Raw genomic sequence first — 42068 nt, 5'->3', positions numbered from 1 at the left:
CTGCCGGCGAGAGCAGCAAGAGCCCCAGAGGCCTGAAGAACCTGATCACTGCGCTGCGGACGCACGGCGTGACCCGCCGCACGCTGCTGCTGGGAGTGGGCGGCGGGGTGGTGTGCGATCTGGTCACGGCCGCGGCGTCCCTCTACATGCGGGGTGTGCCGTACGCGCTGGTGCCCACCACGGTCCTGGCACAGGTCGACGCCGCGATCGGAGGGAAGGGAGGCGTCGACTTCGGCGCCGCGAAGAACCTGCTCGGCGCCTTCCACCATCCGGTCGGCGTCTACCTCGACCCGTCCCTGACCGCCACCCTCCCCGACCGTCAGATCCGCGCTGGTCTCGCCGAAGTGATCAAGGTCGCGTTGATCGCCAACCCGTCGCTCTTCGCCACGCTGGAGAAAACCGCGGACCCCCTGCCCACCGGGCAGGCGATGACCGCGATCGTGCGTCACGCCGTCGAGGCGAAGCTGCTGCTGCTGTCACCGGACCCGTACGAGCAGAAGGATCTACGGCGGCCGCTGAATCTCGGGCACTGCATCGGGCACCCCTACGAGGCAGCCACCGGCTACCGGATCCTGCACGGCGAAGCGGTCGCCGCCGGCATGGCGGTCGCGGCCGCGCACTCCTTCCTCACGGACGAGAGCACCACGCTCGAAGACCGCGACCGCATCCTGAACCTGCTGGCCGCCTACCACCTGCCCACCACCATCCCTGACGAGCTGAGGGACACCGTGTGGGAGGGCATGGACACCGTGCGCCGGATCCGCAACGGCCCCCTGCACCTCGTACTCCCGCACCGGCCCGGGCACTGCACCATCACCGACGACATCGACCGCCCCTCCTACGACAAGGCCCTCAACGACCTGGCGGCACGCCCATGAGCCCGACTCCACCGGCCCCGGCGTGGCTGCTCATCGAGGGAGGCGGCAGCCACACCTGGGTGAGCAACGCCCGCGGCGAAACGATCCTCACCACCGCAGAAGGGCCGTCCACCAACCCACGGTCGGTCGGCGAGGACCGCGCGGCCCACACTCTCATCGACCTCATCAACCGTGCCGGGAGGTCCCCGAACGCCGCGCCGATGGGCGTCATCGCCGCTCACGGCGCCGCCTCCACCCGAAGGGCGGCCGAAGACTTCGCCGCCCTGATACACCGGACCCTGGCCAACTCCGATGAGACGCCCGTGCCGGTGCTGGTGACCAACGACCTCACCCCGCTCCTCCTGTCAGCCCGAGGGCCGGTGTGCGTGACCAACTGCGGGACCGGCACCGGGTTCGCCGCGCGCAACGGCGACCGCTGGGCCCGTGTGTCCGGCCTGGAGTGGCTGCTGTCCGACGAAGGAAGCGGACACGACCTGGCAGTTCGCGGTCTGCGTGCCGTGATCCGGGCACTGGACGGGCGAGGCCCCAACACCACGCTCACCGGCCTGGCCCGTCTGTGGTGCGCGGACACGTCCCGGACGAGCGGTGATCTCGGCGCGGACCTGTTCACCCACGTCTACCGCACGGAGAGCACCAAGGCACACGTCGCGTCCTTCGCCCAACAGGTCCTGGAGGCCGCCGAAGACGGCGACCAGGTCGCCTGCCGGCTCGTGCAGGACGCGGCATCCGAACTGGCCGCCGGCGCCGCCGCCGCGTGCCGCGCGACGGCCATCTCCACCGGCACGAAATACACGCTGGTGCTGTCCGGATCACTGCTCACCGAAGCCACTCTCCTGCGCGGCCACTTCCTGGACTGGGTACACGACCACCTTCCGCCCGCCTCGCTCGCCACACACAGCTCCGAGAGCCGACCGTCCGACATGCTGCGGCTGCGCGACCTCTGGCTCACCACCGACGCGCTCGTGCCTCTGCGGGAAGCGATGCCAACGCACAGCGAGACGGCGCCAACCGCCGCCGCGGCGGTGCACGCATGAACGACGCCGTACCCGCGGCGGCGTTGTCGCTGGCCGACGTACTCCACCCGGTGCTCGACGAAGCGGCCGAAGAGATCGCCGCCTTCCGCCGCCGCGATCCGGCCCAGGTGGTCCGCCACAAGCGCAGCGTTCACGGTGGCACCGAGCCGGTGACCGAACTCGACCTGCGGCTGCAGGACATGCTCACCGACGCCCTCCGCCGAGCATGGCCCGACGTGCCGGTCGTCGCCGAAGAGCGCCGCCACCACACCCTTGAGGAGCTGCCCGAGGACTGCGTCCTCCTCGACCCGCTCGACGGCACCGACCCGTTCCTCAACGGCAGTACGCACTTCGCCATCACCGCCTGCCGCATCCAATCCGGGTTCCCCGTGCAGGGCATCGTCGACCTGCCCGCCCACCGCGTGCGTGTGGACGTCGACCGAGCCGCACTGAGCATCACCGGGGATGTCGAACGGCTGCCCTCGTTCGCCCCGGAAACCCTGCTGACCAGCCCCCGCCACCTCGAACGGGCCCGTCAGCTACTGCCCGGCCGTCCCGTCGCGGCCGTGCCCACCGCCAGCGTCAAGATGACGCTCGTGGCACTCGGCCGTGCCCGGGCCGCCGCCTATCTCCCAGGAGCACACGGCGGTGCCGCTCCCTGGGACTACGCCGGCGCCGCTCTGGCCGTGCACACCGCGGGCGGCAAGGCCATCGCGCCGGACGGCCGAGACCTCGCCCACAGCCGGCCCAGGATCCACCCCGGCTGGCTGGCCACCCGCCACGCACCAGCGGCGGCTGACCTCGCACCTCTCATGCACCCCCACTGCTGACGACACACGGAGACCCCTTTCCATGCGATCCGTCCCTTCCACCTCCGACGGCTGGCGCGGCCTGCCCGGCAGCGCCTTCGCCGAACCGCAACTACTGGCCGCCCTCAGCCACTGCGCCGACCAGGACGTCCTCGGCGACAACGTCCTCGTCGGCTACGACGGGCGGGCCGGCGCGCCCGAACTCGCCCAGCTCGCCGCCGACCTGCTCACCGAGCACGGCATCACCGCTCACCTGGCCACCGGCCCGGCACCCACCCCCGCCTGCGGGATCCTCGTACGCCAGGAACCGGCCCTGAGCGCGGCCGTCGTCATCACCGCCAGCCACAACCCGCCCGGCTACACCGGAATGAAGATCCGCGACGCCTCCGGACACGGCGCCGTCTGGCCCCAGCCCTCCGCCGACGCGACCACCGACCCCGGCCGACTGCCCCGCCACCGCCATCCGCACATCGACGTCCTCGCCCCTTACGCGGCATCCACCGGGAGCGCCCTCGCCGAGGCCGTCGCCCACTTCGACGCGCCGGTCCTGCTGGACGCGGCGCACGGCGCGGTCGGAGCCCTGGACGGCCACCTGGACGGAGTGACGTTCTGCCGCTCAAGGCTCCTGCCGTTCTTCGCCGGACACTCCCCCGACCCCGTCCCCCGGCCCCAGGCCGAACGCACCGCACGAGCCCTCCTGGACCAGGCAGCCGGCCCAGCGCTGCTGGCCATGACAGACGGAGACGGTGACCGCCTCGTGCTGTTCACCCGAGCCTCGGGATACATCGGCAGCCCGGAGCAGGCAGCCGCGCTGCTCTACGCAGGCCTGCGGGTCGACCGGCTCATCACCACGGCGGTCGCACCGCGCATGGCCGTCCGCGCAGCCAGACGAGCCCGCGCCGCCCTTCGCGTCACCGAGACACAGGTCGGCTTCAAGCACATCGTCGCCGCCTGGCAGAACGATCCCCGCCCTGCGCTCGGCCTGGAACCCAACGGTGCACTCGTCCACGTCACCGACGAGAGCGGGTACTTCGAACGCGACAGCCTCGCCGCCCTGACCACCCTGCTCACCGCGTTCCCCGCCCTGGAGGACCTGGACGACGCGATCGCCGATGTACGCCGTGCGCACCCGCACACCCAGCTCGTCCACACCGTGCCCGCCCCGCTGACGGACGTCCTGCACCAGTTGCCGGGGCTCCTGCCGGGCTGGCGGGCCGACCACTCCGGCGACCCGGTCGTCTACGACGACGGCGCGCACGGCCGGATCGCCGTGCGCGCCTCGGGAACGGAACCGGCCAGCCGTCTCTACATCGAGGCACCGACCCCTGTCGTCGAACGCCTCACCCAGTCACTGGGCGGCCCGCCGTTCAGCCTGTCTGCTTGAGCAGCCCTGCCGCTACGAGCCCGGCCAGGCCCATGTCCGCGTCGGTGTACTGACCGCCGAGGAGATGGGCCACATACTCCTCCTGCGGCAGAGTCACCGGCTCGACGAACTCCTCGGCGTCCAGGGTGGGTTCGGCGACCTTGCGGCAGTCCCTGGCCAGCACCGCATGCCGGACATGGGTGGCATACATCGCCAGGAAGGTCTGCATCACGACCTCCGCAGTTCCCGCCTGATAGCCGGTCTCCTCCAGGAGTTCACGGACCGCGGCGTCCACCACGTCCTCCCCCGGCCCGACGATGCCGCCGGGAAGCTCGGCCAGGACCTTGGCCGGCCCGGGCCGGAACTGACGGACCAGGATGCCCTGGCCGTCTTCGGTGAACGCCACCACGGCGACGGTCCGGGGACCCTCCAGGATGTCCCAGTCGGAGTCCTTGCCGCTGGGCTGGGTGTAGGTACGGCAGCGCACCTTCAGGTAGCCGGCGGGCTCGGGACGCTCACTCTTCAGCGTCCATTCCAGCGGATCGCGTTCATCAGTCACGTTTCGCACCTTATCCAACTCGTAGGGTGACAGTTCGTCGGGTGATGCCGCCCGCGGCCGGGATTCGAGCGTCGGGAGGCAGGAGTACCGTGGGCCGCGGCGCCCCGGCCGGTCAGGCGTGGATGATGCCCTGCCCGACGAGCTGCCTCCTCATCGTGCGGTACTCCTCCGGCGTGACCGGCCGTTGCCCACGCGCGTGCTTGGGCTTGCCGGCCTGCGAGGCCTCCGGCCACTCGTCGGCTGCGGGCAGCATGTCCAGCGCGGCGTGCGAGCGCGGCTTGGCCCGCGGGCCGCGCATGAACAGGGTCACGGTGCCGGGCAGCATCACGGTCTGGTGCACCAGCGGATGGCCCAGGGTGTAGCACGAGCCGGGGCGCTCAACGGTGATGAGGCCCGGCTGGAGGTCCTCCGCGGTGAACTCGCCTTCGCCGGCGTCGGTCCGCCGCCGCCAGACGTGGAGGTAGGCGCCCGCCAGAACGAGGGTGGTGAAGGTGTACTTGTGGTCGTGCGGGACCAGTTCGCGCGCCCCGGGCGACATGTGGAGGCGGATCTGGAAGCCGCGGGCGTCGTCCTGGTAGATGACGAGCCGGTTGATCAGCGGGTGGACCTCGCTCTCGGTCATCCGCTGCGGGTCGTGCTCGATCTCGCCGACGAGCTGTGTGAGGAGCGGGCGGTCGGCGCCGAGCCGGAGCAGGATCTCGCGGCTGCGCCGGTGGGCCAGGCGCAGGTCGCCGTCATCGAGGGCCGGCAAGTCGTCCAGCCAGTTGGTCGTCGTGATCACGAGGTCACCTGTGCGGTGGTCTCGTCGTCCGGCAGTGCGGCGGTCAGGATTCGCTGCGCCGTGCCGAGCGCCTCGCGGTAGCTGTGGGCCGTCAGGGGCGCGGAGCCTACGGCCGGGGCCAACGGGGTCCGGGCCAGTACGAGCTGGCAGCCGTCGCTGCTGGTCTCGATCGTGCGCAGGGTCCCTGGGTGGCAGGCGTAGATCGACTCCTCCCCGAAGGTGCGCACCAGCCACGGGTGGTCGTCCTCGACATCGCCGCGGTGCCGGTAGCACTCGACGTCGCTCGTGCCGGTGAGGGTCAGGGTGACAGTCTTCTCGGTCGCCTCTTCCGGGACCGGGCGGCCCTCGGCGGACAGGCGCAGGTAGAGCAGGCAGTCGTGTTCGGGGTCCTCGGCGAGCAGCAGGTGTGTGTGGCCGGGGGCGGTGAATGAGCGTCCGGCGAACTGAGGGTCGGCGCGGTCGATCAGGTCGAGGGCCTGGTGGACCGCGCCGGTTCGCCAGCTGCCCCGCAGGATGTCCGGGTTGTCGGGGACGTCGGCGGGTGTGCTGCCCTGGTCGAGCAAGGCGGCGACCGGGGCCAGTTGCGCGAGCGCGTGGGAGGTCAACTCGTGATCCTTCCGGAGGTGAGGACGCCCAGTCGCTCGAGGTCGGCGACGAAGGCGTGATATTCGGACAAGGACATGGGGCCGGACAGGCGGTAGCGCTGGTCCGTGGGAGAGCCGTCTTCGCCGTCGATGCGGGTGTCGTGCATGTCGGTGGCGGAGTTCCAGCGCGTCTGGCGTACCGGACCGCGCAGGAAGAGGGTGGTGGTGCCGGGGAAGACGGCGGTCTGGTGCACCAGGGAGTCGGAGAACAGGTAGGCGGCGCCGGGGGGCTCGACGGTGACCAGTCCGGGCGCCAGGTCGGCGGAGGTGAAGGGGCCGGTCTGGCGGCCGGCGGTGCGCCGGTTCCAGACCTGGGCGTATCCGCCGGTCAGGACGTGGACGGCGAAGGGGTACTTGTGGTCGTGCGGGATGAGTTCCAGCCGGCCGTCCTGGAAGACGTGCAGCCGCAGCTGCCAACGGTCGGCGCCGGTGGTGTCCTCGGCGAGGACCAGGCGGTTGATGAGGGGGTTCGTCTCACAGCGCGCCAGGCGGTCGGGGTCGGAGCCGATCGAGGTGACCAGGCTGGTCAGCAGCGCGCGGTCGTTGGCGAGCGCCCGCAGGACCGTGCGCGTGTCGGCCGCGCATTGGCGCGGGTTGTCCCAGTTGATGTGCTCCAGCGCGGTGGCGAGATCCGCTGGGGGCATGGGTGAGCGTCCTTTCCGGTGGCCTCCGTGGCGATACGGTGGCCACCTGAAGCCGGTGGCTACTGATCGAAGGGGACTTGGCGTGGCACTCAGGGCGCTTCGCGCGGCGTTGGAAGCGGTGTACGTGAGGCGCCTGGCTCGCAAGCTGGATGGCCTGCCCCGCCCGCGGCATGTGGCGATCATGCTCGACGGGAATCGCCGGTGGGCCCGGGGAGCCGGGCACGACGATCCGCGTGAGGGCTACCGCGTCGGCGGTGCGAAGGTCGGTGACTTCCTGCGCTGGTGTGACGCCGCCCGGATCGAGCACGTCACGCTGTGGATGCTCTCCGACGACAATCTTCACCGGCCCGCGGACGAGCTCGGTCCACTGATCGAGATCATCGAGGAGACGGTCCAGAGCATCTGCGCGGCCGAGGAGCAGTGGTGCATCGAGGTGATCGGTGCCCTGGACCTTCTGCCGGGCGAGAGCGCCGGTGTCCTGAAGGACGCGGCCGCCCGCACCTCCGGCCGCTCCGGGCTCAAGGTCGACGTCGCCGTCGGGTATGGCGGCCGCCGCGAGATCGTGGACGCTGTCAAGGCCGCCTTCGAAAAGCACACCGCCGCCGGCGGCGACCCGCGGGAGCTTGCGGAGAACTTCGACCTCGAGCACATCTCGGACAACTTGTACTCCCAGGCCGGCCGCGACACCGACTTCATCATCCGCACTTCCGGCGAGCAGCGGCTGTCGGGGTTCTTGCTGTGGCAGTCCGCCTACGCGGAGGTGCACTTCGTCGAGGTCCTGTGGCCCGCGTTCCGCCAGATCGACCTGCTGCGCGCGCTGCGCTCGTACGCGGCACGGGAGCGCCGCTATGGCCGGTGACTTCATACCAGGTGCGCCATCCGCGGGTCGGCGAGGATCGCGTCCACGGCCCGTTTGACGGAGCTCTCCTGGTCCTCGTCGTCGCTGGTGACGATCACGCACCGCCAGGGGGCGGCGACCTCCTCGAAGGCTTCCACTAGCCGGGTCTGCAGATCCAGATAGGCGTCCTTGCCCCTGCCGCTCCCGGCGGCGCCGTGGTGCTCCAGTCCTCCCAGGGCGCCGCGCTGGCCGATCAACCGGTCGTAGGCGCGGTGCGGAGAGCAGCGCACCAGGACGGGGATCGTGCGGGCCTCGTCGGGGCGCAGCACCATCGCGGCCGAGCGCAGCACGGTGGCGGCGGCCCGCGCGTGGCTGTCGTGGCGTGCCGTCCGCTGCGCGAGCAGGCACAGCTTGCTGACCATCTTCAGCGGGTGGGTCTCCTCGATGACGACCGTGCCCGCGTCCAGCTCCGGGTGGACGACGCTGGTGTAGTACATGAGGCTGCCGGCGATCTCACACAGCGCGGCCGCCGTGATGGCCTGCGGGTTGTTCGCCGCGATCCGGGAGGCGTCCAGCTGCTCCTCCAGCGCGCGGTCACGCAGGTCCGCGGGCGGGGAAGGCAGCAGGGCGCCCAGCGCAGTGCCGTCGGCGGCTTCAGCCAGGCTGTAGAGAGAGCGCAGGCCCGCGTCGTACAGCGCCCGGTTGGTGTCCGCGACGTGACCGGTAGGCTGGGCCCGCAGATAGTCCCGCCGGGAGAGGATACGGACGGGCTTGCCCTCGTCCGTGAGGCGTTGACGCACGGCGCGGGCGATGGTGCTTTTGCCCGAGCCGTCCGGGCCGAGGAATGTGATCACGGAGCCGGATCGGGTCATCGGCGGTGTGCCTCCCGGTAGTGGGTCAGGGCCTGGGTGAGGTGCTGGCGGGTGAAGTCGGGCCAGTAGTCGGGGGTGAACCACAGTTCGGCGCCGGCGCCGCCCCAGAGCAGGAAGCCGGAGCTGCGGCGTTCCCCGGAGGTGCGGATGAGGAGGTCCGGATCCGGCTGGCCGTTGCTGATGGCGTAGCTCAGGTCCTCGACGGTGAGTTGCTTGGCGGCCTCGTCGACCGGGATGCCCTCGCGTGCCCAGCCCCTCATGAGGCGGCGGACGGCGCTGGTGATCTCAAGGCGTCCTCCGTAAGCGATGGCCAGATTCACCGTCAGGGTGTCCGGCGCACTGGCAGTGGCCTGCTCAGCGTGTCGGACTGCCTCGGCCACGCGAGGAGGGAGAACGTCGCCTTCACCCAGATGACGGATGCGCCACCGGCCGGCCCATGACAACTGCAGCACCGCGGCGGTGATGATCTCCATCAGCGCTTCGACCTCGGCCGCGTCGCGGCGCAGGTTCTCGGTGGACAGCATCCACAGAGTGACCAGAGGTATCCCGTTGTCCTCGCACCAGGACAGGACCTGGGGGATCCGGCCGAAACCGATCCGGTGTCCGTCGGAGGCGGTCAGACCGTGTTCCTTCGCCCAGCGCCGATTGCCGTCCAGGACGATGCCGACGTGCCGCGGCCCGTCGGCGTTCACAGCAGCCGCTGGACGCCCCACACGGGAACGTCCCGGAAGAAGGCGACCGCGTCCGCTTCCGCCCATGAGGCCCATTGCTCGGCCTCGGTGCTGGCCAGCTCGGCGAAGCGGCGCATGTCGGCGAGGAGGCTCTGGTCGACACCGTGGGCGGTCACGATCTCGCGGACCTTGTCCACATCGGTCTCTGTCGCGCCGGCCTGGCCCAGCACCGAGGCGAGAACCTTCCTCTCGCTGTCCGAGGCAGCCAGGAGCGTGCGACGGATCAGGTAGGTCACCCGGCCGTCGGCGACATCAGCGGTGGCGGGCTTGCCGGTGACCTCTTCGCTGCCGAACAGCGACAGGTAGTCGTCGCGCATCTGCCCGGAGATCCCGAACGAGGTGGCGTAGCGGCGCAGCGCGGGTTCATGTTCCTTCGGGTCCTGCTCGGCGGCCAGCAGGCCGAGCTGCAGTGGCGCGAGCGCCGAGGACCGTGCGGCCTTGTAGTCGCACACCGAGTGCAGCAGGTCTTCGTCCGGGACGCCGAGGAAGTCCCGCTCGAGATCGAAGACCTGGCCGACGAACGTGCTCAGGCTCGCCTTGTTCTGAAGGGCCATCATCGTCTGGGCCAGCCAGGGTTCCAGCCCGGCGTCGGCGATCACCTGCTGGGACAGGACCAGAGCGAGGTCCCCGGCCAGTACGGCCAGGCCCAGGGCGTGCTGGGGGTGGCCGGGGAGCTTGTCCCGGTATGCGTAGTAGGTGGAGGGGCCCCCGCGGCGGGTAGCGGCGTTGTCGATGATGTCGTCGTGGATGAGGAGGTGGGCCTGGAGCAGCTCGATGCTCAGGGCCGCGATGTCCACGGCCTTCTCCGTCGTCGCACCGCCGGGCGCCAGGTTGGCGGCCTCGTAGGCGAACGCGACACGCTGCCGTTTCCCGCCCCGCAGGGCCAACTCCTCGACCATGCGCAGGCACTCGGGCGCGAAGCGGCTGAGTTCGGGGGCGTCGGCTGTCGCGTGCAGCTGCGCGAAGTACCTCTGGAAGAGGTCCTGGAACCGGTCGCGGTGCTGTGCGATCCGGCTGGCCATCTGCCGGGTGACTTCTTCGTCGTGGCTCATGCGCCCGTCAAAGCCCTTCTGCTCGAAAGAGGGGCACCGCGGGGCGCCCGGACTTCAGTCGACCGGCCCGGGGTGTAGCGCCACCAGCCAGATGGCTGTCGCGATGCACCCGCCACACCGTCCGCGGAGCTAGCCGCTCGCGGCACGTACGACTAGCTCGGTCACCGTCACGCCGGCAGGCCGGGTGACGACGTAGACGATCGCGTCCGCGACCTCGAGCGCGGCCAGGGCGGAGTCAGGGTCGGCTCCGAGATCCCGTGCGAGGGGTGTGTCAACGACGCCTGGCTGTACGACGCTTACCCGCACGCCGACGGGGGCGAGCTCCGCGCGCACAGCGTCGCTCCACGCGGTGACGGCGTGTTTCGTTGCCGCGTACACGCTGGCGTTCGGCTTGCTGTGCCGTCCGGCCGTTGATCCGACGGTTACGAGGTCTGCCGTCTTTCGTCCCCACGAGGCGGCGGCCGCGGCGGCAAGGTGCGGGAGCGCGGGCTGCGAGATGTTGAGGGTTCCGGTCAGGTTGGTGTCGACCAAGGCTTGCCAGCGGGCCGGCGCGTGAGCGGCAAAGGGGCCCAGTCGTGCTGTCCCCGCGCAGTTGACCAGCATGTCCAGTCGGCCGGTCGCGGCGGTGACCCGGGTGACGGCATGAGCTGCTTCGGCGGGGTCGGTGAGATCCGCTCGGACGGGGAAGGCCTCGCCACCGTCCGAGCGGATCTCGCTGCACACCAGTTCCAGGGCATCGGCGCGGCGGGCGAGGGCGGCCACGGTCGCCCCTCGCTGCGCCAGCCGGTGCGCTGTGGCCCGCCCGATCCCGCTGGACGCCCCGGTGACCAGAGCCACTGTCCCCACCAGATCAGGGTGCACCGAACTGCCTCCACCTCACACGACGCCCACCCCCGTCCGGGCGACCGAACGTACGGGAGCAGAACGGGTTCCCGGGCTGTGGCGCGTACATCGCCACACGTGCTCCCTGGCGCCGCCACAGGCGCGCCGGATGCACTGTCATCTCGCCCAAGAACGTTGTCAGGGTTCGCTGTTGGTGGCGCGACAAACCCTGACATCGACCCTGTCCAACGTTTTTGCTGGCAAGAGGAATGAACCACAAGGCTGTGAGCGTGAATGTCAGCGCTGCGGGAGGGAGGAGTGACATGCGGAGACCGCAAGTCCGGGTGACGGTGAACTCCCGTTGCAAGCGGAGCTGCTACTACTGCCGGCCGTCCGGGGAGGCCGTGGCCACCGCTCCGCAGTGGACGTACGCCACCGGCCAGATCTATCCCGTGGGGGCGGCACTCTGATGGTCGACGCCGTCCGTGCCCGGCAGTTGGGCATCGTGCACATGCTCCGCAGCCGCACCAACGTGCCCGCCAGCGAGCTGGCCGACCGCTTCGGCGTTACCGAACGCACCATCTACCGCGACATCACCGCTCTCACCGCTCACGGCATCCCCATCCAGGCTCAGCCGGGGAAGCTCGGCGGGTACCGGCTCTCTCCCGACACCGTTCTCGACCCGCTCACCATCGACTCCGACCACGCCCTGCGGCTGTACGTCCTGGGATTCCTTGACCCCGAGTTCGCCTCCGCCGAAGATCGCGCCCGCGCGGCCAGCATCAGCGACACCGTCCAAGAGGTCATCCGGCGCTTGGCCCAGCGCATCCACTTCGACACCGCCGACTGGTACTGGCGCGACGAGGGCTCCGGGCACCTTCCGATTCTGCACACCGCCATGCTCGCCGCGACCGCCGTCGAAGCCACCTGGCGCACGAAAACCGGGAGCCAAGAGACCGCTCTTCTCAAGCCCTACGGCGTGGTGTGGAAGGCGGGCGAGTGGCACATGGTCGCCGCCCGCGCCACCGGCGGCCCCGCCCGGTTCCGCCTCAACCTGGTCGAGCGGCTGGTTCCCACCGACCTGACCTTCGCCTACCCCGAGTCCTTCTCCGTCCACGACTGGTGGGCGCGGGCCATGGAGGACTACGGCAAGGGCGACGTACGCGTCACCCTGCACGTCACGGCTGCGGCACGCGACGAGATGCTGCGCCTGAGCCTGAAGCCCACCTCCCAGGTCCATGAACACGGTGACGGATCCCTGGCGATCATGATGTTCGTCGACCGGTGGGAGTGGCTGATCCCGCTGGTCAGCAGGTACGGCCCGGACGTCATCGTCTCCGAACCAGAAGAGCTGCGGGCGGCGATAGCCGGCCATCTGCGCCGAACCCTGGCCATCTACGACACCGCCGCGCCCCCGGGCCCAGCGCCGCCGGACGGACTCCTCGACGAGGCCTCCCGCCTGAGATCCACCCACGGCCGCCACCCAGGAGCATGATGTGAGCCCCCGCCACCTCGACCACGCCGACACCCTCGAACTGCCCGTCACCGGAGACGGCCCCTTCGGCTTCCTCCACACTCTCTGGAAGCCGTCCCACTACGCCACCGGGCTCGAGGCGCACACCGCCACCGGCTCCTGGCGGACGTTCCGGGCCGGCGGCCTCGTTTCCGGCGTACGCCTGCACTGCGAAGACCGGCTCGTCATCGCCGACGTCTACACCGACGGCGAGTACAAGCCCGCTCACCCGGAGCACCTGGTACGCCAGCTGACCGCCTGCTACGGCCTGGAGGAAGATCTCAGCCCGTTCACCGAACTCGCCTCCGCCGTGCCGCAGATGCGCGAGCCACTCCGAGCGCTGTCCGGCATGCGGCAGAGCTGCCCCGAAGACCACTTCGAGATCGCGGTGGTCGTCCTGCTCCTGCGGAACGTCACCGTCGCCCGCACCACCCAGATGACCCGCAATCTCCTCACCCACCACGGCCAGCTCGTCCACTTCGACGGCATCACTCTCCGGGCCTGGTTCACGCCCGAGGAACTGGCTCACGTCTCCGCCGAGACCTTCAAGGAGCAGGACCGCCTCGGATACCACGCCAAGACCCTGCCCCACGCTGCTTTCTTCCGTGATCACACCACCGAGGAACTCCAGAGGGCCGACGACCTCGTGCAGACCTTCCAGCAGATCAAGGGCGTCGGCCCCTACACCGCCGCGATCATGGCCTCCCACGCGTCCCGGAACAGCGACTCCTTGGGCCTGGACGTGTGGAACCGCAAGATCCTCGCCCGTCGGCTCCTCGACGCCGAAGACGCCGCGACGGAAGCCGTCACCCGCCGCCTGAGCGAGCTCTTCCCCGGCCACGCCTGGACCGCCGGCCTGTACTTCGTCGAGCGCGAGTACCTCGAGAGTCCCGTCGCGCCGCTCCTCGCCCCGGAGGGCGTTGACGCCTGGAATGAGGCCCTGGATCGCTCCGCCCCTGACCTGGCCCCGTCACTGTCCCGGCAGCGGCCCGACCGACGCTGCCGTCACAGGCATGCGTCCACGGCCGCGAGGACAAGTCCACGAACGGGTGACACGCCGCGTTCGAGTGCATCGTCCCCGCCCCCGGGCGCGGCCCCGGCGCCCACCACCCATCAATAGAACATTCGTCCAATACCTGCCCCCGACCAAGCCGTTACGGACCCCCCGCGGGGGGAGTTCTTAGAGCACCAGTACCCCTCACGCGCCCATATGGAGGACGCCATGAATCCCGTGCCCGCCCTTGCGCATCAGCCTTTCGGATTCGAACAGCGGCGGTCCTCGACTACTCCTCTCGCCCGCCACGCACAGAGGGTTGACTCCGTCGCCTACCGCTCAGCACGACCGGATACGAGGCGGACCGCATGAGCGGGCCCACCCATGCAGCGGCGTCCCGCCACGGCGGGCCCCAGACGCGTCGGCACGCCCCTTCGTCGCTGTCGCCCGCCACCCACGACGGTGGCCGACGGGCGCGCAGCCGGTCTGTCCCGGCAGCACGGAACGCGGTCACCGGGAGCCGGCCGTGACCGATCCGTTGCGTCCGGCCGCACCGAGCGCCCGATCCGTACCGCACGCACGTACCGAGCCCCTGCCGCTCCCTCCGGCATCTGCCCCGCCCTCGCCCGAAGGCGCGGAGCTTGGTGACGAACTCAAGGATGCCTACTGGTCGACCTGGGATGGTGAGGCATCCCGCACCAGCATGTGGAAGATCTTCGCCAAGCTCCCCGCGATCATCCGCCGCGTATTGGGGATGGCGTGGCGCGCCGACGCGCGGGCCACCTCGGCCGTGATCGTCCTGCAGCTGGGTTCGGCGGCGATGGCGGCGTTCGGGCTCCTGGCCTCGATCGGTGTCCTGCAGGCCCTCTTCGCCCAGGGCGCCACGCCGGACCGGATCCGCGCCGCGTTCCCGTCCCTGGCTCTGGTGGCCGGGCTGCTGATGTTCCGTGCCGTGCTCGATGCCGGGGTCGCCTTGTATCAGGCCCGGCTGACACCGAAGATCCGCCGCATTGTCGAGATGGATTTCCTTCGCCTGGCGGCCCACGTGCGGCTTGAGGCCGTCGACGACGCGAACTGGGCGGATGACTCCAACCGTGCCAACGACCGGGGGCTGTACTACGCGCGCCAGTCCATTACCCAGATCTTGGAACTCGCGTCCGCGCTGCTCGGGCTCATCGGTGCCGCCTCTGTGCTGACCGTGCTCCACCCCCTTCTCCTGCCGCTGCTTCTCGCCTCGGTGATTCCGCAGGGGCTCGCCTCGGTGCGCTCCGCTCGCATGCGGTTCCTCAGCCAGGTTCGCTATAGCACGCTTCAGCGGCGCATCCGGCTGTTCACCTGGCTGCTGCTGGACCGGGACGCTGCCGCGGAGCTGCGCTCATCGACCGCGCAGTCGGCGTTGCTGGGCGAGCACGAACGCATCGCCCGGCGGATCGAGGAGGAGGACACTCGGCTGGGGCGGGCCGAAGCCCGCACGGCGCTGTTCGGCCGAGCAGTCGGCGGTGTGGCCACCGGCCTGACCTACGCCGCGCTCGCCTGGATGACGATCGAGGGCTGGCTGCCGCTGGCCTCCGGCGGCGGCGCCGTCCTGGCAATCCGGGCCAGCCAGGGAACCCTGAACCGGATCGTCCTCGCGACGCACTACGTGTACGAGCACGCCCTGTGGGTGTCGGACCTGTACACCTTCCTGGAGAAGTGCCGCACGCTGCTCCCACGCCGCACCGGGCTCGCCGCACCCGGCCAGGTCGAGACGATCAGCATCGCGAACGTCGCCTACACCTACCCCGACGGGAAGAAGCCCGCGCTCAACGGCGTGTCCCTGGAACTGACCGCAGGCTCCACCGTCGCGTTCGTGGGGGCTAACGGCTCGGGCAAGTCCACGATGTCCAAACTGATCGCCGGATTGTACGAGCCGACGGCCGGCAGCATCACCTGGGACGGCACCGACGTGCTGACGATGGACGCCGAAAGCGTGCAGGCCCAGGTAGCCATGGTCCTCCAGGACCCAGTGGAATGGCCGCTCTCGGCCCTCGCGAACATCACCATCTCCACCGGGACGATCACGCAGGCCGATCCGGAGCGGGCACACGAGGCCGCGACGGCATCCGGCGCTGACCGGGTCATTGCCGGGCTGCGCCAGCAGTGGACGACCCCGCTCTCGAAGCGGTTCAAGGACGGCGAAGAACTCTCCGGCGGGAACTGGGCGAAGTTCGCCGTGGCCCGCGGTCTCTACAAGGACGCCGCGGTCCTCCTGCTCGACGAGCCGACCGCCAGCATGGACCCGCGTGCCGAGCACGCCGCCTACACCGCTGTGCTGCGCGGCCGCCGTCGCGCGGACCGCATCACCATCCTGATCTCCCACCGGCTGGCCAGCGTGATCGAGTGCGACAGGATCTTCGTGTTCCAGGACGGCCAGATCATCGAAAGTGGTGATCACACCTCGCTGATGGCCCAACGCGGCGAGTACCACCAGATGTTCACCCTCCAAGCCGCCGCCTACCAGGCCGAGGCTCCGAGCAGGAACGGGGACAGCGGATGAGCGCCGCCGACAGGCGGATCGTGCCCGCCCCACGCACTGAATGGCCGGAACACTTCGAGGACCACCTGGCCGGGATCGACTGCCCTATCTGCACCAACGACTTCACCGCCGAGGACATCGGTTGGGGCCTGCTGATCAACAAGGGCCCGTTCGCCAACGCCTACCTGTGGCGCAGCGGTCAAGTCCGCGGCTATGTGGTGGTGATCTTCACCGCGCGGCACGTCGCCGAGCCGACCGCGATGACCTCCGCTGAAGCCGCAGGATTCTGGAACGAGGCGCTGGCCGCCGGTCGCGCGGTGGAGCAGTACTACCGCCCGCTGAAGCTCAACTACCAACTCCTCGGCAACGCCGTGCCACATGCCCACTTCCACATCACGCCCCGGCGCTCTGCTGGCCAGGATCCGGCGCCCGGCGGCCCGCTCCCTTTCGACGTCCTCGATCACGGCCGTCAGGACGAGGAGCAGTTGCAGTCCGACGCCCGGGGCCTGCGCGAGCTGCTGGGCTGCACTGGGTCCTCGGTGGTGTCACGGTGAGCGTGGAATCCACCGTGACGGTGGTGGCGGGATTCCTGGCGCTGTACTACCGCATCATCCCGACCGAGGTCTCCGAGGGGCCGTCAGGGACCGCCACCTGCAACTACGTGGCCCGGGACGCCGACGGACGGCGATGGTTCGTGAAGGCCTATCCGGCGAGCGCTGATCTGGGGGCCGAGCAGCGCGCCCTCGGGCCGGCCGAGTTCGCCGCGCGCGACGGGGTCCCGGTGCCGGTGATGCGCCGTACTCTCGACGGTGATCTCATCGTGAGGGGCGGCGGGTTGTCGGTGTCCGTCGCTGCGTTCGTTGAAGGTGCCGAGACAGCGGAAGGCGATCTGTCCGGCAAGCGGCGGGCCGCCGTCGGCGAGTCCTTGGGTCGGCTGCACCGCACCCTCGTCCGTCATCCGGACGGGCCGCCGCGCCGCGCCCCCGCCCGCGAAGTCTGCGACGTCGAGCGGGGCCGACAGCGCTATCGCGGCGGGGTTCGGGCCCGGGCCGATGATGCTCGCCGCGCTCGCGATCACTCCGTTCACCCAGGTCCCTCTGCTCCTCGCCTCCTTGGGCCTGGTCTGGCAGTTCGCCATCGTTGCCGCCCTGTTCCTTCATCTGGCCTGTGCCGGGGCGGCGGGGACGACCCAGTGCGCCATTCGCCAGGTCGTCACCGCCGACGACATGCAGGCTCGGATGCAGGCCGTGGGTACCTGGCTCACCTCCGGCGGGCGGCCGGCAGCTGCGCTCCTCGCCGGCGGGCTCGGCACGTGGATCGGTGTGCGCCCCACCCTGGTGCCCGGCTCACCCGCCGTGGCTTCTCCTTCAGCCGAGGCCGTCACACCTCCGACGCCGTCGGGGCCGATCGTCCCCAATCCCGCAGTCGCCGTGGATGTGCGGCACCACCGCTCGTCGGAGGGTGGCCCGTGAGCACGAACCCGGACACGGCGCCCCTCCTGCTCAGCACCTACTCCCTGCCCTTCAACGTCCGAGGTGATCACGTGCCGCCCTCCCGCTCTCATATCCGCGCGACCGTCGGTGCCTATCTCAGCCGGCATGCCGAGGAACGGGAGGCTCTGGAGGGGTTGCTGGCCGTCCTGGACGGCACCGGGGAGCCGTCGAGCCGGGCCACGTTGCCCGGTCACGTCACCTGCAGCGCGGTGGTCATCGACCGCGACCGTCGGGTGCTCCACATCGCTCATCGGGTGACGGGGCTGCTTCTCGCTCCAGGCGGCCACGTTGAGGCGGGTGACCGTACGCTCCTGTCCGCGGCTGTGCGGGAGGTGTGCGAAGAGGCCGGGCTGCGTCCCGGCGACCTGTGTCTGACTCCGCAGTTCCTCGACGAGCCGATCGACGTGGACGTCCATGACATCGACGCCAACCTTGCCAAAGGCGAGGCTGCTCACCAGCACTGCGACTTCCGCTTCGCGTTCTACCTCACCGCCGAGCAACCGCCCGCGCTCGCTCTGCTGGACGAGGAAGTCGCCGGGGCCCAGTGGCTCCCGTACGCCGACGTGCGCTCCCCCACGCTGCGGGCCAAGCTCCTCGCTGCCGAGCTGCACGGGCTGGATGGGCGCCCGGAGCCCGTCAGCGCTAACGCCCTGATCCACGACGGAGCTGGCCGCTATCTCCTTCATCTACGAGATGACCGTGAAGGCATGTGGGAGCCCTGGGTCCTGGCCCTCGTGGGAGGCAAACGGTCGCGGGACGATGCCAGCCTCGAGGCGACACTGCGGCGCGAGCTCGCCGAGGAGGTGCCGGGCCTGGAACCCACGGGCCTGATGCCGTTCGCCGTCCAGGAGGCGATGAGCGTCGACGGCCTGGCCGTGCCCATCGGCGTCTACGCCGGGCACTGGAGCGGTGATGCCGAGGCGGTGGATCTCCGCGAAGGTGTCCTTCTGACGTGGTGCACCGTGGACATGCTCGACCGGCTGCGCCTGAGTCCCGGGCTGGAGGAGCTGATCCGGCGCCACGCGGCCGAGCACCCCGTGGCGAAGGAACTGCCGGACGACACCGGCCCGCTGGCCGACGAGGCTCCGCCGGGAACCGAACTGCACATCGTCGGCGTTCACCTCCATCTCCAGGACGACCAGGGCCGGATCCTCCTCGGCCTGCGCCACCCGGACTCCACGTATGCGCCGGACACCTGGCACTTCCTGGCCGGCCACTGCGAGCGGGAAACGGCGATCGACTGCCTGGTTCGGGAAGCAAGGGAGGAAGCGGGCCTCACCATCGCGCCCGAGGACGTCGATCTCGTCCACACGGTGCACCACGTCGACTCCCCCGACGCCCGGCCGAGGATCGCGCTCGTCTTCCAGGCCCGCTCCTGGACCGGCGACCCGGAGGTCCTGGAGCCCGACCGGTGCGTGGAGTGGCGGTGGTGGACGCCGCAGGACCTGCCGGCCAAGGTCGTGCCATACACCCGCCGGGCGATCGACGGAATCCTTCAAGGGCGTCCGTACTCCGAGCAGGGCTGGGGCGAGCGATGAGCACTCTGGACACCTGTCCTGCCGCCGGCCCGATCGGCAGGGCCACGCCGACGGATGCGGAAGCGGATCCGGCAGCCGCGCGGGCGGTGATGGTCGCCCGGCTCGAGGAAGAAGGGTCTCTGGGGCCGGGCCCGGTCCGCGACGCCCTACTCGCGCTGCCTCGCGAAGTGCTGATGCCGCAGGCGTACGTACGGCGCAGCGGCCCGGGCGAGGAGCCGCCGCGGTGGGATCTGCTGGACTGGTCGGCGCCGCTGGACCGCCCCGAGCTGCTCGGGCTGCTGTACGGCGGGGCCAGTGTGCTAGTCCAGCACGATGGGGAGCCGCTGCTGGGCCGGGCGCGCGGGACGCGGTCGGGGGCGTCGATCACGTCGATGTCGACGGTGATGGGCCTGACCGTCGAGCTGCTGGAGGAGCTGGATCTGCGCCCGGGTCTGCGGGTGCTGGACGTCGGGACGGGCGCGGGGGTGACCGCCGCGGTGGCCTGCCAGGTCTGTGGCGACCAGGGGGTGGTCACCGTCGACCGGGACCGGCACCTCACCGCCGCGGCCGCCGCCCGCCTGGCCGACCTCGGCTTCCGGCCGCAGGTGGTATGCGGGTCAGGCGAACAGGGCGTCCCGGGCCGGGAATTCGACCGAATCTTCGTGTCGTACACGGTAGCGCGCGTACCGACAGCCCTGGTCGACCAGCTCGCGCCGGGCGGCACACTGCTGACGCACGTGACCAGCGCGTCCCCGTCGTGGCCCGGCCTCGCTGTCGTCGAGCGCACCGCAGACGGGCAGGTTACGGCGGAGCTGCGGGCCGTGGAGTTCGCCCACCGTGCCGGGCACGGCATGGGGCGGATCTGGCTCAGCGAGGAGTTCCGGCAGCGCATCGCCACTGAGCCCGGCGCGTGGACCCAGCGGAGCAAGCTGGCGCCGCCCGCAGACAGCGACCGCGGGTTCTGGCTGGCGGCCGACCACCTCCTCGGAGGTCTGGTGCGGGACTTCGGGTCTGAGCACCTGGCGATCGGCGCACCCAACTGCGGATCCTGGATGCGCGCGGAGCCTGTGGGCCACCGGCGCTGGAGTGTCACCGTCCAAGGGCCTCGGGACATCTGGAAAGAGATCCAGGACCTCGCCGACCGGTGGCGGGCCGCACGATCCCCCGACCGCTACCGCCTCTCCTTCGACGCGGACGGCGGGCAGCGCGCCTCGTCCGAGTGCGGACACCTGTCCTGGCAACTACCCGCCCCCCAGCCGCTCAATGAGGGAGCCACCTCGTGACCTACCCCGACGGGCCCCTTCCGGGCTTCCCCGAGCAGCAGGCACTGTTCGAGGGCGCGGCGTTGACCTACGCCCGCCACCGCCCCGGCCTGCCGGACGCGGCGGTGCGCCTGCTCGCCGACACGCTGCGGGGCCGGCCGTCGCCAGTGCTGCTCGACCTGGGCACCGGAACCGGGCAGGTGCCCTTCGCGCTCCTGTCTGCCGGCGCTGACCTGACGCACATCGAAGCGGTCGACATCAGCCCGCAGATGCTGCATCAGGCCGGGCAAGCCCTCACTCCCGTACTCGGCGACTGCACCCTCTCCCTGGTCCATGCGGCGGCCGCCGCCTACGAGCCGCTCGCGACGCTGCCGGGCGAACCGGACTCCGGCCCGGACCTGATCACCTTCTGCCGGTCCTACCACTGGATGAACGGTGAGACGGTCCTGGAGATGGCCGACCGGGTCGCCACATCGGGCGCCGCAGTGGCGATCATGGGCGACGGGAGCCTGTGGACCCACGACGCCGACTGGACCCGTGCGCTGCGCGAGTTGATCCAGCGCTACCTGGGCGCCGAGCGCAGGGCGGGCGCCCGCCGTTCCTACGCCGAGCCCCGCCGCTCGTACGAGGAGGACCTCGCCGACTCGGCGTTCGACAACGTCGCCGAACACCTCTTCCCGGTGACCCGCACCTGGGCGCCGCAGGGGGTACTCGGCTACCTGCGCACCACGTCCTTCGCCGCTCCTGAGCTCTTCGCAGAGCGGCACCAGGCGTTCGAGGACGAGGCCCTCGCCCTTCTCCACGCGTACGCGGTGGACGGGTCTCTGGCCGAGGAAGCGACGTTCAGGGTTCTGCTCGCCCGCCGTCCGGAGGGAGCGCGATGAGCGGCGGGCAGCGGCACACCGAGCCGCTGGACGTCCACCTGATCCTGCGCCGGGAGACCGCCGACGGGCCGCGGGTTCTGCTGTCGCGGCGGGCCGGCGCCGTGTACGCGGCCGGCCTGTGGCATCTGCCGTCCGGGCATCTCGACGGGCCCGTGGAGGACGTGGTCACCGCGCTCGTGCGGGAGACGCGGGAGGAGACTGGCGTCCTCGTCGACCCAGCCGATGTCCGTACGGGCGTGACCGTGCACCACCGCTCCCCCGGCGGCAGCGCACGTGTCGGGTTCTTCTTCGAAGTCCGCCGCTGGAAGGGCGATCCGCAGATCATGGAGCCGGCCGTGTGTGACGGCATGGACTGGTTCCGTCTCGACGCCCTGCCTGTACCGATGGTTGCGTACTGCCGGGCCGGGCTGGACGCCTACAGGGCGAGTGCGCGCCTCGCGGTGCACTTCCAGGAGCCCGAGGATACGATCGCCTACGATCCCTCAACCGACCGGCTCCGCATCATCCCCACCGTGGACGACTTGCCCGGCGCCCAACCCGGCTCGGCGGTGCGGGAGTTCACTGAGCAGGCAGTGGGACGGATCACGGGCTGGGAGGACGCCTCCTGGGCGTGGGCGGGCAGCCAGGTGTGGCGGGCCAGCAACGCCTTCGGCGGTACCTGGTACGTGAAGGTCCACCAGAACCCCAGGTTCCACGATCGCCAGGTGCGCGCCTACCGGACGTGGGTCCCCTCGCTCGGCGCGGCGGCGCCGCGGCTGGTGGCTGCCGACGACGGTCTGATGACGGTCGTGGTCACCGCCGTGCCGGGCGATCCCCTGTACGGCGCGATCCACACGCCGGAGCAGGAACGCCGCATCTTTCGCCAGATCGGGGCGCTCGCCCGCCGCATCCACCAGAGCGCTCCCGCACGGCCCGCACCCGAGGGGAGCGGACCGGCGGCCGGGAAGCTGGAGCGGCATCTTGCGGCGGCCCGTCCTCATCTGGCGGGCGGTGATGAGGAGTTCGTGCGGGCCCTCGTCGAGCGGGGCCGGCAGTTGCCGCCGCTGGAGTGGGTGGAGACCCACGGCGACTTCCAGTTGCGCAACATCCTCCGCGCCGCCGACGGCACCCTCACGGTGATCGACTTCGAGCGGAGCGAGCCTGGCGAGGTCGTACGCGACCTGGTGCGGCTATCCGACGCCTGGGCCGGCCGCCCCGACCTTTATGAGGCGCTGATGGCCGGGTACGGGCGGGCCCTGACCGCGGTCGAGGAGGAGCGCCTTGCCGTCGATGCTGCCTTGGACGCGGTCAGCGGCATCCAGTTCGGCGTTGCCAACGGCGTGCCCGATCTGGTCGAGCGCGGTCGGCGGACCCTCCGGCGTCTGCGTGCCGCGGCCGACTCACCGACCCGAACTCCTGGAGGTGTCTGGTGAATCGTGACGTTCCTGCGGGCCGCGATCTGGCCGCAGGCGGTGCGGACGGGGTGCCGGCGGTACGCCTGGCGGTGCCGGAGGACGCTGAGGGCATCATCCGGCTGCGGTCCGAGTTCCTTCTCTCCTCGCCCCTGGACGAGGGGTGGGTCAGCCGGTGCAGCACGCGGCTGGCCCGGCGGCTTGTCCCGCGGGGCGATGCCCGGGCCTTCGTCATCGACTCCGCGGACGGAGGCCTCGCCGCGGTCGCGCTCGGTCTGATCCAGGAGGTCATCGCGGCCCCGTCCTATCCCGAGGGGCTGTCGACGCGCGTCCAGGCCGTCGTGACGCGGCCCGGCTTGAGGCGCCGCGGCTTCGCCCGCGCGGTCCTGGCCGCGCTGCTCGACCACCTCAAGGGCGAGCAGGTCACGCTCTTCGATCTCCACTCCAGCCCGGAAGCAGCCCAGCTGTACCGGGAGTTGGGGTTCGCGGGCAGTCCGGCGTTGATGCGGATGACCGCGCACAGCCAGACGGTCCCGCGCGGCGGCGAGGAGCCCGGAGTGAGGTGGCCGCCCGAGCACTATGCCGCGACCGTGACGAAGGTGACCGGGTTCGCGTGTGTCTACTTCACCGACGAAGGCGAGCGGCCCGTCCAGCTCCGCTCGGTCTACTCCTCGACGCATCCGTGGCAGATGCCCGGCGGCACGATGGAGTACGGCGAGCGGCCGTGGCAGACGGCTGTACGCGAGTGCTGGGAGGAGACCGGCCTTGCGGTTCAGGGGCCGCCCCGGCTGCTGGCGACGGTGTTCGGGCTGCCCGGGGCTGAGTGGCCGTACAGCACGATGGGCTGCATTTTCGACGGCGGCCGGCTCACTAAGGCGCAGATCGAGGGCATCGTCCTGGACCGGCAGGAGCACGACAAGGTCGGCGTTCAGTCGCTTGCCGACTGGCAGCCCCTGATGCCGCCGCAGGACTTCGCGCGCCTGAGCACCGTGATGGAGGCACGCCGCTCCGGCGTGGCTGCCTACTTCGACACATGGGACTGGGGGACCGAGTGAACGCTGGCATCGTGCTGATGTCCGACCCGAGGGTGGCCGCGATCCCTCTCCAAGAGCGCGGCGAGGCCCTGGTCGACGTACGTGCCCATGGTCTCAAGGTCGATGGCCGCAAGCACGACGCGGCCAGCGCCTTCGCACAGGTGCGGCAGGGCGTCCTCACCCGGCTGCTGCATGCACAGTCGCTGCTGCCCACCGGTGTGCAGTTGCTGTTCGTGGAGGGCTACCGGCCGCCGGCTCTGCAGCGACGCTACTTCGAGGAGTACTGCGGCGAGCTGGCCCGTGCGCACCCCAACTGGCTCGCCGCCGAACTCCGCGCGGGGGCGAGCCGCTTCGTATCGCCTCCGGAGATCGCGCCGCACTCTGCTGGCGCAGCTGTCGACGTAACGCTCGTCGACCACCGGGGCCGCGAGCTGGACATGGGCACCCGCGTCAACGCCAGCCCCGAGGAGAGCGCCGGCGCCTGTTACACCGACGCCACTGGTCTCAGCGACCGGGCCCGCACGAACCGGGACACGCTCAAGACCGCGATGTCCGCAGCAGGGCTGATCAACTACCCGACCGAGTTTTGGCACTGGAGCTTCGGCGACCGGTACTGGGCGCTGCAGACCGGACAGCCTGCCGCCGTGTACGGGCCCGTCGAACTGCCGCAGCAGCGCAAGCCCACCAGCCGTTGACGTACGAGGAGCGATCTGTGGGATACACCCGGGCCGACTGGTCCGATCACTACGCCGGCGGCCGCGGTTTCCGTCAGCTGGGGGAGGAGGAGAAGGGCCTGCTCGTCGAGCACCTGCCGGCACCGGAAAGCGGCCGGGCGCTCGAGGTCTGCTGCGGTACCGGTGCGCTGGCCGCCTATCTGGCCTCGCTCGGCTACACCGTCGACGCCGCCGACTTCGCCGAAGGCGCCCTGGAGCGGGCCCGCACGGAGCACGCCGACGCAGCCGGTGTGCGCTGGCTGTGCCTGGACATCGAGCACGACGACCTGGCCGACCTCGACGGCGGCTACGACCTGATCGCCATCCGGCTGGCCGTCGCGTTCATCCGCGATCGAGCCCGGGTCCTGCGCCGCCTGGCCGCCCTTCTGCGCGAGGACGGGACGCTCGTCATCATCACCCCCGTCGCGGAGAACACTCCGGAAGAGCGGCGCCACATCGCACTGGACGAGCACGAACTCGGCGCGCTCACCGACGGGTTCACCAAGGTTGAGCGGTTCGACGCCGAGGGACTGGCCGTGCTTCTCCTGCGGGGCCAGGGCGGGTCGTACAGTGCCCAGGAGAAGCTGCGGCCCGATCCGCAGGCCGTGTTCGGCGCCGCGGTGGTCGTCACGGACTCCTTCGGGAGGGTCCTGCTGGGCCGATCGACGCGCGGCATGTGGGAGCTGGCGGGCGGACGGATCGAGACGGGCGAAGGCGCGCCGGACGCGGCCGTACGGGAGTTGCGGGAGGAGACCGGGCTGATGGCGCGCGCGGAGGACGCCGCCGTGGTGACGGTCCTCCATGACGACCGGCTGGACGTGCGTCGCATCACCGCCGTGGTCCGGGTGAGCAGCTGGAGCGGTGAACTCGGTCTGCCGGAGCCGCACCGTTTCGTGCGCTGGGAGTGGCACAACCTGTACGACCTGGCCAGCCTCGGGAAGATCTTCGCGCCGTCGGCGCAGGCACTGGCCGCGGTGTGGCCCGGGGTCCTGCCCGGGCTGCCGCCGATCCATTCCTATCCGTGCACCGACGTCGTCTCGCCCGTACCTGGCGAGCCGGCCGAGGCCGTCCGGCTACGGACGCGGATGGCGGACACGGTGATCGGGAAGGGCTGGGCACCATCCCCGCGAGTCCAGGCCGCGCTGCGCGCGGTCCCGAGGCACAGGTTCGTTCCCGAAGTCCCTCTGGAAAAGGCCTACCACGACGACCTCGCCGTGGTGACGGTGCGGGACTCCGACGAGTCGGCGGTCAGCTCCGTGTCGGCGGCCTGGCTGCAGGCCGACATGATCGAACAGCTGCGGCTGGAACCGGGCATGACCGTGCTGGAGGTCGGTGCCGGCGGGTACAACGCCGAACTCGTCGCCCATGTCCTCGGCCCACGCGGCCGCGTGGTCACCGTGGACCTCGATGAGTACGTGGTGCACCGCACCAGGCGGCTGTGCGCGGAAGCCGGCAGCGGCCGGGTGACCGCTGTTCTGGGCGATGGCTGCCTCGGCGCGCCGGACCATGTTCCCGCGCGCGGCTTCGACGGCATCGTGATCACCCACAACGCAACCGATGTCGCCCCGGCCTGGCGGGATCAACTGGCCGACGCAGCGCGGCTGGTCGTGCCACTGGAGATCGGCGGCTACAGCCGCTCGATCACCCTGGCCCGGCACGGGGATACCCTGCACGCGGAGCACTGGACGTTCTGCGGTTTCGTACGGGACCGGGGTGCCGCGGGCCGCTGTGCCCCGGCCGTCGACCTGGCCGGCGGCGAGGTGAGCGTGCGGTGGCCGGACGGTGCCCCCGGCGACACCAGCGGGCTCGAGGACGCCCTGCACGGCGTGCGGCACGAGCTGGGCACCGGCGTAGTCCTTCCCGGCCAGACCAGCTTCGAGACCTTGCAGATCTACGCCGCGACCACCTTGCCCGATTTCTGCCGCCTCACCGTCCCCAAGGCGTCGAAGCTCGTGGCGCAGCAGGACGCCGCCGCGGTGATCGCTGACGGCTCCCTCGCCTACCTGGCCAGCGTCCAGACCCACAAGGGGGCCACGCCCGCCGACTCCCGCTGGGAGTTCTTCATCCACGCCTACGGGCCAGCGGCACAGGCCGTGGCTGAGCGCTTCGCCGCCTGTGTACGGGAGTGGGACCGTCACGTGCGCCACACCGGCTATCCGGGCCTGACGGTTCACCCGGCCGGTACCCCGGACGGCGAACTTCCACCCGGCGACGTGCTCGACAAGCCCTCCTCCCGCCTGGTCTTCCAGTGGCCTGGGCGTACCCCGTCCGCCCAGGTCCTGGTCCCGGCGGTCGATCAGCGTGACTGACTCCCCCAACCCGGCCACCGCCCGTCCCCAACGCTGAGAGAAGAGGTACCCGTCTGTGACAACTTCCGCGTCCCCGCCTGTATCCGGGGTGCCATCCGTGCTCGGCGTCTTCGCGCACCCCGACGACGAGAGCCTGCTCGCCGGCGGGGTGCTCGCGCGGCACGCCGCTGGCGGCGCCCGCACGGCGGTCGTCACCGCGACCTGGTCCCCGGGCAGTGCGCGGGCCGCCGAGCTCGCCGCGGCCCTAACTGTCCTGGGCGCGGGAGAGCCGCGCCTGCTCGGATACCGCGACGCCCGCAACGCGTCATCGGCGCCCGGCCAGGACCGGTGGTGCGACGTAGACGTGGACGAGGCGGTGGCCCGGGTCGTCGCGCACATCCGGCAGTTTCGTCCCGACGTTGTCGTGACCCATGATGCGCTCGGCCAGCTCACCGGCCATCCAGATCACCGGCGCACCCATCAGGTGGCGGTGCTCGCTGTGCAGGCGGCCGGACTCGGCGGGCTTCACCCCGAGGCCGGTGAGCCGTGGCAGGCGAGCGCGCTGTATGCGGCCACCCACCCGGACTCCGGGATCGGCGGTCTCGGACCGCTGCTGAGCGGCGTCGGAAAGACGCTGCTGAGCGTGCCGGACGACTACGCGACCGCCGTCGTGGACGTCACGCCGTGGCTGGATCAGAAATGGGCCGCGATCTCCTCGCACGCCAGCCAGGTCCAGGGTGAGCGGGCGCTGCCCGCGCTGCTGTCCCGTCTCGACGAGCCGGAACGGGCCCGGATCCTGGCCACTGAGTACTTCACCCGCCTCACCCCCACGCCCGCCACCGCCGTTCAGCACTCGCTCACCCCCTGATCCGCGCACCCACTCCTCGTGCCCAGTCCAGAAGAGAGCACCACCACCGTGTTCCCCGTCCCGCCCGCCTGCGGCACCCGTATACCGGTCCTGGAGCCGGCATCGCGCCGTGCCTACGCGGTCCTGCCCGGCGTCGCCGGTCTGGCCTACCGCACGCTGATCTGCGCACTGAGCAGCCACGACGCGCACACCGGGCATGCCGCGATCGCCCGCCCGCTCCACCCGCCGCAGACACGAGGGGTCTGGGCACACTGGACCGCCGGCGGCGACCCGTCCCACACGGTGCACGAAGCGTGCCCGCACGCCGGCGCGGACGCCGGCCGCCCGGGCTGCGCCCTGTTCGCCGGCCATCCCGGCCTGTGCACGTTCGCCTTCACCGGCACGCCGTCCACGGACGCGACGCGCGCGGGGCGGATCGGCGAAGCGCTCGACGTCCTGGACAAGGACGCGCTCCACGATCCGGAAAGCGTGTGGGCGGCGGCGCACGATGCAGTCTTGTTGACCTGGGACGAACTGCGGGCCCGAGGCATGTGGGAGCAGCTGCGGCCGTGGGACCAGGCCGCCGTGTACTGGTCCATCAGCCAGGTCACCGGGCTGGGTACGGCGGGCCGTGGCCGGGCCGAAGCGGTGCGGCATTTCGCGCGCGATACACGGGAGCTGGCCGGGCTCTGGGCCTCGGACGGGCCGGCTGGCCTGCCGGGCGGCGGGGAGGCGGCAGAGCTGTGGGAGCTGTTCGCGCTCCTTCCCGAGCCGTGGCAGGCGCTCGTCCTGGGCGAACACCGCGCCGTGCCGCCGCAGTCGGTGGCCCTCGGCACGGCGATCCGGGACGCCTCGGCCCACGCCGCCGCCGGTGAGGTGCCGCCGGCACCCGGCACGCGGGACCGCAGCAGATGGGAGGACGCGCGCGAGCGGGGCGCCGCAGAAGCGCCCCGGCTGGCACGGCTGCCCTACGGGTGGCGGGTCGACGGTATCCGCCGGGCCGTCCTGGGCCGGGGAGCGCTCTCGGCCAGCTACGCCGTCATGGCCATCAACACGCTGCGCGGCTACGGCATATCCCTCCAGAACTCCGGCCCGGACACGCCATGACCGCGGTCCCCACCACGCCCGCCAATGATGCGGCAGACGAAAGAGACGGAGGAGATCGGTGATCAGCTCATCCCGCCCCGCCGACCCGAAGACCGCCCCGACCACGACGGGGGGTCCGGCCGGAAGTACGGCACTGGTCCTCACCACGGCGCAACTCCCCGCCGAGGTGAGGACGGGGCGCTGCCAGTGCGGCGACATCACCTATGAGGTGGCCGGTATCCCGGACGACCCGCACCTGTGTTCCTGCGAGCACGAGACCCGTATCTCCGGTGGCCCCGCGGTCCTGTGGGTGGGTTTCCGCAAGGACACCCTGTCCTGGACCGGCCCCGGTGGCGAGCCCACCTGGTATGCGACCTGGCCCACGCTGCGCCGTGGGTTCTGCCCCCGCTGCGGAACGCACCTGATCTCCGTTGCCGACGGCTCGGACATGATCATGGTGACCGGTTTCAGCCTCGACGACCGCAGCGGGACGGATCCGGTCGGACACTCCTTCCGCGACGAAGCCGTGCTCTGGATGACCGTCGCCCTCGGGCCGGTCCCGTCGCTGGACTACGGGCCGGGCACCAGTGCCAACGGCGCGTAACGAACGGGCCGCCGGGTGCCGCCGCGGCCGCGGCACCCTGCCCTGTCGCCCGGAGGGGCGCAGGCCGGCCCGGCGGCCCCCTTGTGCGAAGAGAACTTCAGGAGCGGGGGAGACAGAAAGTGATCGTGTGGGTCAACGGTGCGTTCGGTGCGGGCAAGAGCACGCTCGCCGCCGCTCTCGCCACCCGGCTCGACGGGGCGGTGGTAGGCGACCCGGAGGGCATCGGCAGCGCGCTGCGCACCGCGCTGCGCGGGCATCGGTGCGAGCAGCCGGACTACCAGGACTATCTGCCGTGGGAAGCGACCGTCGTCTCCTTCATCGCCGGTCTGTACGCCTACACCGGCGGTCCGGTCATCGTCCCGATGAACGTCCTGGGCCGAGACCGGGCGCTGCGGATGCTGGCGGCGCTGGACGCCTGCGCGGCCGCCTGTCACCTCGCGGTGCATGCCGAACCCGCCGTGCTTCACGAGCGGATCGCCTCGGCCCTGGCACTGGGCGAGGACCCGCGGCGCGCCTCGCACATCCGCGCCTACCGGCTGCGACGCCCGGACGACTACCTCAACGCGGCCCGGTCCTGGCCTCCCGCCCACGGTCATGTCATCGACACCAGCACGCTCACCCGCGAGCAGACGCTCACCGCCGCCCTCGACCACCTTCGACAAGGAGAACCCACCGTATGCGCAGAGCCGGTGTCCGGGAGGGAACCGCGGTGACGGGAAGCGAGGAACTGGCCGCGCTGGTCGCGGGAACGCTGAGCATGGCGTACGGCATCCAGCCGGCGGAGGTCGCGCAGATCCAGGCGGGGACGAACACCCGCAACTTCCGGGTGGCCGACCGTGACGGCTGCCTGTGGTTCGCCAAGGTCTACCCCGGCCATCAGCTGCTGGAACGAGAGCTGCCGGCGGTGGAACTCGCCGAGTTCGCGCGCGAGGGTGGGGCCCTGGTGCCGGCCGTCCTGCGGACGCGCGAAGGGGATCTCATCGAGGCCCGTGGTCGGGTGGCGATGTCGCTGTGGACCTACGTGCCCGACGCGGAGACTGCGGAGGGCGCTCTGACGGGCGAACGCTGGCCAGCCGTCGGTGCGGTGGTCGGCCAGCTGCACCGTCTTCTCGCCAGCCACCCAGCCGCCCGGCCGGTGCAGCAGCCGGGGGCCGGCGTCTGCGATCTGCCGGGCAACCAGGCACGCTTCCAGCGCATGATCACCGCCTACGACAGCAGGCAGGAGTCCCGCGAGTTCGAGAGATGGGCGGTGGAAGCGTGCCGGGAGCGGCTGGCCGCCTTCGGCCGACTCGCGAAACTTCTGGAGGCCTTGCCGGAGCTGACGGTGCAGATCCCGCACGGGGATCTGGCCTCCCCGAACGTGCTGCTGCGCGGGGAGCGGGTGGCCGGCGTCGTCGACTTCCAGGCGCCGAGGGCCCGTTACACCGCCTGGGAGATCGCCCGGATCGGCTGCGACCCGCGCTCGCTGCTGCGCGGGTGGGAGACGTGGCTGTCGGGCCTGTCCCGGCTCCTGGCCGCCTACCGCGATGTCCATCCCGGCGTCCGGTGGGAAGACCTGCTCGCCGTGGTGGTCGTCGGCTGTGTGTCGATGCTGGCCTCGACCTACCCGCTGGCGCAGCCCCTGGACGCGCCCGAGGAGATGACCGCGTCGCTGGAGGTTTATGCGCGGGCCCGTCACGAGGCCGCGCTGATGCTGCTGGACCGGCTGGACGAGGCGCAGGAGGTGCTGCGTGACGGCCTCCGATGAGCCCCTGCCCCGCACTACCGCCGCGACCTCTCCGCCGGCGGCGGCCGAGGAGCGGGTGCGCCGGGATCTGGCGCTGTACAACAACGGGCTCGCGGTCGGGGTGCTGGGCGGTGCGGTCACCTCGGTCGCGCTGCCGAGCCTGGCGCTGATCACGCTGAAGGCGTCGCCGTTCGAGATGAGCGTGCTGTATGCGGCTCAGCGGTTCCCACCCGCGGTTACGGCTCTGTTCGGCGGCGCGGTGGTCGACCGGCACCGCAAGCTTGCCCTGCTGACCTGGGGCAAGGCAGCGGGCGGTGTCCTGCTGCTGATGGTGCCGCTCGGCGCCTGGCTGGGGTTTTTGTCGCTGCCGCTGCTGTGCGTCGTCGGCTTGCTGCTCGCGGCCGTCAACGACCTCTCGTCCACGGCCGGCATCAGCTACCTGCCATCGCTCGCCAAAGGCGAGCGCCTGGCGGCCGCCAACTCGAAGATGGGCGCCCTGTTCTCCTTCACGGACGCCGCGGGCAGCTACCTGGCGTCCGGGCTGATCGCGCTGCTGGGCACGAGCCGCGCGATCCTCGCCGACGTCGCCTCGTACGCCGTCAGTGCCTGGTGCATGACGCGGATCCGGACGCCGGAGCCGCCGCCGCGGCCCCGGCCGGAGGGCAGCACGCTGCTGGGCGAGATCCGCGAGGGGCTCGCCTACGTGATCCGTCATCCGGTGCTGTGGCCGGTGGTGAAGGCGAACACCGCCCTCGCGCTCGCGCTCACCGCGTGGGACGTGCTCTTCCTCATCTACGTTGTGCGGCAGTTGCACTGGTCGCCGGTGGTCCTCGCGGTGGTGATGGGGTGCGCGAGCGTCGGCGGCGTGGTCGGTGCGCTGGCGGGCCGGCGCCTGGCGCGGCCGCGCGGCACCTGGTGGGGGGTGGGCCCGCTGCTGCTGTGCGCGCTGGCCCTGCAGCCCCTGGTGCTGGTGCCGGTGCTGTTCGCCGGGCCGGGCCTGGGCTGGCAGGTCGTCATCGGCGGGTGCGTGACCGCCCGGTTCCTGGGGGCGACCGCGCACGGCTCGACCCAGCGCTCGGTGCGTCAGGGCGTGTGCGAGGCCCGGTTCCAGGGGCGGCAGCACGCGATCGGCACGTGGCTGACGTTCGGGCCCCGTTTCCTGAGCGCGCTCGCGGCGGGCGGGCTCGTTTCCGTGGTCGGCCTGCTCCCGTCGATGAGCGTGGCGGCGCTTGCCACGTCCGGCGGGTTCGTCGTGCTCCTGCTGTCCCCCATCCGTCGCCTTCGGGCCATGCCCACTCCTACCGGAGCGTGACCATGAACGACCCCGATACTGTCCCCGCCCTTCCCGATCCGGCCCCGGCCTCGACCACCGTGATGCCGCCGGCCGCCTACGGCGCGTCCCGGGCGGCTCTGTGGACGGCGGTGTCCGTACTGTTCACCGACGAGCGCGGGCGCGTGCTGCTCGAGTCGCTCGACTACAGCGACACCCAGCTGCTCCCCGGCGGCGGGATGGAGGCGGGCGAGGCTCCGTCGGCCGCACTCAGCCGCGAGGTACACGAGGAGCTCGGTCTCACCTCAACGTTCACGCACTGCCTCGCGGTGGACTGGATTCCGCCGACCGCACCCGGTCTCCCGGACATGCACTTCCCCGGAGAGTTGATCTACGTCTTCGACGGCGGAACCCTCAGCACCGGGCAGATCCGTACCCTGAAGCCTCCCGGCCGGGAAGTCACCGGCGTTGACTGGGTGGAACCGGCGTTGCTGGGCGAGCACATGACGGCGGGGGACGCCCGCCGCGCCCTGGCCGCGCTGCGCGCGCGGATCAACGGCAGCGGCGCCGCCATCCTCGAAGACGGACATCCCAGCGCCCCCAGCGTCCTCGACGCACTGCTGGTCCTGCGGACGCCCCGCAAGCCACAGCTGTGGCCGTGGCGCACCGGTCCGGTGCCCTCCGAGCTGACCGTCATCCAGTGCTGGGGGTGGATCTTCGCTCCGGACGGCCGGGCTCTGGTGCTGATCGGCGAGGACACCGGTTCCGCCTGTCTGCCCGGCGGCCGCCCGGAGAGCACCGACCATCAAGACCCGGCGGCGGTCCTGGCACGGGAGGCAGCCGAAGAGGCACAGATCCGTATCGGCTCCCCAATCGCCGTCGGCTACCTGCACGACGAGCCCGGCTGCGGCGCCCGGGTCCGGATGGCGGCGGCCTTCACTCACTGCGCCCCGGTGGCATCCGACCCGGCGACCGGGCAGACGTACAGCCGTGTGCTGGCCACGCCCGAGCAGATCGCCGAGCTGTTCGACTGGGGTCCGGGCGGGCGGGAACAGCTTGCGGCGGTGCACGCCGCCCGGGAACAGCTGGGGCTGCCCGCGGCCCGACGCCAGCCGGTCACCGAACTCCCCCGCGACGGAGGCTGGCTGTGACCCGCCCGACCAGCCTCGAGTGCTTCGCCCCGCAGGGAATTGGTAACAGCGACGGCGCTGCTGCCCCTTGTCGCCTCGTGCCGGTCCGAAGTGCCCTGCGGCCGCACCGGAAGCGGGCCAGCTTCATGCCGCCGGGCTCGGACCGTCAAACCCGCAGCTCAGGAGCGCGCCGCGTCCCCACGGCGTCTCGCCGACCGCAACGCTTACGGGAGGCATCCGACCGCCTCCTGGTCTTCGTCGATATCCAGCCCGACCTCGTGGAGGCATGATGCGTGACTTCTGGGAGACCCACCACTGGCCCGAGGGGCAACGCCGCGCCCACTGGCACCTCTTGTTCGACGATCAGCCGGCCGTGCACGACTACGTCCGCGCCCACACCGAACTCCTGGACCGGCATCCGGAGTTGAGTCCGGTGCCGGTCGAGTGGCTGCACGCGACGCTGCAGTCCATCGGCCCGCTGACCCCCGATGTGGCGGCCGCCGTCGCCGACGCCGCACGCCCGGCGCTGGCCGGCATCGAGCCGTTCGAGATCGAGATCGGACCGGCGCAGGCCATCCACAACGGCGTCGTCCCGGCGATCTACCCCGAAGAGGGGATCTCCGCACTGTTCTGGGCACTGCGGCAGGTGACGGAGAGCATCGTCGGCACCGAGGCGATGCCGATGGCCCCCGACCGGTTCTGGCCCCACCTCAGCCTGGCCTACAGCAACGCCCGGTGGGACCACGACGACCTGTCCCGGGCCCTGGCCAAGCTCCGCCCGCCCCGGCCCCGGGTGCGGGTGACGCGGGCCGTCCTCGTCGACCAGGAACAGGCCTGGCGCGACAAGTACACCTGGACGGTGATCGCCGCAGTGCCGCTCGGCATACGCCGCGGCAGTGATGCGGCGGGCGTCACCAGGGTGGACGGCGGTGGCCGCGGATGAGGAAATTCGAACCCCGGTTCCAAAACGGGCCCTGGCGGGACGGCGCCCGGATCCTGCACGCCTACCTGCTGCCCGACCTGTCCGTCGACCACCAGCTCGCGCAGCTCACCTCGGCCTGCCACCAGGCGATGCGCCCGTACCCGATCGTCCTCCTGAACGGCGGGCTGCTGCACACGACCGTGGAGATGGTCGCGGACACCACCGCGGACAACATCACCGCCGCCGAGCGCCAGGACCTCATCGAGGCCCTGCGCCACCGCCTCACCGACACGACCCCCTTCCAGGTGCAAGCCGGCTCCCCCATCGCCAACCGAGCCGGCGCACTGCTGGACCTCACACCTGACGAACCGCTCATCGACCTCAAGGGGAGCGTCCAGGACGCGTTCGTCGAAGCCCGCGGCCCGGCAGTGCTCCAGCACGAGGGCGGCCGTCCCCACATGTCCCTCGGCTACAGCTGGGACACCGCCGACAGCGACCCGCTGCAAAGCGCCCTGCGCAAGATCAGTCCCAGCCACGCTCCCGTCCATGTGGACCGGGTCCACCTGGTCGAGGTCGAGTTCCGCGAGCACGCCCGCGGCAACGGCAAGAGTGCGTGGGAGATCTCCTGGGACCCCGTCAGCGTGATCCCGCTGGGCGCCTCCTACTCCTGACCGCCCAGGCCCGACCACATCCGGGGCGCGGCAGCTCGTCGCGCCCCGGCTCGCCCACCTCCATCCCGACACGACAGGGAAAGCGACCGCGTCATGCCGCCGTCAACACCACCGATACCCCCGACCGAGGCCGTGCTCGCCGAGCATCCGGCCACGGCGATCGACGACCTCGCCCCGCTGTGGGGTGAGCTCCTGGCCCACCATGTGGCCAGCGCGCCCCATCTCGGCGACCTCGGCGAGGTGAGATCCGCGGACGAGTCCTGGCAGATCCGCCGCGCCGAATACCTCGCCTGGTGGGAAGAGGCGCTGTCGAAGATCTTCACCGTCCGTGAGCAGAACCGGCTCCTCGGCTACGCCTTCGTCCGGATCGTCCCGGCAGCCGGATCATGGAAGCTGGGCAACCACGTCGGCGTCCTGGAGACCCTGGTGGTCGCCCGCGAGGCCCGGGGGCGCGGGCTGGGACGTCTGCTGATCGAGGCGGCCGACGCCCACTGCCGCTCCCACGGTGCCGGCGTCTTGCGGGTCAGCGTCATCGAGGGCAACGACGCGCACGGCTTCTACCGCCGCCGCGGCGCGGCCGGCTTCACCCGCACCCTGCTGCTCCCCCTCCCCCTGCCCCACGTGACGCCGGCCGGCGACCGCGGCCCCGCCGCGACGGCCTCCGGAATCGAGGACGGGACCGAGATGTTCCTTGAGTGTCTGCGGGCCAGAGCCGAACGCGCTCTGCGTGAGGGGGTCTTCGAACGCGCCGACGCCCTGTTCGCGCACGTTCTGGGTGCGCTGGAGCAGTCCGGTGCGGCAGGCGGCCTGCCGTATCTGAAGGTCCTGCACGATCACGCCCTGGTCGCGTACGGGCGGGGACGGTGGGCCGAGGGCGAGGCCCGGCTGCGCAGGGTCCTGGAGGGCTGCGAGGACCTCGCCGGGCCTACGGCGGCCGAGACGATCGGGGCGCTGGCGCGCCTGGCCGAAGCCGTCGGCGAACAGGGACGGTGGGAGGAGGCCGAGACCCTCGCCCGGGAGGCCGTCCGCCGCGCCGAAGCCGGGCTGCCGCCCGCCCACGAGGAGACCCTCTCCGCGCGGCTGAGCCTGGCCTGGGTTCTGCAACGGACCGCAGCACCGGACGCGGACAAGGTCCTGCGATCGGTGGCCGAGGCCCTCACCCGAGTTCTCGGCAGCCGGCACCGCACCACCCTGGCCGCACAGCATCTGATGGTGCGCCTCCTGCGGGACCAGGAACGCTACGCCGAGGCCCTGGCGGTCGCCGGCGAACTGGCCGCCGCCCGCGCCCGAGCCCTGGGCTACGAGCATCCGCACACGCTCAGGGCACAGGCGGACCTCGCGGTCCTCTTGCACCGAACGGGCCGCGAACAGGAGGCCGCCGCCCTTGCGCGGGAGACGCTCACGGCCAGCGCCCTGGTCACCTCGCTTCTGGGCACCGGGCAGCACCACGACCAGCAGATCCGCGCCACCTGCGCGGAGATCACCAGCGGCTGACCAGCACCGCCCGACCCGCATCAAATCGCCCACGCCGAACATGACGTTCACGGGCGCCCCGCGGTGCGGCCCTCACTTCGGCGCGCGCCCGGAACGCCGGGGCGCGCCGTGTCCACGTGGCAGTTCCTTCGGCGTTGTTCCTTCCCGACCACTCCTCCATCGATGAAAGACGACATCCCATGAATCACAACGGCTTCGCCTTGACAACCGGAGAGCTCGCCGGCGTAGGCCGCCCCAGCGAGGACCGCATCGTCCGCGCCCCGGGAGCCGTCATCGTCTTGGACGGCGTCTCCACCGTCACCGACGACGAGCCCCGCGGCGGCTGGTACGCCGAGACCCTCGGCAACCGTGTGGCCTCCCTGCTCGCCGCTGACCCCGGGGCGGACCTGCGTCAGATCCTTGAGCAGGCCATCGGCTGGATCACCGGTGCACACGGTCTGGTCCCTGGGGAGTCTCCCGCCGCCACCGTCGCTATCGTGCGGCGCCACGGCGAACAGGTCGACGCCCTCGTCCTGGCGGACACCCCGGTGATCGCGCGCACCATCGGCGGGGCGGTCGACGCGGTGCGTGACGACCGGCTCGCCCGGCTGGTCGCCGGCCTCCCCGAGCGTGCGGAGTACCAGAGCCGGCTCAAGGAAGGCCGCGGCTTCCAGGCGCCCGAGCACCGGGCGCTGCTGCAGAAGCTCCGGGCCCACCAGTTGCGCCACCTCAACAACGGTGTACCGGGCGGGTACTGGGTCGCCGAAGCCGTACCCGAGGCGGCCCAACACGCCGTGGTGCGCTCATGGCCCCTCGCCGAGCTCGCCGACATCCTGGCGATGACCGACGGCGCCAGCGCCGCCGTCGAGGAGTACGGGATGTACGCCACCTGGGACGAGATGGCCCGGGCCTGTCTCACGGACGGACCCGACAAGGTCGTGCGCGCCATCCACGACACCGAGGCGGCCGATCCCGACGGGCGCCGCTGGCCCCGCTACAAGCAGGCCGATGACAAGGAGCTCGTCTGCCTTCGGTTCGCCGCCATCGACCGTGCGGCCGCATGAGCGGCACCGCCGCGCCGCCCCGCCGACGGCCGAGGGCCCGACCGAGCGTTCGGGAATCCGTGCTGGACGTCACGCGCATTGCCCTACGGCCCCGACCTCAACGAGGAGAACCATGCTGACTGTCATGAGCCAGAACGCCCAGTACGGAGCAGACCGGGACGGACGCTGGGATAGCCTGCTCAAGGTCATCCGCCGTGTCCGACCGCACCTGCTGTTCCTGCAGGAGGTCGACTGGCTGGCCGACCCCGACAAGGCCGAGGCCGCTGAGCAGGCGCTCGGCCTGAGCCTGGTCGTCGCGCCGTCCCGTAACCTGAACACCGCGGTCGCCTGGGACCCGGCGCTCCTGGAACGGCTGGACACGGAGACCAAGTACTCCGTCACCGACATGCACCACGGCTACTGCGCCCCCCGCTTCACTCCCTTGGGCCTCAAGCGGCCACTCCCGACTCCGCTGGTCGCGATCAGCACGCACCTGACCCCGTACTCGGCTGAAGTCGCCGCGACGGAGGCGCAGTTGCTGATCGCGCGGGCCTACCGGTACGGCGGTATCGGAATCGTGGCCGGTGACATCAACCACTGCCCGCTGGAGGACCCGGAGATCGACTGGGAGGCCGTCCAGCCGTACAACCGCACCTCCCGGTGCCTGCCGCGCGACAGTGAGGACGAGCCCTGGCGCGGCAACCGCATCGTGGGCAAGAGGTTCCGCGACGGACAGTTCACCGACGTGGGCGGTCACTTCCAGGACCGGCAGGCGACCGGCAAGGCCGGATTGCTGCGCGTCGACCAGGCGCACGTCACCCCTGCCCTGCTTCCGGCGCTGCGGTCGTACGAGCGAGTGGACCCGGGCTCCGCCAGCGACCACTACGGCATCAGCTGGCAGCTCGACCTCGAAGCGGTCGACACCACCCTCGTCCGCGAGTACACCTGAGCCCGGCGGGGGCCGCCGAGCACGGGCGGTATGACGCCGGCCGGTCCCTCCCCCGTTGACCGGTTCCGGGCGCTCCTGCCGGTGTGCACCCGGAACCGCCCTCCCACCGGAGGAACACCTCCCCGGTCCTGGTGGGGATGCCGGATGTCCGTACACATCCTCAGCGGCATCCGGAAGCGGACCGACAGCACCTACGGCTCCTCAGCGGCGGGAACACCGCTCATCTCGGTTTCACCAGGCCCGAGGTCCGGCCCGCCACAACACAACGGTCGGCGCCGGCAAGGCGCCTACTCCTAAGACATCGAAAGCAGAGACAGCGAACGTGGCCATTGCAGCATCACCCCTGTGGGATCACCAGCGCGAGGCGTTGGAGGACCTCAGGAAGGAACTCCTCTCGGCGCGGCGCGTCACCAACGTCATGGCGTGCGGCACCGGGAAGACCCGGGTCGGAGCCGAAGTAGCACGGCTGGTGTCGCCGTCCGAGCCGGTACTGATCGTGGTGCCCACGCTCGATCTGATCGCCCAGACGCTCGCAGCCTGGCTGGAGGCCCTCGGACGCGAGGCGCTGGGCCGCATCATCGCGGTGTGCGGCGACCGGGAGGTCACGGACCGCGACACGGCCGACGAACTGAGCGCGCGTCAGATCGAGGTCACCTCCGACCCGGGCGAGTTGGCCGAGCTGCTGCGCACGAGGCGGGGCCGCAGCACCGTGGCCATCACGTATCAGAGCCTGCCGAAGCTGGTTGCTGCGCACCAGTACCGGGGTGTGCAGCCGTGGAAGCTGATCGTGGTCGACGAGGCTCACCGCTCGGTCGGACTCGCGGACCGGCAATGGTCGGCCATGCACGACGACGAGCTGGTGCCCGCGTTCAAACGCCTCTACATGACGGCTACGCCACGCCTGGTGAGCGTGCGCGAGGGCCAGGCATCCGAGGTCGTCAGCATGGACGACGAACGGATCTTCGGCCGCGTCGGGCACCGGCTGAGCTTCGCGGCAGCCCGGGAACGCCGGCTCCTGGCCGACTACCGGGTCATCGTCTCCGTCGTCACAGACGAGGAGATGCACCGCCTTGCCACCGAACGCGACAGCAGCACCTTCCTGCAGCTCGGACCGTCCGCGATATCCGCGCCCATGCTGGCACGTCAGGTCGCGGTTCTGCGGGCAGCACGCGAGTTCGACGTCCAGCGCATGCTCACCTATCACCGTCTGGTGGCCGATGCACGCTGGTTCGCCCAGACCCTTCCCGCGGCCGACGCTCTGCTCGGGCCGGCGGACACGTTGACGACCGGCTACGTCCGCGGTTCCCAGACCCGGGCGCAACGGCGCGCGGAGCTCGCGAAGCTGACGGACAAGAGCCTGGACCGGGTGGTCATCTCCAACGCGCGGGTCCTCTCGGAGGGGTATGACGCGCCCGCCGTTGACGGCGTGGCCTTCATCGACGCCCGCAAATCCACGATCGACACCGTTCAGGCCGTCGGCCGGGCACTGCGGCTGGGCGGCAGGAACGACAAGACCGCCTACATCTTCGTCCCGGTCCTGATGGAACCCGGGCAGGACCCCGTCAGCGCCCTGCAGGACTCCGCCTACAGTCCTGTGTGGCAGGTAGTGAGCGCGCTGGCCGCCCATGACGAAGCTCTCGGTGCGGAGCTGGAAGCCCGTCGCCGTGAGCTGGGCAGGGGGTACCAGTCCCGGGAGACTCTTGCGGATCTCCCTCAGTGGCTCCAGGTCCACGGCATACCGGTGCCCCACCGGTTCGCTGAGGCGATCACGGTGAAGGCGGTCCGCTCCACCACCGCCTCGTGGGAAGAGCACGTCGGGGCCCTCATCGACTACGCCGCCGAGCACCGCGACCTGCTAGTCCGCAGAGACTTCGTCACCGAATCCGGGCTGGCCCTGGGACAGTGGGTCCAGTGGGTCCGCCAGCTCCACAGCACCGGCAGGCTGTCGCCGGCCCGGCATGCCCAGCTCGAAGAGATCGGCATGGTCTGGGACGCCCTCGACGAGAACTTCGCACGGCGCCTTGAAGCCGCGGCCAAGTACCGTGCCGAGCACGGGGACCTGCGCGTCCCCCATGGTTACGTCACCGCGGGGCCCGACCCGATTCGCCTCGGCGCCTGGATCAACGGCCTCCGGGGCCGGCAAAAGCAGCTGTCCGATCGGCAGCGTGAGGCGCTGGACGAGCTGGACATGGTGTGGTCGGTGTTCGCGGAAGACTGGAAACAGGGCCTTGAAGCGGCCCGCACCTACCACCGCCGACATGGCCATCTTCGGGTCCATCGCGACTATGTCGAAGAAACGCAGGACGGCTCCGAAGGATTCCCTCTGGGAATGTGGCTGGTGGGCAGGCGCGATCAGTACAAGACGATGCTCCGGGAGAGGATCGCCGAACTCGACGCCCTGGGAATGATATGGAGGCCGCACGAAGAAACGTGGCGCCGCCATTTCGAAGCCGCGCAGGCATACCACACCAGCCACGGCAACCTTGATATGCCGACACGCCACATCGTCCCTGCGCCCGGCGGCGACGTCGACCTCGGCGCATGGCTCAGCCGCCAGCGCGCCGACATGGAAGCGGGCAGGCTCAGCGCTGAACGTACTGCGGCACTCGAAAGCCTGGGTGTGAAGCTGGTCCGAGCCTTTGAACGGGGGTGGCAGCAGGGTGTTGCCGTTGCTCGCTTGTACCACGCGGAATTCGGCCACCTGAACATACAGGCCCGCCATACATTCACCGACTCCAATGGAGAAGAATTCAGACTCGGAGCCTGGATCGCAAAGGTGCGAGAACGCCGAGCCAGCGGAAAACTGACAGACGACCGTATCTCGGAGCTCGATGCGCTCGGAATGATATGGGACGTCAAGGAGACATCATGGCGTGATCACTATACTGCTGCCAGTGAGTTCTTCCGCGCTCATCATCACCTGGAGATCCCTTCTAAGCACGTCACCGATCCACCGAAGGAACTGCGGCTCGGGTCCTGGATCAGCCGTCAGCGCACCGATTACAAAAAGGGGACGATTACTGCGGCGCGCATCAAGGAACTCGACGAGATCGGCATGCGATGGCCGGCACGGTCCCCTCGCAGCGAAGGGTGAGGGAGTCCGATGCGCATTCGACAGCCGTGCCAGCTGCCGTCCTTCCATGCGGTGTGATCCGTGGACCAGCTGTCCCGCGCGCAGACCGCCGACGGTCCGGGGCCAGCAAGCCCGTGGCCCACCTGGGTCCGGCGCACCGTCGGCTAGCACGTCTGTCACTCATTCGGGTCTCTTCATTCGCAATCAACGTGGAGCACTCCGGACGACGGCACACTGGCGAGTGTCCGCTGCCTTGTTGCTGTAGCTGAAGGGCAGCGTGGGTGAAGGGAGTTCGTCGGCTGTGGGCCGATTCCGCCTGACCGACTATGCGGCCGCGTTCGATCCCGGTGATCCGCCGCGGGAAGGCCGGATGGTGTTCTGGCGGCCGACGGCGACGATGGGGCCGCCCGAGAAGCTGACGGTGCCCGAGGGTGCGGTGCTCGGTGAGCGGGAGACCACGGTGGTGCGGGCGCAGCGTGACGGGATCCGCTCGGCGCGGGTCCCGTACTGGTGGATGCCCCTGGACGAGGCCGTGGCAGTCCTGGCCCGCTGCCGTATCGACGGTGTAGGTGATGAGAGCTGCCAATTCTGGGGTGCGGCCGCATTGTTCGCGCTTCAGCTGCTGGCGCGCGGGCGTATGCGCCTGGATGTCACGCCGACGGGC

General features: G+C 70.9%; 40 protein-coding genes and 1 pseudogene. 32 read left to right on the top strand and 9 right to left on the bottom strand.

The annotated features are described in order from the left end of the window. The 4 genes from ABZ896_RS30610 to ABZ896_RS30595 form a co-directional block, all read left to right on the top strand. Positions 1-878 (top strand): 3-dehydroquinate synthase family protein (locus ABZ896_RS30610; protein WP_360936186.1); only part of this gene is annotated, 878 nt, incomplete at its 5' end. Further along, positions 875-1912, top strand: coding sequence for a BadF/BadG/BcrA/BcrD ATPase family protein (locus ABZ896_RS30605; protein WP_360936184.1), 1038 nt, complete (start codon positions 875-877; stop codon positions 1910-1912). The genes ABZ896_RS30610 and ABZ896_RS30605, both read left to right, overlap by 4 nt. Beyond that, positions 1909-2721 (top strand): inositol monophosphatase family protein, encoded by an 813-nt coding sequence (locus tag ABZ896_RS30600; protein ID WP_360936183.1) that lies wholly within the window; start codon positions 1909-1911, stop codon positions 2719-2721. Before ABZ896_RS30605 ends, ABZ896_RS30600 begins: the two co-directional genes overlap by 4 nt. Positions 2722-2743: 22 nt before the next feature. Continuing rightward, positions 2744-4084: a hypothetical protein gene (locus ABZ896_RS30595; RefSeq protein ID WP_360936181.1), complete on the top strand. Its 1341-nt coding sequence runs from the start codon at positions 2744-2746 to the stop codon at positions 4082-4084. Here ABZ896_RS30595 and ABZ896_RS30590 read toward each other — a convergent pair. The 4 genes from ABZ896_RS30590 to ABZ896_RS30575 form a co-directional block, all read right to left on the bottom strand. Beyond that, positions 4068-4622, bottom strand: coding sequence for an NUDIX hydrolase (locus ABZ896_RS30590; RefSeq protein ID WP_360936179.1), 555 nt, complete (start codon positions 4620-4622; stop codon positions 4068-4070). The two genes, ABZ896_RS30595 and ABZ896_RS30590, sit on opposite strands and share 17 nt — an antisense overlap. 112 nt (positions 4623-4734) lie before the next feature. Next, positions 4735-5403: a hypothetical protein gene (locus ABZ896_RS30585; protein ID WP_360936177.1), complete on the bottom strand. Its 669-nt coding sequence runs from the start codon at positions 5401-5403 to the stop codon at positions 4735-4737. Then, positions 5400-6008 carry a hypothetical protein gene (locus ABZ896_RS30580; protein WP_360936175.1) on the bottom strand — a complete coding sequence of 203 codons (609 nt, stop codon included), beginning with the start codon at positions 6006-6008 and terminating at the stop codon, positions 5400-5402. Before ABZ896_RS30580 ends, ABZ896_RS30585 begins: the two co-directional genes overlap by 4 nt. Beyond that, the gene (locus ABZ896_RS30575; protein WP_360936173.1) at positions 6005-6691 is read right to left on the bottom strand and encodes a hypothetical protein; all 687 of its coding nucleotides are present in this window, start codon (positions 6689-6691) and stop codon (positions 6005-6007) included. Before ABZ896_RS30575 ends, ABZ896_RS30580 begins: the two co-directional genes overlap by 4 nt. A gap of 82 nt (positions 6692-6773) precedes the next feature. Between ABZ896_RS30575 and ABZ896_RS30570 the strand changes: the two genes are divergently transcribed. Continuing rightward, positions 6774-7550 (top strand): isoprenyl transferase, encoded by a 777-nt coding sequence (locus ABZ896_RS30570; protein WP_360936171.1) that lies wholly within the window; start codon positions 6774-6776, stop codon positions 7548-7550. 2 nt (positions 7551-7552) lie between these two features. On the opposite strand, the gene ABZ896_RS30565 is transcribed toward ABZ896_RS30570, so the two are convergent. The 4 genes from ABZ896_RS30565 to ABZ896_RS30550 form a co-directional block, all read right to left on the bottom strand. Next, complete coding sequence (locus tag ABZ896_RS30565; RefSeq protein ID WP_360936169.1) at positions 7553-8401, bottom strand: hypothetical protein; 849 nt, start codon at positions 8399-8401, stop codon at positions 7553-7555. Continuing rightward, the gene (gene uppS / locus ABZ896_RS30560; RefSeq protein WP_360936167.1) at positions 8398-9093 is read right to left on the bottom strand and encodes a polyprenyl diphosphate synthase; all 696 of its coding nucleotides are present in this window, start codon (positions 9091-9093) and stop codon (positions 8398-8400) included. Before uppS ends, ABZ896_RS30565 begins: the two co-directional genes overlap by 4 nt. Continuing rightward, positions 9090-10184, bottom strand: a complete 1095-nt coding sequence (locus ABZ896_RS30555; protein WP_360936165.1) for a polyprenyl synthetase family protein — start codon at positions 10182-10184, stop codon at positions 9090-9092. Before ABZ896_RS30555 ends, uppS begins: the two co-directional genes overlap by 4 nt. 129 nt (positions 10185-10313) lie before the next feature. Continuing rightward, positions 10314-11030, bottom strand: a complete 717-nt coding sequence (locus tag ABZ896_RS30550; protein ID WP_360936163.1) for an SDR family oxidoreductase — start codon at positions 11028-11030, stop codon at positions 10314-10316. 299 nt (positions 11031-11329) lie between these two features. On the opposite strand from ABZ896_RS30550, the gene ABZ896_RS30545 reads away from it, so the two are divergent. The 5 genes from ABZ896_RS30545 (at position 11330) to ABZ896_RS30525 (ending at position 16582) form a co-directional block, all read left to right on the top strand. Then, complete coding sequence (locus ABZ896_RS30545) at positions 11330-11476, top strand: hypothetical protein (protein WP_360936161.1); 147 nt, start codon at positions 11330-11332, stop codon at positions 11474-11476. Next, on the top strand, positions 11476-12501 hold the full coding sequence (locus ABZ896_RS30540) for a WYL domain-containing protein (protein WP_360936159.1): 1026 nt from the start codon (positions 11476-11478) through the stop codon (positions 12499-12501). Before ABZ896_RS30545 ends, ABZ896_RS30540 begins: the two co-directional genes overlap by 1 nt. 1 nt (position 12502) lies before the next feature. Next, positions 12503-13639, top strand: a complete 1137-nt coding sequence (locus tag ABZ896_RS30535; protein WP_360936158.1) for a hypothetical protein — start codon at positions 12503-12505, stop codon at positions 13637-13639. Positions 13640-14039: 400 nt separating this feature from the next. After that, a complete protein-coding gene (locus ABZ896_RS30530; protein WP_360936156.1) occupies positions 14040-16049 on the top strand; it encodes an ABC transporter ATP-binding protein in 2010 nt (669 codons plus the stop codon). Continuing rightward, on the top strand, positions 16046-16582 hold the full coding sequence (locus ABZ896_RS30525; RefSeq protein WP_360936154.1) for an HIT domain-containing protein: 537 nt from the start codon (positions 16046-16048) through the stop codon (positions 16580-16582). Before ABZ896_RS30530 ends, ABZ896_RS30525 begins: the two co-directional genes overlap by 4 nt. Before the next feature lie 83 nt (positions 16583-16665). Here the strand turns inward: ABZ896_RS30525 and ABZ896_RS30520 are convergent, their stop codons facing one another. Beyond that, entirely contained in the window at positions 16666-17115 is a 450-nt protein-coding gene (locus tag ABZ896_RS30520; protein WP_360936152.1) for a hypothetical protein, read from the bottom strand. Between ABZ896_RS30520 and ABZ896_RS30515 the strand changes: the two genes are divergently transcribed. From ABZ896_RS30515 to ABZ896_RS30410, 22 genes and pseudogenes are all read left to right on the top strand, one after another. Continuing rightward, on the top strand, positions 17081-17500 hold the full coding sequence (locus ABZ896_RS30515) for a hypothetical protein (RefSeq protein ID WP_360936150.1): 420 nt from the start codon (positions 17081-17083) through the stop codon (positions 17498-17500). The two genes, ABZ896_RS30520 and ABZ896_RS30515, sit on opposite strands and share 35 nt — an antisense overlap. Then, positions 17497-19059, top strand: coding sequence for an NUDIX domain-containing protein (locus ABZ896_RS30510; protein ID WP_360936148.1), 1563 nt, complete (start codon positions 17497-17499; stop codon positions 19057-19059). Before ABZ896_RS30515 ends, ABZ896_RS30510 begins: the two co-directional genes overlap by 4 nt. Beyond that, positions 19056-20321, top strand: a complete 1266-nt coding sequence (locus ABZ896_RS30505; RefSeq protein WP_360936146.1) for a methyltransferase domain-containing protein — start codon at positions 19056-19058, stop codon at positions 20319-20321. Before ABZ896_RS30510 ends, ABZ896_RS30505 begins: the two co-directional genes overlap by 4 nt. Beyond that, positions 20318-21184, top strand: a complete 867-nt coding sequence (locus ABZ896_RS30500; RefSeq protein ID WP_360936144.1) for a methyltransferase domain-containing protein — start codon at positions 20318-20320, stop codon at positions 21182-21184. The genes ABZ896_RS30505 and ABZ896_RS30500 overlap by 4 nt, the downstream gene beginning before the upstream one ends. Beyond that, positions 21181-22596: a phosphotransferase gene (locus ABZ896_RS30495; RefSeq protein WP_360936142.1), complete on the top strand. Its 1416-nt coding sequence runs from the start codon at positions 21181-21183 to the stop codon at positions 22594-22596. Before ABZ896_RS30500 ends, ABZ896_RS30495 begins: the two co-directional genes overlap by 4 nt. Beyond that, positions 22593-23630 (top strand): bifunctional GNAT family N-acetyltransferase/NUDIX hydrolase, encoded by a 1038-nt coding sequence (locus ABZ896_RS30490; protein WP_360936140.1) that lies wholly within the window; start codon positions 22593-22595, stop codon positions 23628-23630. The genes ABZ896_RS30495 and ABZ896_RS30490 overlap by 4 nt, the downstream gene beginning before the upstream one ends. A 17-nt stretch (positions 23631-23647) precedes the next feature. Next, complete coding sequence (locus tag ABZ896_RS30485) at positions 23648-24304, top strand: M15 family metallopeptidase (protein ID WP_360936138.1); 657 nt, start codon at positions 23648-23650, stop codon at positions 24302-24304. 17 nt (positions 24305-24321) lie between these two features. Beyond that, on the top strand, positions 24322-26631 hold the full coding sequence (gene fxlM, locus ABZ896_RS30480; RefSeq protein WP_360936136.1) for a methyltransferase, FxLD system: 2310 nt from the start codon (positions 24322-24324) through the stop codon (positions 26629-26631). An 88-nt stretch (positions 26632-26719) separates the two neighbouring features. Then, positions 26720-27478, top strand: coding sequence for a PIG-L deacetylase family protein (locus tag ABZ896_RS30475; protein ID WP_360936134.1), 759 nt, complete (start codon positions 26720-26722; stop codon positions 27476-27478). An 18-nt stretch (positions 27479-27496) separates the two neighbouring features. Then, complete coding sequence (locus ABZ896_RS30470; RefSeq protein ID WP_360936132.1) at positions 27497-28564, top strand: hypothetical protein; 1068 nt, start codon at positions 27497-27499, stop codon at positions 28562-28564. 58 nt (positions 28565-28622) lie between these two features. Then, a complete protein-coding gene (locus ABZ896_RS30465; RefSeq protein WP_360936130.1) occupies positions 28623-29147 on the top strand; it encodes a GFA family protein in 525 nt (174 codons plus the stop codon). Positions 29148-29266: 119 nt separating this feature from the next. Beyond that, on the top strand, positions 29267-29860 hold the full coding sequence (locus ABZ896_RS30460; protein WP_360936128.1) for an AAA family ATPase: 594 nt from the start codon (positions 29267-29269) through the stop codon (positions 29858-29860). Further along, positions 29824-30894 carry an aminoglycoside phosphotransferase gene (locus ABZ896_RS30455; RefSeq protein WP_360936126.1) on the top strand — a complete coding sequence of 357 codons (1071 nt, stop codon included), beginning with the start codon at positions 29824-29826 and terminating at the stop codon, positions 30892-30894. Before ABZ896_RS30460 ends, ABZ896_RS30455 begins: the two co-directional genes overlap by 37 nt. Further along, positions 30878-32185 (top strand): MFS transporter, encoded by a 1308-nt coding sequence (locus ABZ896_RS30450; RefSeq protein ID WP_360936124.1) that lies wholly within the window; start codon positions 30878-30880, stop codon positions 32183-32185. Before ABZ896_RS30455 ends, ABZ896_RS30450 begins: the two co-directional genes overlap by 17 nt. 2 nt (positions 32186-32187) lie before the next feature. After that, positions 32188-33294 carry an NUDIX hydrolase gene (locus tag ABZ896_RS30445; RefSeq protein ID WP_360936122.1) on the top strand — a complete coding sequence of 369 codons (1107 nt, stop codon included), beginning with the start codon at positions 32188-32190 and terminating at the stop codon, positions 33292-33294. A gap of 265 nt (positions 33295-33559) precedes the next feature. Next, positions 33560-34216, top strand: a complete 657-nt coding sequence (locus ABZ896_RS30440; RefSeq protein WP_360936120.1) for a 2'-5' RNA ligase family protein — start codon at positions 33560-33562, stop codon at positions 34214-34216. Further along, complete coding sequence (locus ABZ896_RS30435; RefSeq protein WP_360936118.1) at positions 34213-34866, top strand: 2'-5' RNA ligase family protein; 654 nt, start codon at positions 34213-34215, stop codon at positions 34864-34866. The genes ABZ896_RS30440 and ABZ896_RS30435 overlap by 4 nt, the downstream gene beginning before the upstream one ends. A 93-nt stretch (positions 34867-34959) precedes the next feature. Continuing rightward, the gene (locus tag ABZ896_RS30430) at positions 34960-36360 is read left to right on the top strand and encodes a GNAT family N-acetyltransferase (protein WP_360936116.1); all 1401 of its coding nucleotides are present in this window, start codon (positions 34960-34962) and stop codon (positions 36358-36360) included. A 179-nt stretch (positions 36361-36539) separates the two neighbouring features. Next, entirely contained in the window at positions 36540-37403 is an 864-nt protein-coding gene (locus ABZ896_RS30425; protein ID WP_360936114.1) for a hypothetical protein, read from the top strand. A 124-nt stretch (positions 37404-37527) separates the two neighbouring features. Continuing rightward, positions 37528-38331, top strand: coding sequence for an endonuclease/exonuclease/phosphatase family protein (locus ABZ896_RS30420; RefSeq protein ID WP_360936112.1), 804 nt, complete (start codon positions 37528-37530; stop codon positions 38329-38331). 322 nt (positions 38332-38653) lie between these two features. After that, complete coding sequence (locus ABZ896_RS30415; protein WP_360936110.1) at positions 38654-41425, top strand: Helicase associated domain protein; 2772 nt, start codon at positions 38654-38656, stop codon at positions 41423-41425. 280 nt (positions 41426-41705) lie between these two features. Continuing rightward, a pseudogene (locus ABZ896_RS30410) lies at positions 41706-42068 on the top strand (ATP-dependent helicase); the annotation flags it as partial.

Source organism: Streptomyces sp. NPDC047072 (assembly GCF_040643855.1).
Taxonomy (GTDB): domain Bacteria; phylum Actinomycetota; class Actinomycetes; order Streptomycetales; family Streptomycetaceae; genus Streptomyces.
The sequence above is the reverse complement of the archived record's forward strand: the minus strand, read 5'-3'. Positions and strand labels throughout refer to the sequence as shown.

Excerpts from the sequence above, each read along its gene's own strand:
- ABZ896_RS30420 (WP_360936112.1), top strand. The coding sequence starts at position 37,528 with ATGAGCCAGAACGCCCAGTACGGAGCAGACCGGGACGGACGCTGGGAT.
- ABZ896_RS30425 (WP_360936114.1), top strand. The coding sequence starts at position 36,540 with ATGAATCACAACGGCTTCGCCTTGACAACCGGAGAGCTCGCCGGCGTA.
- ABZ896_RS30575 (WP_360936173.1), bottom strand. The coding sequence starts at position 6,691 with ATGCCCCCAGCGGATCTCGCCACCGCGCTGGAGCACATCAACTGGGAC.
- ABZ896_RS30545 (WP_360936161.1), top strand. The coding sequence starts at position 11,330 with ATGCGGAGACCGCAAGTCCGGGTGACGGTGAACTCCCGTTGCAAGCGG.
- ABZ896_RS30430 (WP_360936116.1), top strand. The coding sequence starts at position 34,960 with ATGCCGCCGTCAACACCACCGATACCCCCGACCGAGGCCGTGCTCGCC.
- ABZ896_RS30515 (WP_360936150.1), top strand. The coding sequence starts at position 17,081 with ATGATGCTCGCCGCGCTCGCGATCACTCCGTTCACCCAGGTCCCTCTG.
- ABZ896_RS30505 (WP_360936146.1), top strand. The coding sequence starts at position 19,056 with ATGAGCACTCTGGACACCTGTCCTGCCGCCGGCCCGATCGGCAGGGCC.
- ABZ896_RS30495 (WP_360936142.1), top strand. The coding sequence starts at position 21,181 with ATGAGCGGCGGGCAGCGGCACACCGAGCCGCTGGACGTCCACCTGATC.
- ABZ896_RS30440 (WP_360936120.1), top strand. The coding sequence starts at position 33,560 with ATGATGCGTGACTTCTGGGAGACCCACCACTGGCCCGAGGGGCAACGC.
- ABZ896_RS30600 (WP_360936183.1), top strand. The coding sequence starts at position 1,909 with ATGAACGACGCCGTACCCGCGGCGGCGTTGTCGCTGGCCGACGTACTC.
- ABZ896_RS30455 (WP_360936126.1), top strand. The coding sequence starts at position 29,824 with ATGCGCAGAGCCGGTGTCCGGGAGGGAACCGCGGTGACGGGAAGCGAG.
- ABZ896_RS30540 (WP_360936159.1), top strand. The coding sequence starts at position 11,476 with ATGGTCGACGCCGTCCGTGCCCGGCAGTTGGGCATCGTGCACATGCTC.
- ABZ896_RS30445 (WP_360936122.1), top strand. The coding sequence starts at position 32,188 with ATGAACGACCCCGATACTGTCCCCGCCCTTCCCGATCCGGCCCCGGCC.
- ABZ896_RS30525 (WP_360936154.1), top strand. The coding sequence starts at position 16,046 with ATGAGCGCCGCCGACAGGCGGATCGTGCCCGCCCCACGCACTGAATGG.
- ABZ896_RS30435 (WP_360936118.1), top strand. The coding sequence starts at position 34,213 with ATGAGGAAATTCGAACCCCGGTTCCAAAACGGGCCCTGGCGGGACGGC.
- ABZ896_RS30555 (WP_360936165.1), bottom strand. The coding sequence starts at position 10,184 with ATGAGCCACGACGAAGAAGTCACCCGGCAGATGGCCAGCCGGATCGCA.
- ABZ896_RS30605 (WP_360936184.1), top strand. The coding sequence starts at position 875 with ATGAGCCCGACTCCACCGGCCCCGGCGTGGCTGCTCATCGAGGGAGGC.
- ABZ896_RS30565 (WP_360936169.1), bottom strand. The coding sequence starts at position 8,401 with ATGACCCGATCCGGCTCCGTGATCACATTCCTCGGCCCGGACGGCTCG.
- ABZ896_RS30485 (WP_360936138.1), top strand. The coding sequence starts at position 23,648 with ATGTCCGACCCGAGGGTGGCCGCGATCCCTCTCCAAGAGCGCGGCGAG.
- ABZ896_RS30595 (WP_360936181.1), top strand. The coding sequence starts at position 2,744 with ATGCGATCCGTCCCTTCCACCTCCGACGGCTGGCGCGGCCTGCCCGGC.